The organism is Anaerolineales bacterium (genome assembly GCA_003105035.1).
Taxonomy (GTDB): Bacteria; Chloroflexota; Anaerolineae; order Anaerolineales; family UBA4823; genus FEB-25.
This window is the reverse complement of record PQAL01000011.1, coordinates 1-57,671: the sequence shown is the minus strand read 5'-3', so window position 1 is coordinate 57,671 and position 57,671 is coordinate 1. Positions and strand designations below refer to the sequence as shown.

Genomic DNA, 57,671 nt, shown 5'->3' with positions numbered 1-57,671 from the left:
ACTGCAGCGCATTCAAGGTTTCGGAGCGTTTCCCGATCAGGATGCTTAAGTCTTTTCCAGTGATATCCACCAGGATCGGGCGGGAATCATGGTCTTCATCTACTTCACCATAAGATGCCTTGACTTCAGCCTGAATGTGCATCTTGATTAACAGCTCACTGACCGTTTCCTGTGCCACGTGCAGGGGAATCTCTTCCTTGGCATTGGCAGGTGGGATGCGTACGGGGGCAGGTAATGGTTCTTGCTCAGCAGATACAGGATAGGAAGATTCCACCTGAACATTCTTGAGCAGCTCATCGCTCTGCTGATCTGACCCTTGCTTAACAGCCAGGCGTACACGCGCCTGATGAGCGCCAAGTCCGAATATGCCTCGGCTGCCTTCATCCAGGATTTCGATCTCCACGTCCTCCCGGGTTAATTCCAGGTCGGCTAATCCTTTTTCGATCGCTTCATTAATCGTCGGAGCGATAATTTCGATTGTCGTTCGTTGTGAATTCATAGTATTTTTCTTTGGTTGTATCCCCTATGATACTCTTTACTTCGCCTTGGCGGGTTTAGCTCTTGGAAGCAGGTTGGCCCAATTAACCTTGCCAAGAAAAGCATATTGGGCAATCCCCAGCAGGTTGCTCACAATAAAATAAAGAGCCAGCCCGGAGGAAAGTGTCCACGAGATCCAGCCCATCATCAGCGGCATGAACAGGTTCATCTGCCTCGCCATGGCTGAACTCTGGTCATTCGGATTGGTAGATGCAGGCGTCATTATTTTTGATTGCAGCCAGGTCGTTACAACCACGATGATTGTCAAAATCGGGATGCCAATATTAATGCCTGGGATGAGAAAACCGAAAATCGGGGTTTGCGATTCAGGTAATGCCAGGTCAAGCCATAAAAACTGGGAATTTAGTGGGATCAGTGCAGCTGCTGGGAGGAATGCTGCAATGCTCTGTTTGAGATTGAGCAGCTGGATGGGAGCCTGAGCCAGAGCCAGGGAGATGGACTGGTAAAGTCCGATCATGATTGGAAATTGGATCAGAAGAGGTAAACAACCACCCAGTGGGTTGATACCCATTTCTTTGTACAGCGCCATGGTTGCTTCCTGTTGTTTCTGCTTGTCATCCTTGTACTTTTTCTGGATATCTTTCATCTTGTTGGAAGCGTTTAATTCCTGCATTTTCGCCTGGCTCTTCATCTGCTGGGCAGTCAAAGGATAGGTGATCAGGCGGATTAAAACAGTAAACAGGATAACTGCCAGGCCAAAATTGTGAAAAAGGATGTTGTAAATCCAGATCAACACGTTGACCATGGGGGTAAGAATTATGGTGTTCCATATTTCGTTCATTCTATGGATAATCTCCGTGATTGGTTTCTATCACTATTTGGCCGGAACAAAAAGCCATTTTTGGGCAGCATTGGGAGTTTCAAGGCTCAGAGCTACCAGCAGGTTCTTATCATAATTGAGGGGTGTGACCAGGATTTTATCACCAGCAATCACAGGCGAGGAGTATATAAAGTCACCACCGACAACAGTTGAGTTCACGATCTGACCTGCAGTGCTGATGGTATACATCGTATCTGATTTCGTGGTCAGGTAGAGATTTTCGCCCGATATGAGTGGAGTATCAACGATGGTATTGTTCGGTTGGATACGCCATACCTGGGTGCCATCAGCAGCATTCACGGCATACAGGTAACCTTTCAGGTCGCCGAAATAAAGGATGTCATTGTCCAAAGCTGGTCCAGCCCATACCCAATCTTCTGTGCCGAAGCGCCATTTGACCGACCCGTTGGTGCCATCCAGTGCAACCAGCTCGCTGCCAAAAGTACCAACATATAATGTACCATCAGCTCCAACTGCTGGCTTCCCAACTACTGAACCCGCAAGATCCTGGGTTTTCCAAAGCTGGCTACCCGTACTTATATCAAAGGAGTAAACGCTATGATCCATGGAAGAGATATAAATACAACCGCAATCCGTGGATGTGGCGGGCTGTGCCCATAGGGGCTGGCCGGAAGTTTGATAAGACTTCACTTCATTTCCTTGAAAATCGAGACCATAGACTGTGCCATCGGTGGATGGCTGGTAGATCATATTGTCGATTATCAACGGGCTGGCGATCAGCTTGTAGGCTGAGCCCGAAAATTTCGTTATCTCCGCGCCAGTCGCGGGATTCACATAATACAGGTAGCCATCATATCCGGGGACCAGTAACAACTGACCATCCGCAGTCAGTACTGGTGTGCCGTAAAATCCCTTTACGTTCGGCTTATCAGCAGGGAATTTCCATTTCTGGGCACCTGTGTTGAGGTCAACGCCATAGACCTGGGTTCCAGCGGCTAGATAAGCCAGGTTAGCATCCGTGGATACGCCATGCCAGCTGGTGGAGGCAGTTACACCTGCACTACAAGCTGAAAGAAGAATGGTGAGAAGAAAAAAAGTACTGATGAGTAGGATTTTTTTTGATTTCATCGTTTATCTTTTCTAAGGTACTGGATCAAAGCCACCCGGATTAAATGGGTTACACCTGATCACCCGCCAGGTGGCCATTAAGCTGCCTTTGATGGCCCCATACTTATAGATCGCCTGGTAGCCATAATGTGAACAGGTGGGATAAAAGCGGCAGGTGCCTTCCGGTAATGTGCGTGAAAGAGTCATCTGATACAAGCGAATGAGTGCCAATAATGGTATACGTGGCAGGTTCCAAATGGTTACAGGCAGATCACGCAAGCGAGGTTCCGGTGTGCTTGTATGCTCATGCAGTGGCTGGTCGTTCGTTGTTGCCATTCAAGATTTGCCCTCGGGTGAGGAGTGTTTGTAAGCTACTTTGGATCTCCGTAAATTGTGCTTGAAGGATAGGTTTTCGGGCGAGCAACAGGATGTTCCAACCGGGCTGCAGGGCGGGCAAGAATGGGCGGATTGCTTCACGAATCAACCTTTTAGCTCTGTTTCTATCCACTGCACTTCCCACGGAACGGCCCGCGCTCACACCGATTAATGTTCGTTCTCCTTCCGCTGGCAGAGCAACCAACACAATAAACGGGTGGGCATAAGACTTTCCAAAACGCCTCACCCGCTTGAAATCGGTTGATCGTGTCAGTCGGAAATTGCGTTTCACCCACGCCAGTTGATCTTCTTGACGTGATTATTCATGCTGACAGTAAGACGGTAGCGGCCTTTCAGCCGGCGAGCTTTTAATACTTTCCTACCATCAGCGGTCGACATTCGCTTTCGAAATCCATGCACACGCACACGGCGCCGAATTTTGGGTTGATAAGTTCGCTTTGGCATTCTGAATTACCTAAATCCTTTGTATAAATGTTCTGGTCTCTAAGACGAATTCCGATTATACACGATGGAGAAGGTTTGGTCAAACATCTGATTGGACATGATTCGTGGAATTTGGTTCAATTCCCACCTTTTCCAGCACTCGTAGAGATATTGCACCAACAACCATGGGTATCCAGAAGGTAATCCCGCGATAGCTGAGGGTGATGACTGCAGCATCCTCGAGTGAGATATACATAGAAGTAAGAGCTAAAGTTAGTGCACCTTCGACCACACCGATTCCGGCAGGAGTAGGTGAAATGATCACGAATAACGTGCCAATGCTGAAACAGGCGATAACCGTCCCAATTGAGATTGGGATTTTAAATGCCAGGAAAACCAATATCAGGATAAGTATCTGGGCAATCTTGTTCGTTACGGCAAACAGCAAAGGTGCAAGGATGTTGCGCGGTTTGTTGCGGATCAAGATTAATCCCTCGGCAGCATCATGGGCGAACTCATGGGCTTTCGCTTCAGAGAGATAATCGCGGTGGATAAAAGGACGCAGGATGCGGTTAACCAACCTGGATAACTTGGCCAGGGCATTACCGAAGGAAACTGCGGACTGCATGCCAAGGTTGATTAAATATGTAAACAACATTGCCAGTGCAACAAGGGCAGCGGAAGCCAGGATCACCACTAAAGATAAGTCATTTCGCCTGATCAAGATTACCAGCCCAACCGCCAGAATGGCGATCAATCCCAGGTAATCGAATAATAAGTAAAGCACACCTGCTGCAGCCGCTCGGGCAGCAGAGTAATTTCGGCGGCGGGCTTCACTGACGAAAATTGCCATGCCACTCACCCCTCCTGAGGGGGCGATAACATTCACAAAATTTGCGGCGGAAACGATAAGGGATAACGTCCCAACGCGCTCTTCAATTCCCATTCCGCGGTAGATGGAACGGAATGACAAGCCACAATTAAGCGTCCAAAGGAATTCAATGACGAGGGCTAAAAATATAAACCAAATATTTCCCCTTTGTAAGGTTTCTACGATTGATTGTATTTCTGTGAGTCGACCAATAATGAAGATAAACCCAAGAAATATGATGATTGCGAAGATAAATTTCCGCATAGGATGGATTATACCAACCTTCGCGGCGGTTATTTGCTGTCCACCACCGCGAAGGAAAATGGTAGATCTGTCCTAGCGTCTTCGTCCACCTGCCCCACCAACCATAGTTACGAAATACAACAGCTGTAAAACTGCGGTTACGAGACCAGCGACATAGGTCAGGGCTGCAGCATTTAGAACACTGTTAACCCCACGCTGCTCATTCTCTCCAATGATCATCCCCGTATTGGTTAGCAGTGCTTTTGCCCGTGAGGAGGCATTAAGCTCTACCGGTAAAGTTGCCAGGGCGAAGATTGCTCCACCCGAAAAGACAATCACACCCAGCCAGGCAAGCTGCGTCTGCCGCAAGAGCATGCCAATGAGGATGAGGATCCATCCTAAATAGGAGCCAATGTTTACCGCAGGGACCAGGGCCGCCCGTAATCGTAGCGGGAAGTAGCCATCCCGGTCCTGCATGGCATGCCCAAGCTCATGGGCAGCGATTGCCAGCGAAGCGACTGATGAGCTGTTGTAAACGCCTTCAGAGAGATGCAGCGTCTTCACACGTGGGTCATAATTATCAGTTAACTTCCCACGCACACCGTCAACCGAGACATCCAGACCGCCATATGTAATCAGTCGTTCGGCAGCCTGGGCACCTGTAAATCGGCTTTGAGCCGGCACCTTGCTCCATTTTTTGTATGCACCGCTCACATAACTTTGTGCAATGATCATTAATATAAATGCTGGGAGCATAAACAGCAAATATGTTGGATCCAATAAAAACATAATGTACCTCCTGTAAACTCAATCCTTACTATTAAATGTAAAACATACCATTAAGTTGCATGTACTAAGGTTGAGATAAGATCTCTATGGCTTTATTCAGTTGTGTATCCACACCTGCCTGTGCATCGGTATCCGGAATACTCACTTCCACATCCGGTGTCAACCCGGTACCGCTCACATTGCGCATGTTAGGCGTTAGCCAGCGCGCCATGGTTACCCGGACGGCACCCTCGTTGTCCGATAAAGCAATCCAATTCTGTGCAGTTCCTTTCCCAAAGGTGGTGACGCCCACTAACTGAGCCCGTCCCCGGTCTTGTAATGCTCCTGCAACTACTTCAGAAGCTGAAGCAGACCACTCATTCACTAAGACGAGCATCGGGATTTTCGTAGCGATCCCATCGCCACTGGCAGTAAATGTATTGCGCGTGCCATCACCGAATTCTTCATAGGCCACAACCCCATCCGCCAGGAATTCTGAGCCGACCTGGATTGCCTCATCGAGGTAGCCACCTCCGTTATAACGCAAGTCGAGGATCAGGCTTTGCGGGTTATGAGCCATCAGGTCCTGTAAGGCTGAACGCAGCTCATCTCCTGTGGTGCTACTGAAGGCATTCAAGCGAACATAGGCAATGTTATTTTCCAGCATCTTGTATTCAGTACTGGGAATCGTAATCTGGGCGCGGGTGATAGGGATATCGAATGGCTCTTCCACACCTTCGCGGCGGATGGTGAGAAGCACCTGTGTACCTGCTGGCCCAAGTACTTTCTGCCTAGCCAACTCAGCCAACGTCCCGGTCATATCTACACCATCAATGGCGATGATCTGGTCACCGCTCTTCAGACCAGCAGCTTCAGCGGGAGAGTCTTTGATGGGCTCAGTAATCGTCAGGTATTCTCCTTCGGTGTTCACCCAGGCGCCTATGCCTGAGTAACCTTCCAGGGGAGCCTGGGCATCACTATATTCCACGGGATCCATATAACCGGAATGAGGATCACCCAAGGAGTCCATCATGCCTCGAATGGCACCCTGCATCATCTTTTCATCATCTACAGGCTGGTCGATAAATTGGTTGTGAACGATTGACCAGGCTTCCCAGAAGGGTATAAATAATTCATCTGTATTGGGAGTGGTGGTCGAGTTCTGCGGTTGAGTTACATTTGCTAATAATGGTAAATTATTCAGCAGGTCATGACCAGCATATCCACCAACCAGACCAATCGCCAGGAAGATGACTAGAAGGAAAGCTACACCACAGCCAATAAGAATCTTACTCAGATTACGATTGGATTCCATGATTTTCTCCACGCTCAGAAAGTAAGTTTATACAATTAATATATAAAGATTATCATATTTGGGTTAAGAGCTCTTAATCCCCGCCTGGTATAAGTAACGGTCAAATGAATCCTGGTCGCTGACGTTCTCGGCATAATCCAGGATTGCGCTCGCATCCAGGCCATACAATGGGTGGCAGGAAGTGGGGGCAGCACCTCTGGGAGCATACACGACTGCATCAACACACGGGGCAACAATATCTGCCTTGTCAAGCTCGGCTACCAGTTCTTCTGCGGTGATGATCACTATTTTTGACGCCAGGCTGAGCTCAATATCGACGCCTTTGTTATCGCCAATCAGGGCATTTCCATCTTGATCCGCCGTTAATGCATGGATCACGGCCACATCCGGGCTAATCGCCGGGAAAGCCATCATCTCTTCCCCGCTGTATGGGTCGATCACGGTGCGCACGTCCGGGCGTAGGCGGGGTAGGTCGGTGCCAAGCCAACCAAGCCCTGGCATGAACCCAACCGAGGCCATCTGTGCCCGCAACCCCATAGATAGGCTTGTCTCGGTCTCTTCGATGACCTCGATCAAGCCTTGACTTGCGCGGTTGGTGAACATGGGGGCAAAACCGAAGATCTCCAGGCCAAAATAACAACTACGGACATGGCTAACCATGCCAGCGCCTACCAGAAGGTCACTTTCGTAGCCGGCTGTAAAAGCCATCAGCGTAAGATCTACCGGTGAAGCGCTTTCCTGAAAGCGTGTGATCAAAGTGCGAGCAAATCCTACCGGCCGGCGGTATAGGGTCATGCCGCCCAACGCCAGCATATTCCCACTCTGGACGATTGAAGCTGCCTCTTCCATGGTGATCAGCTTGCTTTTCATGCTAACTCCGGTTATCTCGCCTTTTCCCATAATTCAGGCAGATGGTGGGTGAGCTCGTGTAAACTAGGTATCACCCGGTCGACTTGTGGATCTGAGCCATTTTTACCCACCAGGATGGTAAAGAACCCCAGCTCTCGAGCGGGAGCAAGATTGCGAAGCGAGTCGTCGAAAATCACACACCGCTGAGGATCGTCATCTCTGCCTATTTGTAACGCTTTTTGGTAAGCAGCCTTATCAGGTTTGCAGGCAAATTCTACCGCCAGGATATCGATGATTCCGTCGAAACAATCATCCAGACCCAGGATTTTTAACACCCGGCTCGCATGGTTACGGTCAGAATTAGTGAATATCCATCTCTTTTGTGGAAGGCTAAGGATTAACTGGCGGAGTTGGGGGTCAGGCTTAATAAATTCTTCCAGAGGAAGATCATGGACGAAAGCCAGGTACTCTTCTGTATCTACCTCATAGTACGCTTGCAGGCCTCGTAAGGTCGTGCCATACTGTTCAAGGTATTGCTGGCGTATTTTCGCGATCTCATCCACGGGACGATCGATGAATTTTTGCATGTAAATATTCATTCGCCCGCGGATAGCATCCCATAGGCCGCTGCTAGCCGGGTAAAGGGTATCATCCAGATCAAAATATAAGCTCTCGAAATGCACGGGGGTTATTATACGGGATATTGGAATAAATGGATAAGCCTTTGATATATAATATCCGGGTGCCCATTCACCTCTTGCCCCCAGAAATTGCCTCCCAGATCGCGGCTGGAGAGGTAGTCGAAAGACCTGCCTCCGTGGTAAAAGAGCTAATCGAAAATTCCCTGGATGCGGGTGCCAACCAGATCACTATCCATGTCAGGGAAGCTGGTACGCGCCTGGTGCAAGTTGCTGATAATGGCTGTGGTATCTCAGCTGATGAGCTGCTATTATCGGTGGAGAGGCATGCCACCAGCAAGCTCAGCTCTGCAGATGACCTGTTCAGGATTGAGACCCTGGGTTTCAGAGGTGAAGCCCTGGCATCGATTGGTTCCGTCTCGCACCTGACCATAAGTTCCCGTTCCAGTGGCGCGGAAATGGGATGCCGTTTGCTTGTCGAAGCTGGCGTAGCTGGTGAACTAAAACAGGTGGGGATACCAGCTGGGACGCTGGTCACGGTGGAAAACCTATTTTTCAACGTCCCAGCGCGTTTGAAGTTCCTGAAGCACCCAAGCACAGAACGGCGTCATATTGATGAGCTGGTTACACGTTATGCTATGGCGTACCCTAAGGTGAAGTTCCAGCTGTACCAGGACGAACGTCCGGTGTTAATGACCAGCGGGAATGGCAACCGGCGTGAGATCCTGGCAGGGCTATACGGTGTGGAAGTTGCCCGACAGATGCTGGAAGTTTTAGCGGAGGAAGATGAAGCCTCGATCGACGGTTTTATCAGTCCAATCAGCCTGACGCGCTCCAACAGGCGAGAAATCGTATTCTTCGTCAATGGACGTCCTGTCCATGACCCGGCTCTGGGGTCAGCTCTCGTTCAGGCGTACCACACATTGCTGATGGTTGGACGTTATCCATTGGCGATGTTGTTTCTGCATTTACCAGCCGATACGGTGGATGTCAATGTTCATCCAACCAAGGCTGAAGTGCGATTTAAAGATGCCGATCGGATATTTCGTGCAATCCAGAGGGCAGTCAGGCGAGCGCTCCTGGCGCACACCCCAATTCCCTCACTCGGCGGTTCGATCCACTGGATGCCACCTTCCACAAACGGAGCCTCAGCCAGACAGATTGATCCAGCTTGGGGCTTTTCGGCAGATACGAAAGAAGATGCTTTATCGTCTGTTTCGCCTGGACTTGGACAAACGATACCACCTCCCGCGAAGCAGCCTGGGCTGGTCGGAGCAAGCATGCCCCTCCTTCGTCTGGTAGGTCAGATTGCATCCACTTACCTGGTGGCTGAGGGACCGGATGGCTTGTACTTGATCGACCAGCATGCCGCTCATGAACGCGTGCTATTTGAGAGCTTCATGACCATGTGGCATGAGGCCAGACAGGATTCGTTGGAGAAACGGACTCCACGAATACCCTCCCAAACTTTACTGCAACCGGTAACTGTCGATCTACCGCCTGCCAGTGCCCGTTTGATAGAAACGGAGCTACCCACATTGAACCAGCTTGGCTTTCAGGTCGAACTTTTCGGCAGGGGCAGCTATCTTGTCCGTGCCATCCCGGCCATATTGACCGGTATGGATCCTGGGGCTGCCTTGGCAGTCATCGTGGAAGATTTCGAAGAAGATGAAACCCCACTGCAGGCGGAATCGGAAGCCAGGATCATTGCCAGGGTGTGTAAGCGGGCAGCCGTCAAAGCCGGTCAGTCCCTCACCCTTGACGAACAAACCAGGCTGCTGGGTGATCTTGAAGCTTGCCAGTCGCCGCGTACCTGCCCGCATGGTCGCCCAACCATGATCCATCTTTCGGTTGACCTGCTTGAACGCCAATTTGGGCGAAGAGGGGCTAGATGAAGATCCTGCCATTAGTTAAATGCTTGGTGGCTTCGATCAACATTTTTTCAAGGCATTCAGGTAAGAAATAACACAATGGCTGGCCTGGCGGGAGAATGCTAGCGGGGAGCAGGCTTCGCCCGTCAGCTATCAAAGTCAGGGGTGATATTCTCATCTTCCAACCAAAACTTGTTTGTTAGAAAATCGTTATATCCGCCCCTGGGGAATAAATCCTGTGTTTAATACTTCTTCCTGGATTTTTGGCAAGATCTCCGCTACATCGGCACGGATGACCAGGTCAGCACGTACATCCATGAAGGTGGGGGCATTATTGATGATGATCAATTTTGAGCCGTGTTCCAGAGCTTGAACCGGTAATTTGGCTGATGGCATGACTTCCAGTGATGTGCCGGCCACAAGCAATAACTCGCAGTGCTTACAAGCTTCTTCTGCCTTGATCCATGTTTTAACCGGCAGCTGCTCTTCATAGAGGATGACATCTGGTTTCAAGATACTCCCGCAATCAGGGCAGGTAGGGATGGTACACTTCATCAGGTAATCTTCCAGGATGGTAGCTGAAGGTACCTGGAGGTAGCAATTCGTACACGACATGCTCCTCAGCGATCCATGGACTTCGAGCACATTCTCTGCACCTGCCCGACTATGCAGACCATCAATGTTCTGGGTGATAATCTCCGACATGTACCCAGCTGCTTGAAGCTTGGCAAGGGCGATATGGGCAGGATTGGGCTTGGCAGCGTACATCATCACCGCCAGTGGGTGAAACCATTCGAAGAACATCTCTGGGTTGTGCCGAAAAGCAGATAGGGAGGCGACCTCCATCGGCTCAACGCGCTGCCATAGACCTGTGCCTGGGCTGCGGAAATCAGGAATCCCAGACCTGGTCGAGATACCCGCACCAGTCAGAGTGACGGTTTTATGCGATTGTGTGATGAGTTGTGCGGCAAGAGTGATCGTTTCGAGGTTTACCAGAGCTGGTTCACTCATTCTTTATCTCGCACACGTTTGAGAATACTATCGGCAAGTTTGAAGAACTGCTGGGATGTCAGATTGTCGGGATGCTGCATCACCAGTGGGAGGTTCGCCCTGGCGGATTGGTAAGTTAGCTCTGGTGCAGCCGTGAAAACCACACTGATGGGATGCTGGTATTCCACCTGCACCTGGGTCAGCGAGTACTGCATTTCGGTGCGTTGACGATTGTACAGCACTGTATTGATCCTGTCTTCATTGAAACCCTTCTTAGCCAGCTCATCTACCAATCCAGAGGTGCGGATGATCGTATTGGGGTTGGGTTCCAGTACTACGATGATCTCGTCACAATAAGTCAGGATGCGGTCATTGATGGGGGTGATGCCTGCTCCCAGGTCAATAATGATATAGGAGGCCATGAACGCCAAGAACCTGGTGATGGCCTCGAAATGGGGTACAGCAGTCAGGAATTTTGCGTCACTAGGCACATAGGAGGCTAACAGCAACCTCACCCCTGATTTATGGTAATACATCTCGTTATCGATGGCGGTCTCGCTGATCTCTTCAGGGGAAACCTGTAAAAGCCTGGTCATTCCTTGAGGATTGAGAAAACCCAGATCCAGGCCCATCGAGCCCAGTCCAGGTCGGTATTCGGCGATGATGACATTCTTTTTACTGCGATCTTGCAGGCAAATGCCCAGGTTCAGAGCGAGGGTGGAAATGCCTAAACCGCCTTTTACCCCCACTACGCCGATCACATGACCACGCGTCCTGGATGCTGATGGAGGTGGTACTGGCAGGGAGGTTTTCTTACCACGGGCAATCACCGCTTTTACGTGGGCAAATAGCTCACGGGGTTGGGTTGGTTTGGTCAGGTAATCATCCGCACCAGCTTCAAACCCTGCCACCTTGTCATCCACCTGGGTCTTGGCAGTAAACATGATGATGGGGATGGCATTGGTGGCCGGATCGAGGCGCAGCTTACGAGCCACTTCATACCCATCCATTTCAGGCATCATGATATCGAGCAGGATTAGTTCAGGTTTTTCTGATTGCGCCAGGGAGATTGCCTGAAGGCCATTGCTGGCAGCTACAATCTCGTAGCCCTGGTGCTGCAGCATTAAACCGACCAATCTCAGAGTATCCAGATCATCATCGACGACGAGGATTTTTTCAGCCATGTATCCTACTCCGTGGTTTTATCCAATTTTTTGAAGTTACTTGATCATACAGGATAAATCTATAAAATTCCTCGATAATTCATTATACGCTATAATTTTATTTGCTATGATCGAACAGGTTGTTAATATTTTACAACAGGATTGTAAAATCCACGAGCAGGGACTCCTCATTGTGGGTGTTTCGGGAGGACCCGATAGCCTTTTCCTGCTGAATGTTTTATATGAGTGCGGTTATAACCTGGTAGTGGTTCATATAAACCACAAGCTTCGGCCAGAAGCTGATGAAGAAGCACAGTACGTAAGGCAAGCTGCGGCACAAATTGGGGTTGACTGCGTGGTGTGGGAGGTGGATGTACTCGGTTTTGCGGAAAAGCACAAGATTGCCATTGAGGAAGCTGCCCGCAGGCTGAGATACCAGCACCTCTTCGATCAAGCACAGCAGCGCAGCGCCAGCGCAGTACTCGTTGGCCATACTGCAGATGACCAGGTTGAGACAATTCTCATGCACCTGTTACGCGGTTCTGGCCTGGTGGGGTTGCGCGGCATGCAAACCTGCACACTGCCCAATTCATGGAGCGAGCATATTCCGCTGGTGCGTCCCTTGCTATTCACCTGGCGGTCAGACATCCTGCAATACCTGGCTGAAAAACAGATCCAGCCTGCTTTCGATCAAACCAACCTGGACACTGCTTACTATCGGAACCGGGTTCGATATGACCTGCTTCCCCAGCTGGAAGAGTATGCCCCTCGCCTACGCCAGAACCTGCTACGTCTTGGCCAGATCCTGAGCGATGATTATCAGCTCATCCAGAGGCAGGTGGATATTGCCTGGACTATCTGCCTGCTCAACCATGAGCAGGGATACCTGGCTTTTCACCGCCCCAATTTCGAGCGCCAACTGCCATCTGTTCAGCGTTATCTGTTGCGCCGGGCGATCGAAGGATTTGTCCCCGGCTTGACGGACGTGGGTTTTGAGTGCATCGAGAGAGGGCGTAAGTTTATCGCGGAGAATAAACCTTCCGGTCAGGTAGACCTCCTGGATGGGATGAGGCTTATCCGTGACGTCGATGTATTTTGGCTGACATCTGGCGATGACCTACCAATCTCAGCTTACCCTCAGCTCAAACCTGATGAGACAATCGCTATACCCATCCCAGGGAGATCACTTTTGAAAAATAGCTGGGTCCTTGAGACTGAGATGGTAGCCGATAATAAGCAGGCTATCGAGCAAGAAAAGCGGAATAACGATCGCTATCAAGCCTGGTTCGATATGGATAAGATTTCATTACCCCTGGTTTTACGGTCCAGAGAGAGTGGTGACCGCATCCATCCAGCCGGTATGGATGGTCACTCGATCAAGATTTCTGACCTGATGATCAATCAAAAATTGCCCCTGAGAGCGCGCAAGAACTGGCCACTGATTTGTTGTGGGGATAAAATCGTATGGGTACCAGGATACCGCCAGAGCGGACTGGCAACGATAGATAAGCAGAGCACCTCAATCGCCCACCTGATATTAGTCAGGAAGCTCAGCACCTAGCTTTTGCAATTTAGATCTCACCTCTCTCCATTGGATTTTCGAGAGGCCCATCTTCTGACGTACTTTGTTTGCCTCGGTGCCTGCCTTGAGGTCGTTAAGCGCACACGTCCAGCGGCACATCTCGAACGACAAGTGCTTGGAGATGCCTGCTTCCTCACCGATATCTTCCAGTAAATATTCCAGGCGGCGTTGTGACCAGGGAAAAATGCGATCGGTATGCTGGTACTGCCCCTTGTATTCGTCATATGCTTCGACCCAATCGGTTGATAGGGCGATCTTGCGTTCTTTATAACGGTGCTGAGGGCTGGCATAACGGACGAATAAGAAAGGTCCACCCGGCGCTTCCCGGTCGATATGGTTGGGGCTGAGCGCCAGGCATTCGCTTTTCTTGATGCCGGTTTCGAGCAGCAGTTCTAATAGGGTGAAGTAACGTGCATCTGGGTGGGCTGCCAGGCGGTATTTATTAGCCACAGACAGCACAACATCTCGCTCCTCATCGGTCAATACGCTTGGTAGGGGGCTGATCACCGACTGCTGCAGCACCTTTTCACCTGGGTCAACGACAATCACGCCATAATGGGTCAGCCAGCGAAAGAAGGCCTTGATAGAAGTAATCCGGCGTGAAAGGGTCTTGGGGCTGCAGGGGACCCCGCGTTGTTTCTGCATCCAGTCCAGGAAGTTATTTAGCTCATTGGTGGTAATGGCACCCAGGGGGCGGTCCGGAGGCAGGTAAGCTGCCAGCAGGTTCATATCGGCGATAAAAGCTTTGACGGTATGGGGGCTCTTGCCCTGGTCGTTCAGGTAGATGCGCCAGGCATTGATGGCTGGGACGAGCGAGGTGTGGGCAGTGATGTGGGCAGGGAGCTTGGTTTCAGTTGGCATAATCTCCTCACTTGGGTTGCGTATAGGATTTTCGCATAGTCAATTTCGTATAGTATACATGATCCTATTGCCATTGTCAATAGGATGAGAAGCACTTAATCAAGCCGGGAATGCACACTGATATTCGTGCTCTACCCGACCTGACTATTCTATTTCAAGTGATTGCTTAGGCGGTTAGATTGCCTTCCAGACCCAACTTAGGAGCGATTGTACGCATGGCGAGAATCACATTACCCACGTGCTCCCACAGCTCAACGCCAAATTCTTCGGCAGATCTGGCAATTTCATCCCGGTTAGCACCGGCTGCAAAGGCGCGGTCCTTCCACTTCTTCTTTACCGAGGCAGCTTCAAGATCGTAAAGTGACCGAGAAGGCCGTACCAGGGCGACTGCCGTGATCAAGCCCGTGATCTCATCACAGGCATACAGCGCTTTTTCCATCGGAGTAGTACGTGGGATGCCAGAATGGTCCGCATGACTGAGAACAGCACGTACAACCACATCGGGTACGCCGCGCGCCCGTAAGATCGGTGCCCCTGCAAGCGGGTGTTCTTCGAGTGTGGGGTGAATTTCCCAGTCGAAATCGTGCAGGATACCCGTAATACCCCACAAGTCCTGGTCTTCACCCATCCTGGCAGCATAAAAGCGCATGGCAGCTTCCACGGCCAGCATGTGGCGGATCAGGTTTTCATTTTTCACATATTCATGCACGATATTTAGGGCTTGTGTTCGTTCCATGCTGGCTCCAATTGATAATCTATTACTGACCTGTCGCCGGGAAGATCGGTTCCGGCTGTCCCAGGATCGGTTCAGGTTTGAATACGTGCACATCGAGAATAGCAGTCAAGGTTGCGGGGAGCTCCCTCAGGTTCCAGTACAGGCGTGAGAAAAGCCGATAATCATGCTGGTCGGATGGCACGCCGGAGGCTTTTAATCCAAGGGCATTGCACGTGTACAAGGCACGCGGCAGGTGAAATCCCTGGGTAACCAGGATGGCGTCGTCAATCCCGAAGATCTGGCGTGCCCGGTAGCAGGTATCATAAGTGCGCCTCCCAGCATAATCCAGCACGATGGCATCTTCCGGCACACCAAGTTTGAGCGCATATTCCCGCATGGCCCCCGGTTCATTGTAATCGATATAGCTGTTATCACCGCTCATCAAGATCTTTTGGACTTTTCCTGACGAATATAACTGGGCAGCTGTATTGATGCGATCCCTGAGAACTGTCGTAGGCGTGCCATCCCGCCACAAACCAGCCCCGAACACGATGGCTACTGAAGCAGGTGGAACATTTTGAGGGGTGAACCGGCGTGGCAACGTATAAAGGGCTGTGATCAGCCTGGGGAGAAGGAATGCAGCTGCTCCAACCATCACGACGACTTTTATGAACCTGAGGACGATCTTTAGCGCTCTGCTTAGCACCCGGCTATTCTACCATGAACAGATTTAGGGGCGATCTTCATACCGTGCTGGTAAAATTCACGTTGGTATCCTCTTCCCGTTAGGCACCCAAGGGGTTACAATCCCTGGACTATGACAAACGACGAAGAAGCCTACAAGGATGCACTGGAATACTTATATAGTTTTGTCGATTTCAGCATGCAGAAGGCTGTTACTTACTCGCCTGAACGATTCAAACTGGAACGCATGCAGGAATTGGTCGCCTCGCTGGGAAATCCACAGAATACCTATCCGACCATCCATGTGGCTGGTACGAAGGGCAAAGGTTCGGTGTGCATCTTGTGTGCTGCGGCTTTGAATGAAGCAGGCTATAAAGTAGGGTTGTATACTTCACCCCACCTGGATGACTACGCCGAGCGGATCCAGATCAACGGTGAATTCATTCCGCATGCACACCTGGTGGAAATGGTCGAACAGATCAAACCGCATGTGGCAGCCATCCCAGAGCTGACTACTTTCGAGATCACCACGGCCCTGGCATTTCTATACTTCGCAAAACAGAAGGTGGATGCCGCCGTGATTGAAGTGGGCCTGGGTGGGCGCCTGGATGCAACCAATGTAGTCAGCCCGCAGGTTAGCGTAATCACCTCAATATCCTATGATCATACGTTGCTATTGGGCAATACGCTCACAGAGATTGCGGGAGAGAAGGCTGGCATCATCAAAACAGATGTGCCGGTGATCTCGTCTCCACAGGTCGAAGAAGTGCGGATGGTGATCGAACAAATCGCGCAGCAACGCGGTACCACACTGATCCAGGTGGGCCGAGATATTTTGTATACGGAGATTTCTCATTCACGGGCCGGTCAGACCATCTCGGTTTGGTCGGAGAGTGAGCTTGCAAACCCAGTGGAAATTACCATCCCATTATTAGGATCTCACCAGGCGGCCAATGCAGCTACCGCTTATGCCTGCTTGAAGGTGTTTGATCAGGTTGGGCTAAAAGTAGACCTGCGAGCGCTTCAGCGTGGGTTTTCCAAGGCGTTCTGGCCTGGTCGTTTTGAGATCATCCAAGACGATCCACCAGTGATCCTTGATTGTGCCCACAACCGTGATTCTGCTTTGAAGCTAAGCAACACGCTGTCTGAATACTACCCAGAGAAGAGTGTGGTCCTGGTCTTTGGTGCATCAGAAGACAAGGATATCGATGGGATGCTGGCTGAGCTAATGCCATTGGTGAAGGAGCTAATTGCGGTAAAATCCTTCCATCCCCGGGCCATCGAACCAGAGAAGCTGGTTGGTATGGCGATGACCTATGGGCATGTAGTTGAACTGGTGGAGAATATCCCACAGGCAGTTGAAAAAGCCCTTGAGTTGGTGGATGACGATAGCCTTGTGCTGGTCACCGGAAGTATCTTTGTGGTGGCTGAAGCGCGCAAATATTGGGAGAAGAAGGCAAATATCAGGAGATATTGATGAAGGATAGTGATTGGTATTACCATGATGATGATGAAGAATTCGGCGAGGCCGTGCATCGCCGGACGGAAGAGCTTTACAAGGTGCCCGATGCGATTCCTGATGATGATGGATTGATCGAATGCCCTGTCTTACCCCTACGTGACCTGGTGATTTTCCCCCATATGGTTGCACCGGTCTTCGTAGGGCGGGAAGGTTCCTTATTGGCGATCGAGGAAGCCCAGATGGATAATCATACGGTGATCGCCTTGACTCAACGCGATTCTTCTGTTGACAATCCGAAAATTAGTGACTTCCTCACTTTAGGGGTAGAGTTAGCCGTGGGTCGGCTGGTGAGCATGCCGGATGGCTCAAGCTCTGCCTTGGCTCAAGGACGTAGGCGGGTGGAAATCGTCGAGTTCACCCAGCACGACCCGTTTATGATCGCCAAGGCCCGTCCCCTAACGGAAACCACGCATGTAAACCGTGAGATTGATGCGACCATGCGTACCGCCCTCGAGCTATTCCAAAAGTGCGTCCAGCTCAACCGCAGCCTGCCCGATGAAGCCTATCTATATGCCTTAAACATTGAGGAACCTGGTTGGCTGGCAGACATGATCGTCACAACCATTTCTCCACCTCTGGATGAGCGCTTAAAGCTGCTGCAATCATTAAATCCTGCTGAACGTTTGAAACAGGTGGTGGCATTGCTGGCTCAAGAAGCTGACGTACTCGAGCTCGAAGATCAGATCCATACCCGGGCGCAGAGTGAGGTCGACCGCACCCAACGTGAGTTCTACCTGCGCGAGCAGATGCGTGTTATCCAGACCGAGCTGGGCGAAGCTGATGCATGGACCCGAGAAATCTCCGATTTGCGAAAACGGATCGAAGGCATTGGCTTGCCCGAGGAGGTTATGCTGCGCACCATCAAGGAGCTCGACCGCCTGAACCAGATGATGCCAATGTCTCCCGAGGTGGGCATCATCCGTACGTACATTGATTGGATCCTGGATCTTCCCTGGACGACGATGACCGACGATAACCTGGATGTACACCACGCGGCAAAGGTCCTGGAGCAGTACCACTATGGGTTACCCCGGGCAAAGGACCGCATCCTGGAATATATTGCCGTGCGAAGCCTCAAGCCCAAACGTTCCAAGCAACCCATCCTGTGTTTTGTTGGCCCTCCAGGTACTGGCAAGACCTCCCTGGGACGTTCCATCGCTGAGGCATTGGGACGCAAGTTCGTCCGGCTTTCGCTCGGGGGTGTGCGAGACGAAGCCGAGATCCGCGGGCACCGCCGTACGTACATCGGTGCCCTGCCTGGGCGCATCCTACAAACCATGCGACGGGCTGGGACCATCAATCCGCTGTTCATGCTGGATGAGGTCGACAAGCTTGGGCAGGACTTTCGCGGTGATCCCTCCTCAGCCTTGCTGGAAGTGCTCGACCCCGAGCAGAACCATGCCTTTTCCGACCACTACCTCGAGCTGGCATATGACCTGTCGAAGGTCATGTTTATCACGACTGCCAATTACACCGGCCCCATCCCATCTGCTTTAATAGACCGCATGGAAGTGATCGAATTCCCGGGCTATATCGAGGAAGAAAAAATCGAGATTGCTCACCGATTCCTGCTACCCCGCCAATTGGAAGAAGCCGGGTTGGACGACGATAAAATTCGCTTCCAGGAGCAGGCGCTAAAACGAATCGTCCGTGAATATACATATGAGGCCGGTGTACGCAACTTTGAGCGTGAGATTGGGATGATCTGCAGGAAAGTTGCCAGGGTCAAGGCGGAAGGGAAGACCTACCCCAGGCTGGTCACAGCTGGAAGTATAGAAAAATACCTGGGTCCACCGCAATTCTTCGACCAGGAAGCTGAGCGGCAGGATGAAGTTGGTGTGGCAACCGCCATTGCCTGGACGGAAAATGGCGGTGAGATCATGCCAGTCGAGGTGCTGCTGATGGATGGTAAGGGTAACCTGCAGATCACCGGCCAGATCGGGAATGTGATGCAGGAATCTGCTCAGGCAGCGCTCTCTTACCTCAAGTCACGCTCTCGCCAGTTCAACCTCGACCCCGGGATTTACGAAAACCTGGATATCCATATTCACATCCCCGAAGGTGCCATCCCTAAAGATGGACCCAGCGCAGGGATAACGATCTGCACCGCTCTTGTTTCTGCCTATACCGGGCGTGAAGTAAGAAAGGATGTGGGCATGACCGGTGAGATCACCTTACGCGGACACGTGCTGCCGGTAGGTGGCGTCCGTGAGAAGGTCCTTTCGGCACATCGGTCTGGTCTTAAAACCGTCATCCTGCCCAAGCGTAACGCCAAGGACCTCCTGGATGTACCCAGGCGAGCTCGTAACGAGCTCCACCTCGTGCTGGTTGATCATATCGACCAGGTGCTGGAGGTGGCTTTAAAACCTGCCAAGACCCAGGCTACCCCAAGGAAGCGTATCGCAAAAAAAACTAAGCTGAAGGGTGAGGCAGATGCTGAACATGTTGCAGATACCCTAATCGAGCAAATCAATACGTAAAGAAGCACTGAATATATCAGATTCGCTATAAAATAATCTGGTAAGGGTTGATATGCAAAGCAGCCTTTACCAGATTTTATTTGGATAGCGTCAGGAGGATTAGGTATTGTAATGCTTGATAACTCGGATCAGATCCATGCATTGCTGGCTGAAGGGATGGGTCAAACCCTGCACTGGTTCCCCGAGGAGGTATCCATCTCTATTTTAGCAACCACGCTGGTTGGGATGGCCAACGCAATAGGGGGCTTGGTACTTTTAGGCGTCTCTCCAAGGGTAGGTGAGCTGGTGGGAGTTAAGAATTATCAAGCTGCCTGTGATCGGGTATTTCAATCTGCTTTACTGGTTGAGCCAACCCTGGTCCTGCCCATACCTCGCCTGGTGAAGGTGAAGAACACGATCACAGGAAACTCGGTCGACCTCGTTTTGGTTACGGTACCCGATGGGCTGCCTTATGTATACTGCCTGGAAGGCCGTTATTTAGGCCGGGAGGGTAGCCAGAACAATCCATTGTCCGCTCGTCAGCTATACCAGCTGCTTGCGCAGCGGAGTTCGGTACAGTTCGAATCGCGGCTGGTGCCTGATGCCTCTCTCGAAGACCTGGATCAGGAACAGGTCATGGAATATGCCGGTATAAGCGGTAATATCGCCACGGATGATTTGGAAAATGGCCATGAATTTCTGCTCCGCCGAGGATGCCTAAAGCAGGTGGATGACATGCTGAAGCTCACCAACGCTGCCGTGCTGCTATTCGGCCGTTTCCCGCAACAGTGGCTGCCCAATGCCACCATTCTGGCTGGGCGCTTCCCAGGCAGGGCACTCACCGGTGAATATATCAAAAAAGAAATCACGGGTAGCTTGCCTCAGCAATTGCAGCAGGCAGAGGCATTCATCCGCACGAACTTGAGGACAACAGTCAGGCTGGTGGGTCTACAGCATCAGGAAACTCTAGAATATCCTTTTGAAGCTGTACGTGAGCTGCTGGTCAATGCGATCGCCCACCGTGATTACAACCTGCAAGGTGATAATATCCACCTTAATATTTTCTCTGACCGGCTGGAGATCACTTCACCTGGCAGCCTGCCAGGACCTGTGACGATAAAGAACCTGTTGGAAGCGCGCTTCGCTCGTAATGCGGTGATCTCTCAGGTTTTGTCCGACTTAGGGTATGTTGAACGGCTTGGGTACGGATTGGATCGGGTTGTCGAAGTAACGCGCGCTGCGGGATTGCTGCCTCCCCAATTTGAGGAAACTTCGGGGACCTTCCGGGTGACGTTATATGCCAGCCAGGTTGGCGGCTGTGAAGGTGGCAGTTTCCCTGATTTATCTGCTTATGCTTCGCTTGACCTGAACCCCCGTCAGCAGCTGGCGTTGGCCCAAGTGAGCCTTCATGCACGCATCAGCAGCCATGATTACCAGGCTCTATGCCCGGATGTGCATTCCGAGACATTGCGTCGTGACCTGGCAGACCTGGTAACACGGGGTATCCTTATCAAAGTGGGGGACAAGAAGTCAACCTATTATATTCTTAAGCGAATTTAGGTCATATACCCAGCTTATCCAGATGCTCGATTAGCTGGGGGACCTGCTTATTAATGACCGCGGTATCAGTACGCCATGCCAATTCTGGTCCCACTCCCCCATATTCAAAAGCCAGCAGCCAGGGTTTGCTCCATTCACCGGAACGGATCTTTTCCAGCCCCCAATCTAACCAAACCCAGTCAGACTCGGTAACCGGCAGGTGATCCGTGAACACGCCGTCGATCTTTTGAACACCAGCGAAGTGCAGTTCCTTGATGTGACGGACTGGCAGCCGGGAGAAGTAAATCTCCGGAGCCATGCCCATGTAATATGCAGAGAGCAGGACGTGGGATATGTCTAAAAGCAACCCACAACCGGTCTCTTCCACGACCTGTGTAATAATCTCGGGTTCCACACAAGCTCTAAGCGTGGAACCCGCCTCCACACGGTAGGGGGAATTTTCGACGATCACACGCTCACAGCCGAAGCGTTCCACAACGCTTGTAACATCGGAGATCAGGGTTTCAGTAATGCGTTTACGGTCGAGTGACCTGGTTGAATCCAAAGGGATATCAGGATAGTAGTCCCGGCGTGAATCGAGGTGGAGATTTACGAAAGGTGTACGGGTCTTCTCCAAAAGGTCGGCGACTGCCTCCCAATCAGTGCCGTCTATGTCACCATTGCCAGAATCCAACGTGAAATGAACGGCTACTGGACGTAGCTTGAGGGCTTCATCCACCAACCAATTCCAATCGGGGGTTTTAAACAGGTCAATACGTATATTGCCAGCGCTCAGCAGCCTGGCTGCTGGAGGTGAATAATTGATAGCCAGGTTCATGAGTTAGGGGCAAGCATTTGACACATGCTCTTCATAGGTCTCTGCGAACAGGTGCCGCCCCGATCCATCGCAGGCAGCCCTGAAGTAATAATAGGGGCTCTGCGCTGGGAATGCGACGGCCCGCAGCGCTGCAGGACCTGGACTGGCGATCGGTCCTGGCGGGAGACCAACATAAACGTACGTGTTATAGGGTGAATCGACTTGTAAATCCTGGACGGAAAGTGGGTTGGTCCACCAGGTAGCCTGCGCCGGGTTGTAACCGAGGGCGTATTGGACGGTCGGGTCGGAGGCGAGAACAGCACCATTCCGCAGGCGGTTGTAAAACACGGAGGCAATGAACGGCATTTCATCTTCTTGCATGGCTTCGCGCTCAACGATCGAGGCCAGGGTCACCGCCTGGCACAAGTCCAGGCCATGAGCGGTGAACCCATTTCTAAGCTCGGGGGTCACTTGCGTCTCAAAAGCCATCAGGATTTGTGACAGGAGCTCATTTATACCGGTTTCACGTGGCAGGATATAGCTGCCCGGGTAGAGATAGCCTTCAAGGGAACCGCCTGTGATGCAGCTCGTAAAACTATAACCATCTGGGATCGTGGAGGTGGATGAGATGAATTCTGCGGGGGTGATACTATACCCGGAGGTGGGCAAGCTATTGGCGATTTCTTCGATGCGCCAGCCCGGTAGAATACTCAGAGTAACGTCTGCCGTGACGGACGACTGGATTGCCAGGGCGATCTCGACCGGAGACATCGCCGGGCTGAGGGTGAATGTTGCAGCTTTCAGGCTGGTATCCATCCCCGTGTAAAGCAAGTAGTTGCGAAAAGCTGCCTGGTTCGGAATCAGGCCAGCCTGCCATAGTTTTTTTGCAATGGATGGAACCGACTCGCCGGGCTCGATGGTCAAATCTACATCACCACCATTGAGGTCAACAGGCTCTGTCAGGTCCCTGGATTGTGCCAAAACCAGTGTAGAAAAATATAGTTTTTGTTTCGAGCTTAGCTCTGCAGAACCGGGTCCGAACCTGTTTTCGGCCCTGGAAATGATCAACTGCGGTACTAGCAGGGCAGCAATGATTAGCAGGCCGACCAGGACGATCATTCCCAGCAGGCAGCCATTCGCTTTTGAGTTTACCCGCTTATCTGGCATGCATTCAACCATTCTCCAATGAATCCAGGTATGATTGCAGAATGACCACTGCAGCCCACTGATCCAGGTGCCCACTGCGTTTTTTGCGGGGAGTCTTCATTTCAAGTTGCGCCTGGCGAGCTTCCTGTGTGCTAAAGCTCTCGTCCCAGGATGTGGTTGGGATAACACATTGCTGGTGAATGGCTTGCTCAAGGCGGTCAGCCCGTCGGCTGGCTGGGGTTGGCAATCCTTCTCCGTCGGTTGACTTGCCGATGACAATCAGCTTGACTTCGTGTTGCCGGGCTAGTTCGGCAATGGTGGCTGCATCGATTACCCTGGCGACATGCTCCAACACGGTGAGTGAGGATGCGATCGTGCCAGTCGGGTCACTGATTGCCACCCCGATGCGTTTTTCACCAGGGTCTATGGCCATGATTCTCATTGATAACCAGCCGGGACGACATTTATGCGCATAGCCAGGAAGGGTAACCTCGGCCACCAGCGTGGTGATAGAATGATCTGGGCAGATTCATCCAGATCCAAACGGTTTGATAACCGTTCTTGGGCAAGGTCTACCTTGAGTCCTTTAACCGACTCAGCGACCAACCCAACGGGAACCTCTGCTTCTAGCATTTGTGTGGCATTGACCTGCCAATGGATTTTCCCGTCTGCATCGAGTGATGGGCTATCCACTTGTTCGATCATCAAGGTGTTCGGCTGGGCAGTGAAACCGGGAGGGGCGCTGGCCTCCAGGATAGGTATCACCAGGCTGTGTAACGTCTCGCTTGCTACTACCTGTGCTTCGAGGCGAACCCGCAAGAAGAGTTTGAGGTGCTTTGCAGGCTGGCCAATTTCAGGGCTGAAGACCTCTTCTAATGTTTCGACGATTTTCAACGATGGTTCCAGGAGGGTGTCTCCTGTGGGTAATTGAGATTTAATTTGAGCCAGCCCAGCTTGGTTTAATTGGTTGCTCAATTGCTCACGCAAATCGTCCAGATCGCCCAGGCTGGGTGAGGGGATCATGATATTGCTTCCCCCGTGGGTGGCATCTGGATTGGTGACGGATAGTCCCTGGATCTTCTCACCTTCTATGACCACCAGGCTTCCGGCAGGCAGATTACCTGCTGATCCCGGTTTAATCGCCCGGGCATCAATGAGAGCCGATCTATTCGACCTTACCTGCACTGCTTCAGGTGAGAGCGTGGTGAATCGTACCGGGTTGCTGCCAAAAGTATTGACAATTGTTCCAGGGGGGATGGTGATCGTCTTCTTGGATTTATTCGTGAATTGCAGGCTGCCAACAGCCGCTTCTCCAGGGATGGGGATGCTCCCCGTGGCTGTGATCACCGCGTTGCCTTCGATGGTAGTGGCGAAGGTGTAACTTGGCAGGCTGCCGGTGGAAATATTTACCGTGCTCGCGCCTGGATCTGCTGATAGATTTATCTTGACGGATTGGACAACTTCCTTTGGGTTGATAACCACCTTTGCCCCAGGTAAGAATAAGAGCACGAGGCTGAGCACAGCTAACACGCAAAAACTAAGGCACACATAGCGGGTGACTGGGTGCTCCAGCCAGGCAGCTCTTTTGGTTTTTAATGCAACTCGCATTTGAGCCAGGTCAGGGTGTTTAGCGGTGGTTCCAGCCAGAAGTTGACCAGGTTTCTCAACTACCCATGCCTGTTCCTGGGCCTGCCGGATGGTATCAAAGGCTGAGATCCCTATTTGATTTGCATAAAAACGCACCTCGGCATCCTGGGTCACCAGGGCCAGCTGTGAGCCTAGCGAAGCTGTGTACCTCTTCAACAGGATCAGATCCAGCTTATGATTGAGTACCTTTCCAGAATCCGGCCAGACCAGCAGGACGCGCTCAGTTTGCGCCCAGCTGATCTTATCCCTGACCGAGATTGTATCTTCCTTTTGGTTAAGCTGGATGATTTGGGTTTTCACGAAGGTTTGCTGGCTGCCCGTTAAGGGTTGCTAATTGCTTTTTAAATGATCCTTTACCCAGGCTTCAACGGTGTTCAGTGCAGCTTCCAGCTGGTTGGTGTCTTTTCCACCCGATTGCGCCAGGGTAGGTTTACCGCCACCACCACCTCCGATGGGAGCTGCGACGTATCGAATTAACTCAACCGCATTAATGCCTCGCGCGACGAGGTCTTCGGTGACACCCGCTACCACGATTGGTCGTCCATCATTGACGCTACCCAGCACAACTACTCCCCTAACTGGGAATTGCTGACGGAAGCGGTCCACCATCTGGCGGAGCACTTCCGCACCGGCATCGTTCAGCTTCACGGCTAAGATCCTCACACCATGCTGCTCCTGAACGGTGTGCAATTTCTGGCTGAACTCGGCTGCGACCTGGCCTTGCCTGAGGGTGGCAATTTGTCTACGGGCAACACTCAGCTCATCCAGCAGGGTGGTCGTCTTCTCCGGAATCTGTTCAGGCGTGCTCTCAAGCAAGCTGGCCGTGCGATTTAATAGCTCAAAGTGGTTTTGGATTAGCTCATAGGCTTTACGCCCGGTGACGGCTTCTATGCGACGGATGCCCGCCGCCACACTGCCCTCGCTGGTGATGAGGCACACGCCAATATCGCCAGTCTCGCGCACGTGTGTCCCACCACACAGCTCGTACGAGAATGGTTTTTCACCCCCGATGGTGATGGTTCGCACGGTCTCGCTGTATTTTTCTCCGAATAAGGCCATCGCCCCTTCATCAATCGCTTGTTGTAGGGGTTTGTTTGTGATCCGCAGGGGGTAATCTCCCAGGATGTGCCGGTTTACGCCAGCTTCGATCTCACGCAGCTGTGCATAGGTCACCGCTTCAGGGTGGTTGAAGTCGAATCGCAGTCGGTCAGGGGCAACCAATGAGCCTGCCTGGCGGGCATGCTCGCCCAACACCCTGCGCAACTCCGCATGCAGCAGATGTGTAGCGGTATGGTTACGCATGATGTCCCGGCGCCGTAAAGCATCCACAGAGGCAATCGCTTCATCGCCTATCTTTGGTTGTCCACGGGTTACCTTGCCCACATGCACGAGTAAACCGGCAACAGGTTTCCGCATGTCAGAAACTTCAATCGACCAGGCATCATCCGCCGCATGGATCCACCCGGTATCGGATACCTGCCCGCCGGATGCGATATAGAAACAGGTTTCAGGCAGGGTGACATCGACTTTATCCCCCGGCATGGCAACCTTGACCGGCTTGCCAGATTGGACCAAAGCCAATACCTGGCCGGATACCTCCAGGCGATTATAGGGGTCGTAGAGAACACCCTTCTCGGGCAAATCTCCCTGGCTGATCAGCTTATTAGCCAGCTGGCGATACACCTCGACATCCTCACCGCCCTGGTCACCGAACGCTTTGCCAGCACCCGATGCCTGGCGGTGTTCTTCCCTGGCCAGCGTGTAACTGGCTTCATCAACATCCAGACCACGCTCCCGGGTAATATCGCGAGTAATTTCAAAAGGTAAGCCATAGGTGGTATACAGGTCTGCTGCCAAGACACCATCCAGGGTTTTCTGGTTAGTTTTTTCCACATCATCAAGTAGTGCTTCGAGATGGGTGGTTGCCCTGTCCAGGGTACGCTGGAAGCGCTCTTCCTCGAGGCGGATATCGATCAGGATCGCTTTTTGATTGCGTTTCAGCTCAGGGTAGAAATCTCCATAGGATTGGATGACCTTTTCTGCCACTTTGGATAGGAAGGGTTCATTTAAACCTATCTTGCCACCAAATCGGTACGCTCGGCGGATGATCATGCGCGTGACGTAGTTCCGGCCCATATTGCCGGGGACCACGCCATCGGCAATCAGGAATGCCGCTGCGCGGGCATGGTCGGCAATTACGCGATAGGGAGTAAACTGTTCTTCGCGCTGCTCATCGGTGTGCCCGCTAAGCTTTTGGGTGGTGAGGATCAAAGGCCACAACAGGTCGGTGCGGTAGTTCGAATCCACTCCCTGGAGCACCGAGACAATACGCTCAAAACCCATGCCTGTGTCCACGTGCTTAGCAGGCAACGGTTCGAGCTGGGTGGGGCTCAGGTGGTTGTACTGGATGAATACCAGGTTCCACAGCTCGAGGAAACGCAGGCAGTCGCCATTCACCCGGCAAACGTGCCCAGCAATGTCTTGCTTGTCACAATAGCGTATACCGCGGTCCAGGTGTATCTCGCTGCATGGCCCGCATGGACCGGTCTCTGCCATCTCCCAAAAATTATCCTTGCGACCGAAATACAGCACATGCGCCGGATCTATCCCAGGTATCTGCTTCCAATATTCGGCGGCTTCATCGTCAGGCGGGATGAGCCCATTCTCATCCTGGAAGACGGTAGCCCACAGGTTTTCCCTGGGCAAACCCCATACATCGGTCAATAGCTGCCAGGCCCAGGTAATGGCTTCCTTTTTGTAGTAATCACCAAATGACCAATTCCCCAGCATCTCGAAGAAGGTATGGTGGATATTATCCCTGCCAACATCCTCCAGATCATTGTGCTTGCCCGCCACGCGCATGCACTTCTGCGAATCGGTGGCGCGTGTATAAGGCCGTTTATCCAGGCCGAGGAAGACATCTTTAAATTGGACCATGCCGGCATTGGTAAACAGTAGGGTCTGGTCACCTCCTGGAACGAGAGGGGCAGATGGGACAAATGTGTGACCGTGCTCAACAAAAAAATCGATGAATGTTTGGCGGACCTCCGCACCTGTTGGCTTATTGGGGTTCATTCGTTATCCAGGGTGCTATAGCTCCGATGTACAATTCGGGCAGCGTGTGGCTGGGATGGGTATCTGGGTGAAGCAATGCGGGCATTCCTTCGTGGTGGGTGCTGCTGGAGCAGGTGCCTTCCTCATGCGATTCATACCACGCACTAGCAAGAAAAGGACAAAGGCGACGATGATGAAGGTTATTATGGTATTGATGAACACGCCGTAGTTGATGGTTGGTGCTCCAGCTGCCTTAGCATCTGCCAGGGATGCATAAGCTACGCCGTTGAGGGAGAAAAATAGATCGTTGAAATTAACACCTCCCAGCGCGTAGCCAATGACCGGCATGACCATGTCATTCACCAGGGAGGACACGATGGCTCCGAATGCGGCTCCCAGGATCACCGCAAAAGCCAGGTCGACAACATTTCCTTTTAGAGCGAAATCCCTGAATTCCTTTAGCATAGAATTTTCCTCCTTATATTAAACGCATAGATGTGCCAATTATACGCAAGAATGGGGATTAATGATTAACAAAGCGCTAATGCGCCGTGCCACCACTATTCACCGTGAGAGGCTTTCAGAAAAATTTTTAGGAAACCCGTGGTTTGTGTGAAGGTGAAGCGTAGGATATAATCCCCGTGTTAGTGCTGTTATGGTTAGAACAGACTCCATCTATGAAAACATTTTCTAGCGCAAGCGTCTCAAAAAGCTACCTGTATTTCGCCGTGTTTTGTGCGGGGATGACCAGCCTGGCGATCGAGTTTAGCGCATCACGTTTACTGGGTAACATCTTTGGGACAAGCAACCTGGTGTGGGCTAGCATTATTGGCTTGATCCTGATTTACCTGACGGCCGGGTATTTCATCGGTGGGATCTGGGCCGACCGCTCGCCCAAACCGCAGACGATGTATGCGATCCTGGCTTGGGGAGGTTTTACGGCAGGTCTGGTTCCTTTTGTGGCGCGCCCGGTGCTGCTGGCTGCTGCTGATGCGTTCGACCAGCTGCAGGTGGGAATCCTGCTTGGTTCCTTCACTGCGGTTTTGGTCTTGTTCATCGTCCCGGTGACCATTCTGGGCACGATATCTCCGTTCGCGATCCGCCTGGCTATTGTTGATTCCCGCCAGGCCGGGCGTATCTCGGGACAGATCTATGCCATATCTACACTGGGATCATTCATTGGCACTTTCCTGCCTGTGCTGGTGCTCATACCCCTCGTTGGTACCACATATACCTTCCTCATATTTAGTGTTTTCCTGGTGTCGGTGGCGATCATTGGGATGTGGAAATCAGCCGGTTGGAAGAAAGCCCTGATGTGGATCTGGATGCCGATTGTCCTGGTCGGCCTGGGAATTGCCTGGGGTCGAGGACCGATTAAGCAGACCGCGGGTGAGATTTTCGAGAAGGAATCAGCCTACAACTATATCCAGGTTATCGAGCAGGATGGCTACCGCTACCTGCGTTTGAATGAGGGCCAGGGAATCCACTCAATGTGGCACCCCACCGAGCTTAATTATGGAGGGCCATGGCAAGAGTTCCTGGTTGGTTCATTTTTTAACCAGCCACCCTATCCGACCAGCCAGGTAAAAAATATCGCCATCATCGGTTTAGCTGCCGGGACAGTCGCCCGTCAGGCCAGCGCGGTCTTTGGCGATATCCCCATCGACGGTTTTGAGATCGACCCGGCGATCATCGATGTGGGAAAAATATATTTCGGGATGGACCTGCCCAACCTGAATGCCATCCCTCAAGATGGTCGGGTGGGACTGGAGCACAGCGACAAGACCTATTCCATGATCGCGGTGGATGCATACCGCCCACCGTATATACCACCACATCTGACCACCCAGGAATTCTTCCAAACTACCAAGGAGCATCTTACAGAGGCTGGCGTGCTGGTGGTCAATGTCGGCAGGTCACCAGTCGACCGTACCCTGATAAATCAGATGGCCAGTACTATTCAGACCGTTTTTCCCTCCGTGTACATCGTGGATGTGCCTGGGTCTTATAACACCATGATCTATGCCACAAAGCAACCGACACAGTTTTCCAACTTGCAGGCGAATTATGATCAATTGATAACAGCGGGGGGTGCATCGAACCTGTTGTTAGATTCGATCCGGACTGCGTTGGACCACGTTCAACCCACGCCACCTGTGGATGTGGTGTACACCGATGACTGGTCACCTATCGAATGGGTGACCAACCGCATGGTGCTGGGATATGTAATGTTTGGTGATCTTGGAGAAATTGGACATTAAGGGGATGAGTCAGTCAATGAGGGTATGGGTATGAAAGTTCTTTATAAGGTACTTTCCTGGCTGGTAGCGATCATCCTGCCGGTGGTGATTGTCTTGTCGGTGGTTAGGTTCGTGATTAATCCATGGTATTTGCAGTTTGAATATCACACACCTGGTTTCCCCGCTGATCCTTACGGCTTCACGCTGCAGGATCGCCTCAAATATGGGCGTCTGGCAGTTGAATACCTGGTAAATTCTGCCGGAATTTCCTTCCTGGGTGATCTGCGCTTCCCCGAGGGACAACAAGCCCCTCCGCCCACCTGCCTGGAGATGACCGACTGCACCCGCCTGTATAATGATCGTGAGCTCCAGCATATGCTGGATGTCAAGAATGTTGTCCAGGAGGCGTTGAAAGTGTTGTTGATCGGTCTCATTGCACTGGTATTATTGGCAATTTGGGCCTGGCTTGGCAAGTGGATGCCTCTATATCTCAAAGGGTTGCAGCGTGGTGGGTTGCTCACCCTGGCTTTGATGGGCTTGATCATCCTATTTGTCCTGGTTGCGTTTAATTACCTGTTTGTGATTTTCCATGAGATCTTTTTTAAAGCCGGCACCTGGACCTTCCTATTTAGCGATACATTGATTCGTCTGTTCCCTGAGCGTTTTTGGCAGGACACCTTCCTGATGGTAGGAGGTCTAACTGCAGCCCTGGCGTTATTGTTTTATTTCGGATCCAGGTGGATTTTACGCAGGAAGATTGATCCGAGCCTTGCGGAATCGCCAGAAAATTGATCCAAGCTGTAATATAACAAAATCTGAGCCAAGCGAATATACCCAAGGCAGAAATAAGTCATATTGCAAATCTGTCCAGATAGAGTAAGGATGTAGCGTCGCTACGCCCTTACTTTGATAAATAACACTCAGTTGTAATACGAATCAACTTCGTCTGAGCTTTGGTGTGCTGTAACTATGAGACAATCAGCTATTTCGCTTTCCCCTGGTTCGCCACCGCTTCTGCAGCTTTTTTTACAGCTTCAGGATCTCCCAGGTAATAATGATTGAGAGGGCGCAAATCCTGATCAAGCTCGTATACCAAAGGAATCCCGGTGGGGATATTCAGCTCAACGATCTCGTTATCGGGGATATTATCCAGGTATTTAACCAGGGCGCGCAAGCTATTCCCGTGCGCACAGACGACTACCTGTTTCCCTGATTTTACCGTCGGGGCAATGGTAGCGTGCCAATAGGGTAGCATACGGGCAACGGTATCCTTCAGGCATTCTGCGCGTGGTAATTGATCTGCAGGTAGACCTGCGTAACGACGATCAAACCTTGGATGGCGGGGGTCATCCAATTCCAAGGCCGGTGGCTGGATGTCATAACTTCTGCGCCAGATTTTTACCTGAGCTTCGCCAAATTTGGCAGCCATTTCTGCCTTGTTCAAACCTTGCAAGGCCCCGTAATGGCGTTCGTTCAGCTGCCAGGCATTGATCACCGGGAGCCATTCCAGGTCCATCTCTTCCATAACGATCCACAGGGTCTTAATAGCCCGTTTGAGCACCGAGGTGTATGCTAGGTCGAAAGAATATCCACCTTCGCGCAAAAGCTTGCCGGCTTCATGGGCTTCAGTTTCGCCCTGGGCAGTCAGGCCTACATCTGTCCAACCAGTGAACCGGTTTTCCAGGTTCCATGTGCTTTGGCCATGCCGTATCAATACTAATTTATGTGTAGGGTTCATTTATTGTTTTCCTTTTCTTGACATAATAAACGTCTCCGAGCTTTATTTCCGATCCGATACAGCGGATAGGAATTTGCAGGGAGACGTTGAAGTAATATATTGAGCTTTTCGATAGATTACCGAATCGCCTGCTCAGTTTCAGGGTCGAACAGGTGCATATTGCCCATATTGAACACCACCTGAAGCTCCTGGCCCATTGTGGCTTTGGTGCGCGGGTCAACGCGGGCCACAAAGCTGTGCTCACCGCTGGTGATGTATAGCTGGATCTCGTTACCCATCAGCTCAGTTACATCCACCTTGCCTTCCACGGGCTGAGGGATGATACCCGGTGGCAGGAAGTTGGGATCCTGAATGTCTTCAGGGCGTACTCCCATGATGACCTCTTTATTAACATACTTTGAGTAAGCTTCTTTGCGTGAATCAGGGACTTCAACCTTAAAAGATGTGCCGTCGACGAATAATTTTCCATCACCCTGAACCAGCCTTGCTTTAAAGAAGTTCATTGCAGGAGAGCCTATAAAGCCCGCAACAAAGAGGTTATCAGGGTGATCATAGAGCATTTGAGGGGTATCCACTTGCTGGAGGAGGCCCTTGTTGATCACCGCGATCCTGGAGGCCATGGTCATAGCTTCGATCTGGTCATGGGTGACGTATATGAACGTCGTCTGGAGTTGCTGGTGGAGCTTACTGAGATTTGCGCGAGTTTCTACGCGTAGCTTCGCATCCAGGTTGGAGAGTGGCTCATCGAAGAGGAAAACCTTTGGCTCACGCACGATAGCTCGACCTACCGCCACACGCTGGCGTTGTCCACCAGATAGCTGGCGGGGCTTGCGGTCCAGCAAGTTCTGAATACCCAGGGTTTCTGCTGCCTGGGTGACTCTCTTCTTTATTTCTTCTTTAGGGGTCTTGCGTAATTTCAATCCGAACGCCATGTTGTCATACACAGTCATATGGGGGTAGAGTGCGTAGGATTGGAACACCATGGCGATGTCGCGGTCTTTCGGGGCGACATCATTTACGATACGGTCACCGATCAGGATCTGCCCTTCGCTGATCTCTTCCAGACCTGCCAGCAGGCGCAGGGCAGTGGTTTTTCCGCAACCGGATGGACCCACCAATACCAGGAATTCCTTATCTGCGACCTGAAGGTTAAGATTGTTCACTGCGGTGACTTCACCGAACCGCTTAAATACTTTATCGTACGTGACACTAGCCATCAGATTTTCTCCTTTCGGTAGATTATAGTGAAGTAATTATATCTTCGCCGCTCAATTATTACAATCACCTGCGAGATTAAAATCTTCCATTTCCTTGCCTATTTCGGTGGCTCATACTAGAATGAGAGCCAGAGGCAGAATGGTCAAGACTGAAGATATCACCCCCATCCGCAAGCAATACCTGGAAATAAAGCGGCAGTATCCCGATGCCATTCTGTTCTTCAGGTTGGGCGATTTTTACGAGACATTCGACCAGGATGCCGAAGTGGCGGCCAGGGAATTGGATATTGTGCTGACCTCCCGCCCCGTTGGTAAGGGTGTGCGGGTTCCACTAGCTGGCATACCTCACCACGCGGCTGAGAACTACCTGGCACGCCTGATCGAGCGCGGTTTTCATGTGGCCATCTGCGAACAGGTGGGAGACCAACCTGTCAAGGGGATATTTCCTCGCCAGGTCGTCAGGGTGGTCACACCTGGCACGGTTACCGAGTCAGGCTTGTTGCCTGGCGATGCAAACAACTACCTGGCTTGTGTTCAGATCCAAGGTGACCTGGCCGGTGTAGCCTACGCAGATATCTCCACTGGCGAATTTGCGGTGACCGAGCTGAGTAGTGACGATATCCAGATCGCTCTTCGGGCAGAGCTGACCAGATTACACCCTGCAGAGATCATCTATCCTGAAAACCTGATCCTTCCAGACAACCTGATTGGTCATCTGACCGCCTGGCAGCCGTGGCGGTTTGAGCTCGATCGCTGCCAGGATGCGTTACTGCAACACTTCCGAGTGGCCTCACTGGATGGATTTGGTCTGCGCGGCATGTCCCTGGCGATCATGGCAGCGGGTACGATCGTACAGTATCTCAAGGAAACCCAGGCGTCAGCGCTTAATTTGCTCTCGAACCTAAACACATATGCGACGTCCGAGTTCATGACCCTGGATGCATCCACCCGGCGCAACCTGGAGCTGACTGAAACGATCCGTGATGGAAGTGTACAAGGCAGTCTGTTGGGTGAATTGGACCGCTGCGTTACACCCATGGGCAAACGTCAGATCCGCCAGTGGGTGAGCAAGCCGCTCCTGGAGGTGGATGCCATTCGTGTCAGGCAGCAAGGCGTCAATTACCTCTTCAACCAAGGCATGTTGCGGGCGGAGCTGCGCGCAGCCCTGAAACCGCTCAACGATCTCGAACGGCTGACCACCCGCCTGGTGAGTGGATCAGCCCAGCCACGCGACCTGGTGGGCATGCGCTCAACGCTGCAACGCCTGCCGGGCATCCTTGATATTTTTGGTGTTGGAGAGAAAGGTGCAGATCCAACAACATCTGGGGTCCTGGAAAACTCTCTTTCCTGTGTCTTGAAGACTCTCGACCCTTGTATGGAAGAGCTGAAGTTGATCCAGACCTCAATCGCAGATGACCCTCCCGCAACCTTACAAAATGTGGGTGTCATTCGCGATGGTTTCTCGGCTGAATTAGATGGAGTGATTGAGCGCTCCAGGCATGCACGTGAATGGATCGCTAATCTTGAAACGGTGGAGCGCGAGCGCACGGGCATTAAAACCATCAAGGTGGGGTATAACAAGATTTTTGGCTATTATCTTGAAATCTCGCGGGCCAATGCGGTTAATGCGCCACCCGAATATATCCGCAAGCAAACCCTGGTGAACGCTGAACGTTACATCACACCAGAGATGAAAGAATATGAAGCCCTGGTGCTCAATGCGGAAGAAACCATCCACGATATCGAAGCCCGCCTGTTCCACCAGGTGTGTGAGCAGCTGGCTGCTTCTTCCGGACGATTATTAAGCACTGCCCGCGCCCTGGCAGAGCTGGATGTGCTGGCTTCCCTGGCAGAGGTCGCCGCGTTTGGGTCTTACGTGCTTCCCGAGGTAGTCAGCGACGACCTGCTCGAGATCCATGAAGGACGGCATCCCGTCGTTGAGCACTTCTTGAAGGCTGAGCGGTTCGTAAGCAACGACGCTATCTTCGAAGAAGGTGAGCGTATCCGCATCCTGACTGGCCCCAATATGTCGGGGAAAAGCACTTTTTTGCGCCAGGTAGCCCTGATCGTGCTCATGGCCCAGATGGGCAGTTTTGTGCCTGCGGCTTCTGCCCGCATCGGCCTGGTGGACCGCATCTTCACCCGCATCGGTGCCCAGGACGAGATCTATTCCGGCCAGTCCACCTTCATGGTCGAGATGGTCGAGACCGCCAATATCCTGCACCATGCCAGTAATCGATCACTCCTGATACTGGATGAAATCGGCCGGGGAACCAGCACTTATGATGGGGTATCAATTGCCTGGGCTGTTGTTGAGTACATCCACAACCATCCGGCACTGCGCGCCAAGACGCTGTTTGCCACTCACTACCACGAGCTGACGCAGCTTTCAGACTTGTTGCCTGGGGTGCGAAATTACAACGTGGCGGTCAATGAGAGTGGGGGGCAGGTGGTTTTTCTGCATAAGATCATCCCCGGAGGTGCCGATCGATCTTACGGTATTCATGTCGGCCAGTTAGCCGGACTGCCATCTCCGGTGGTGCAGCGGGCAGAGCAAATACTGCTCCAGCTCGAAAAATCATCCGGCAAGGCGGTCAAAATCGACCCCGAGCTGCCGCACCAGATGGCGCTGTTCCCGGAGACCAACCCCTTGCTGGACGAGCTGAAAAAGCTGGACATTAATGGACTTTCTCCGATTGAAGCCCTGAATAAGCTGTATGAATGGAGAAAAAGATTCCTGGAAGATGAATAGCTGATTCGCTCAGTTCTCAACATTTACCAGGAGAATACCGTCCTACCATGGTAGTGCATTGTAGGGCGAAATTTTTTAAAACCTGGCAATGGTTACCTTTTCTGGTTCGATCTCAATATACCAATAAGCTGAGTCTCCCAATTTGTATTCTAAATAGAGATAATTCGTTTCACGCTCAACCTTCACTAACTCAATCGGATTTCTAAAACCATTGGCGGTTATCTCAGGGTTCCACTCTCCCTGTATTTCAGGGTCATAATTCTCAGGGGGCTCGAAGATACGCGTGATTTCCGCCTCCTGAAGCAAGAGGCGAAGGATTGCTTCGGGAATATCCACTGACCATAACAATCCAGCCACGGTCTGGGCTTCCAGCTCATTAATACGTTCTTCTTCCGTTAATTCCCATTGCACCGGTGACCATATTCCCGGTATAGCCATCACATTTATAGTTTCAGGATCAATTATGCCAGGCATACGCAACCTCCTAATCCTGGAAGAGCTTTTATTGGAATAGCCAGCGATTCAAATATAAAGATAAGCTAATAATATATTCTATTTTAAAAAACGCAATGTTCCTATCAGGATTCAAAGTGATTGTGGTAAACTATGCGGTTGTGTTTGTTCCAATCATGTGAAATTTACTACAGTATTCTGTAGAGCTTATTTGCTAATGGAGGCAATCAATGACGGAAAAGAAGTGGGTTTATTCATTCGATGAAGTAAACCTGGCAGAGCAGTATTTGAGTGGCAGCTGGGAAGGTGTGCGTGGTTTATTGGGCGGTAAGGGTTCTGGGCTAGCCGACATGACCCGTGCAGGTGTGCCGGTACCACCAGGGTTCACGGTGACTACAGAGGCCTGTAATTCCTACCAGGCCGAGGGTAAGTTCCCAGCTGGCATGTGGGAGCAGGAACTGGAAGCCATGCGCAAGGTGGAGCGTCAGACGGGTAAGAAATTTGGGGACCCGAAGAACCCCCTGCTGGTTTCCTGCCGCTCAGGCGCTAAGTTTTCAATGCCCGGGATGATGGACACCGTGCTCAACATTGGATTAACCGATGTGACTGCCGAAGGTTTGGTCAAGCTGACCAATAACCCGCGCTTCGTGTACGACTCTTACCGCCGATTGGTAGAGATGTTCGGCACTGTGGTTTTGGGGATTGCTGATGAAGCCTTTGAAGAGCCACTGGCTGAATATAAGCACAAGAAGGGATATAAGCTAGATACCGATATGACCGCTGAGGATTGGAAGGCCATCACGAAGATATTTAGCGACGTGGTTAAGAAGGAAAAAGGCTTTGATTTCCCTCAGGATCCACAGGAACAGCTCAAGCTGGCGACGGAAGCAGTCTTCAAGAGCTGGAATGGCAAGCGTGCGGTGGATTACCGCAAAGCAACCGGAATTCCAGATGATCTTGGTACCGCAGTTAACATCGTCACGATGGTGTTTGGCAACATGGGAGATGACTCGGGTACGGGTGTGGCATTCACACGCGATCCATCTACCGGTGAACGGAAAATGTTCGGTGAATATCTGCTCAATGCCCAGGGCGAGGATGTGGTGGCTGGCATCCGCAATGCCGAAAAAATTGAGCGACTCAATGAAAATATGCCGGAGGCATATCAGCAATTCATGGAAATCACCGGGCGCCTTGAAAAACATTACCATGATATGCAGGATGTGGAATTTACCATCGAACGCGGCAAGCTGTGGATGCTCCAAACCCGCAATGGCAAGCGAACTGCCAAGGCAGCGGTGAAGATTGCCGTGGACATGGCCAACGAAGGTCTTATTAGCAAGGAAGAAGCCATCTTGCGCGTGACACCTGAGCAGGTGGACACCCTTTTACACCCGCAATATGACACCAAAGCCAAGGACGAAGCCAAGAAAGCGGGGCGCTTGTATGCGAAGGGTGTAAATGCTTCACCCGGCGCGGCTGTAGGCCAGGTGTATTTCGATGCCAATACTGCTGAGCGATTCGCCAAGCAAGAGAAGCAGGATGTCATTATGGTCCGCCCGTTCACAAAGCCGGATGATGTGCATGGCATGATTGCCGCTAAGGGTGTGCTGACCAGTGAAGGTGGTGCTACCTCCCATGCAGCTGTGGTTGCCCGACAATTTGGTATCCCCTGCGTGGTGGGTGCCTCCCAGATCAAGATCGACCTGGACGCTCGCCAGATGACCGTAGATGGAAAGATGGTAAAAGAAGGCGAGTGGATCTCGGTTGATGGGACGACCGGCGAGGTTTTCTTAGGACAGATCCCCACCACAGCTCCCAGCCTGGAAGAACAGACCGACTTGCTGACTTTGCTCAAATGGGCAGATGACATCTGCGCCATTCCTGGCATGCGGAAATTTGCTCCGGGTTGGCCCTCCAAAGGCTTGCAGGTGTGGGCCAACGCCGATTATCCCAAAGATGCCCAGAGAGCACGAAATTATGGCGCGGTGGGGATTGGCCTGTGCCGCACCGAGCATATGTTCTTTGAAAAAGAACGGCTGCCCATTGTACAGCGCATGATCCTGGCGGAAACCCCCGAAGCGCGTAAAGCTGCCCTGGATGAGTTGCTGCCATACCAACGCTCCGATTTCGACGGACTGTTCCGGGCCATGAACGGCTACCCGGTGATCATACGTTTAATTGATCCGCCACTGCATGAGTTTATGCCCCCTGAAGAGGAACTGTTCGAAGAGGTGATCACTAAAAGGGTGAAGGGTGACACGAAAGGCCTGGCGGAACAAGAGAAGCTATTGGCTGATATTCGCGGGATGCATGAAAGCAACCCGATGATGGGATTACGCGGTGTACGCCTATCCATTTACATGCCGCAGATCGTCGAGATGCAGGTGCGAGCGATCTTTGAAGCTGCTGCAGACTGTGCATTGGAGGAAGTGGTCGTCAAGCCCGAGGTGATGATCCCGCTGACCGGTACCGTTAATGAGCTAAAATGGATCCAGCCGCGCCTGGTCAAGATTGCCGATGATGTGATGAAAGAAAAGAAGGTTAACTTCACTTATAAGTTCGGCACGATGATCGAGATTCCCCGAGCGGCCGTCACTGCTGGAGAGATCGCTGAATACGCCGAGTTCTTCTCCTTTGGCACCAATGACCTGACCCAGATGACCTTCGGCTACAGCCGAGATGATGCCGAGCGGAACTTCCTGGTGACCTATATCGCCGAAGGCATTCTACCCAGGAATCCCTTCCAGACAATTGACCGAAGTGGTGTCGGACGATTAATGCAGATGGCGATCGATGATGGTCGTAAGACTCGCCCTGAGCTTGAGGTGGGCATCTGCGGAGAGCACGGTGGCGACCCTGATTCGATCGAGTTTTGTCACATTGCCGGGAATAACTATGTGAGCTGCTCACCGTTCCGCGTACCCATAGCTCGCCTGGCAGCAGCACATGCAGCGTTGAAGCACAGTGGAAAGGCACTGGCCGAAGATAAGTAGAAAAATTCTTTCCTAGTTATTGAGAACAGGCTGTCGATGATCGCTCATCGGCAGCCTGTTATGTTTATTAAATGATTTGGAGGCGTTGAAAGAATACATTACAACAAATGACGGTATGGAATTATGAAAAGCCGTCCTCGAATCGTGCACAAATATCGCTCAGAAGCAAACGTGATACTAGTGCACGAATTAGATATCTCATGAAAATGCGAGTATAAATATCAGATCGTCGAAAATTCCTCCAAATAATCGTCTACTCCTTGTGAGGAATTAAATAGACACCAGTGGTCAGCACCATCAATAGTACCATTACCAATGCCAAGAACCAGAAGCCTAACAAAGTGGAGATGAAACCTATCGCTATTACCAGGCACATAAAACTCATCCACCACAAGCGCGAGGTCAGACCGGGGTCGCCCAGCTCTGCATTATGCTTCCATAGGAAGAAACCCACACCAATTGCAACCACAGTGATAGCCAGGGTGGCGAAATATATAACCGGCCCACCAGAGAATGGCAACTTCAAGACGAATGTCCCGCAGGTGGCTTCCTGCATGCCAGAGGCAGTGGTGGCAGAAGTGAACACACGTGCAAAGATAAAATTGCCGAGATCAATATTTTGTTTACCCACCTGCCATGACAGCTTGCGGGTTTCCCCAGGCTGTAACTCCAGGGTTTGGTCGTAGGTATCCATCAGTCCTGGAGCACTGAACTGAGCTTCGACGAACCATTTTAAGTTCCGATCAAGTGAATTATGCAGGCGAATTGTTACTGGCAGCTGATCCAGAGGAGTCATCAATACCGGGCAGGATAATGAATACAAACGCGGGTAGTTAAACTTGATGAACCCATACAACGTTGATTCGAGGTCAGGGACAGCCTTAACTAGAATCAGAAGTGCCGCCATAACAATGGCAACTGAAAATATGATGAACCCCACTTTTCGCAGGGATGGGTTTCGTTGGGCCACGTGAGCTCCTTCCTGCGTTTATTTAGACCCGGTCTGGTTTTAAACAGATGTCGGGGCGATTGTTTCGACTGGCTCCTGGCTACTAGATACTGCCTTCTCGATCGTAAACTCGCCGCGTGCGAAGGCTGCACCACGTTCCAGTGCTGAAAGATTACTGGGCAATAATTTCTTATGCCGCTCAGGTAGATGATGACTCAGGGCTTCCTTCAAATCATCCACGGTCAGGATGGGCAATTTTTCGATCAAAGCTCCCAGCATGACCATGTTTAGCAAGCGTCTGGGTCCGATCGTCTCGGCGATCTCCTGGGCGGGGATCATCACCCAGGTGATGTCTGTGCGGACAGGGTCGCGGTTGACCAGGGATGAATTAACAATGAGCACGCCGCCTGGGACGATATGGGGTTCGAACTTGTCCAGTGAAGGAAGGTTCATCACCACGGCAGCTTTTGGGTTTTTTATGGTGGGTGAACCAATTTCTTCATCAGCAATAACCACTGTGCAATTAGCGGTGCCACCGCGCATCTCTGGCCCATAAGAGGGCATCCAGGTTACAGCATGACCGGCATCCATGGCCGCAAAGGCCAGCACCTGCCCAGCAAACAGGGCACCCTGACCGCCAAACCCAGAGAAGATGACTTCAGTCTGCATAATCTGCTCCTCCTCTAAGCCTTGAATCCTTCGAGGCCAAGAGAGACCTTGAAGTCTTGTATTGGGTACACCGGGATCATATGGTCGACTAGCCAGGTCAGCGATTCCTGCACGCTCACGCCCCAGTTAGTGTTGCATGTGGAGAGCAGCTCAACCATCGAGAAGCCCAGGCCGCGCTTTTGGGTTTCGAAGGCTGTGCGAATGGCCTTCTTGGCCATACGGATGTTCTTCGGGTCATGCAAACTACGCCTGACTACATACCCGGCACCATCCATCCTGGAGAGGACTTCTGCCATGTGCAATGGGTATCCCATGGTCTCCACATCGCGGCCATGAGGCGAGGAGGTGGTTTTTTGACCTGGAAGGGTAGTGGGTGCCATCTGGCCACCGGTCATACCATAAATCGCGTTGTTGATGAATATGACGGTGATATTTTCACCACGGCCGGCTACGTGCATGATCTCGCTCATGCCGATCGATGCCAGGTCACCATCACCTTGGTAAGTGAAGATGAAGCGATCAGGTAGGACGCGTTTCATGCCGGTGGCCATGGCGGGCGCGCGGCCGTGGGCAGCTTCGACCCAATCGAAGGTGAAGTAATTGTACGCAAACACACTGCAACCCACGGGTGCAACCCCAATGGTCTTCTCGCGGATGTCCATCTCATCCAGGATTTCTGCGATCAGGCGGTGTGCGATGCCATGCGTGCAGCCTGGGCAGTAGTGTGATGGGGTGCGCGACAAGGAGACTGGGCGGGAGTAAACGGTCAGAGCTTCGGTTTGAACAGGGGTATCCATCATTTTTTCCTTAACATTAAGAGAGGGTGATCACGCCATCTTTGAGACGCTGCATCCAGCGTTGGCGTGGGTCGCCGCCGATATTCTTCGGCTCATGCACCAGGCGATGGATCTCGCCCAGGATCTCATCGGGGTAGGGGACGATGCCACCTACCCGGGCATAAAACTCGATTGGCACGCGCCCCTTGACAGCCATCTTGACGTCTTCCAGCATCTGGCCGGTGTTCATCTCAGTGACCAGGATGCCCTGGGCAGTTTTGGCTAGCTCCTCTAATTGCGGGAATGGGAAGGGGCTGAGGGAAATGGGCCGAAATAAGCCGATCTTGATGCCTTGTGCACGGGCATTGCGAACCGCAGTGAGGGCGATCCTCCCAGCAGTGCCGAAACCGATGACCACGTATTCGGCATCATCCAAATAATACTCCTTGTAGCGGATCTCATTAGCTTGGATGCGGTACCAGGTATCAAGGATCTTATGATTGTAGATTTCTTCCAGGGTGGGGTCGATCAGGATGGAAGTGAGGATGCGTTGCTCGCGGCCCTGGCATCCATCGGTAGCCCAATCAGGGGTGATGGTACGCAGGGGGCGCATCTCCGGTAGCTCAGCCGGTTCCATCATCTGGCCGATTGAGCCATCCGCCATGATCATACAAATATTGCGGTATTTCTCAGCCAGGTCGAAGGCCAAAACGGTCAGGTCAATGGCTTCCTGTACGGAGGCGGGTGCCAGGACGATGGGGTGATAATCACCATGACCACCGCCATGGACCAGCTGGTTATAGTCACCCTGGGAAGGGGCAATGTTGCCCAGTCCTGGTCCGCCCCGTACAACATCAATGAGCACCATGGGCACCTCAGTGCCAGCGATGTAGGATAAGCCTTCCTGCATCAGGCTGACACCCGGACTGGAGGAGGAGCTCATCACACGTGCTCCCGTGCAGGCGGCGCCATACACCATATTAATGGCAGCAACTTCACTTTCAGCTTGCAGGAAAGCCCGCCCAAGCTCTGGCATGCGATGTGACATCCACTCTAAAATTTCCGTTTGAGGGGTGATGGGATAACCAAAATAGGCTTCCACGCCTGCGCGCACGGCTGCTTCGGCCATGGCGAAATTACCTTCGAGAAATTCTTTTGCCATGGGGATTCTCCTAAGATGTCGCTTCTGCGGTGGTTTTTACCGTCTTTACCGGTGCTTCGCGGAAGACGTCTAAGGCTGCTTCGGGGCACATGATGGCACATATCCCACAACCCGTGCAGCCGTCTTTCGCCAGCCTGACTGGATGGTAACCTTTAGGAGTTATTCTCCCCATGTCTAATTCCATCACATGCTGAGGGCATTCATTGATACATAGCTCGCAACCCTTGCAGAAGATCTCATCGACTTCAATCCATCCCTTCACGGGCATCGCCATACCTCCTAATCATGATAAACAACATGTAAATTGGTTAATTTATGTAACCATTATGGATTATTATAATCTGAACTAATAGTGTAGACTGTCATATAAGGAAAGATACAAAAAGCACCTAGAAAAACCCGTTGACAGGAAAAAACATCCCTATTATAATTCAGCCCGCATTGCCCCAGGAGCCTTGCTGGGGCATAAATTTATCATGTACCAGCCCAGCTGGTAATCATATCCCCAACTTCCCCAAAGTGCCGGCGTTTGGTAAGGATTTCAAATCATACCATGCTACGCGGGCAATCTGGTGAAGTGAAGCTTGGAGGAAGCTTATGAAGTATGCAATTGTTGAAGATGGCGGAAAACAGTATCGCGCCGTCATCGGCGAGTCCATCGATGTGGACCGCTATCCATTGGAAATTGGCGAAGAGATCGATATGGATCGTGTGCTGCTGATTTCCGATGGTGAGAATGTCAAAGTTGGAACCCCCTTTGTAAAGGGTGCAAAAATCCAAGCGACGGTACTTAACCACGTCAAAGGTCCCAAGGTGGTCGTGTTTCGCTATAAAGCCAAGGAACGTATCCGCACCAAGACGGGCCACCGGCAGCAATATACACGTGTTCGCATTGATGCGATCACTGAAGAGTAGGAGATAGATATGGCACACAAAAAGGGTGGCGGCTCGAGCCGCAATGGGCGCGACAGCCAGGGGCAACGTTTGGGTGTAAAAAAGTACGGTGGTGAATTCGTGCGGGCTGGGAATATCCTTGTTCGTCAGCATGGCACCCATATTAAACCTGGCAACAACGTGATGGTAGGCAAGGATGACACCTTATTTGCTACCATAGACGGTTATGTGCTTTACGAAACCATCCGCGATGATCGCAAGATGGTCAGCGTTTTACCGGCTGAAACAGCCTAAGTGTTGATTGTTGTGAAAGGATTGAGAAAATGAAAGCAGGTATTCACCCGGAATTCTATCCAGACGCACAGGTCATCTGTGCTTGTGGCAACACCTGGACTACCGGTTCCACCAAGAAGGTAATTCATACGGATGTGTGTTCTAAATGCCATCCATTCTTTACCGGTGAGCAACGTATTGTCGATACCGAAGGGCAAGTTGATCGGTTCTACAAGAAATTACAGGTTCGCCAGCAATACATCGATGACAAAACCGCTCGAGAGCAAGCCCGCACATCTCCAGACCGACTTATCGCTGAGCTCGGCATCGGTACGCGGGCCACAGAGTCACTGGCGAAGGCAAATATCACCAAGGTTGGGCAGGCGATGGAGCTTCTCGCAAAAGGCGAATCGACGATCCTGGCCATTGATGGCTTCGGCCGAAAATCGCTGGCTGATTTGAAGAAGCGATTACGCCAGTTTGGATACGAGCTGCCTGAAGCAGCAGAGGAAATCGTCGTATAAGCTTGCAGTGCAAGCGTTTTCAGTTAAACTTAACAGGCAGACGACATCATCGTCTGCCTGTTTGCTATAATAACTGTGTAGTTATTGTCACTGACTTCTGATAGGCCTGGAGGAGTGTATGGAGCATCATACTGGATCCATTGAAGTCATAACCGGCTCAATGTTTTGTGGAAAAACAGATGAGCTGATCCGGCGTCTTCGCCGTGCAACTATCGCTCGCCAGAAAGTGCAGGTTTTTAAACCTGCCGTTGATTTCCGCTATGCAATCCGTAAAGTTACATCTCATGCAGGAAACGACTTCGAAGCCATCCCGATCGAAAATGCTCGCGCAGTTCTCACCCACCTGGATGACGATACGACTGTGGTGGCGATTGATGAAGCCCAATTCTTTGATGACCAGATCATCGATATTGCCCAAAAACTTGCCGACAGGGGACTGCGGGTAATCGTAGCCGGGTTGGATACGGATTTCAGGGGAGAACCGTTTGGCCCGATGCCAGTTTTGATGGCTGAGGCAGAACACGTGGATAAGCTCCAGGCGATTTGCATGGTGTGCGGTGAGCCGGCTTCACGCACTCAGAGGATAATTAATGGAAAACCAGCCCGCTATGATGAGCCGATCGTGATCATCGGTGCAGCTGAGATGTACGAAGCGCGCTGCCGGAAGCACCACGAAGTTCCCAAGGAGTAAGCCATGCAGGATTATCATGAATTTCTTGAAGAAATATTGATCTCTGAAGCAGAGCTGCAAAAACGGATCGCCGAGCTTGGTGAGCAGATCAGCCAGGATTACCAAGGGAAGGAGCTGCTCCTGGTGTGCATCTTGCGAGGCGGGGTGATGTTCCTGACGGATCTTATGCGCCATATCTCCATCCCACATATGATCGATTTTATGTCTGTATCCTCCTACGGGGTGGGTGCCCGGCGGTCCAGAGGACAATCTCGCATTACATTAGACATTAATACGGATATCCATAACATGCATGTCCTTCTAATCGAGGATATTGTCGACAGCGGCTTCACCGTAAAAGCTGTGCTGGAGCTATTAAGTGGCCGTGAACCGAAAAGCTTGAAAGTCTGTGCATTGCTGGATAAGGTTGAACGGCGGGAAGTGGAAGTGCCTATCGATTACCATGGATTTATCATTCCCGATAAGTTTGTTTTTGGCTATGGGCTCGACGCTGACGAATACTATCGTAACTTGCCATTTATCGGGATCCTGGCAGCTGAGAAATACGATCCTGATGCGTGAACTTTGCCAATTGGGGATGCACAGAAATAATCGGGAAATTTAATGGAAGAGCTGCAAGCACGCCTTGACCAGCCGTTGCTGAGACGGATCATTTCACTACTGCCTGCTGATATTCCCATCTATTTAGTTGGGGGTGTGGTTAGAGATGCCCTGCTGAATCATCAAAATTATGACCTGGACCTTGTTACGGGTGGGGATGCACTAAAAATTGCTCGCCACCTGGCCAATGATCTGGGAGCGGCGTATTACCCCCTGGATAGTGACAGAAACGTAGCGCGAATAGTGGTCTTCCCGGTTACAGGCGCAGCAGAGGCTGGGGCGCACGCTATCCGAGTAGACATCTCGGCTTTTCAAGGTACAGATTTACGAGAGGACCTGGGTAAGCGGGATTTCACAATCAACGCCATGGCAGTGGATATCCATCGCTTACAAGCGCTTATTGACCCATTGGGTGGTGCTGCAGACCTTGTATCCAGATCACTGCGCGCCTGTTCCCCCTCTGCTTTTCTCTCGGATCCGGTTAGGATTTTACGGGCAGTACGTTTCTCGATCAACCTTGAGCTAAAGATCGTGCCCGATACCCTGAGTTGGATGCGCGCGGCAGTGGATCATCTGCCTGAGGTATCGCCAGAGCGAATTCGAGATGAACTTTTCCGAATTCTTGTTAGCCGCCATCCAGGTTCATCGATCAGGATATTCGACAAACTGGGTATATTAGTGCATACTTTCCCAGAAGTTTGCCAGCTCAAGGGAGTGCAGCAATCCAGCCCACATGTGCTGGATGCGTGGAATCATACTCTATCTGTACTTGACCGCCTGGAAGATTTGCTTGAAGTTCTCAGCATAACCTATGAGCCAGACAGAGCTGAAAACCTGCTGCTGGGGTTGGTGGTGATGAAGTTAGGCAGGTACCGCCAACAGATCAAAGAGCACTTCACGAATTCATTAAATCCCGATCGACCTCAACGTGGGTTGTTGTTCCTCAGCGCTCTTTATCATGATATCGGGAAACCTTCCTCTCAAAGCACGGATGAGTGTGGCAAGATCAGGTTCCTTGGTCATGAACAACTTGGCGGGCGGATGGTCAGGCAGCGGGGTGAGGCACTTAGACTGAGCAGCCTGGAGATCGAGCGACTTGTGACCATCGTCAATAACCATATGCGCCCTTCGCTGTTATCTCATGAAGCCGAGCCACCCGGCAGGCGGGCTGTATACCGATTTTTCCGGGACACCGGTGCAGCCGGAGTGGATATTTGCTTGCTGTCACTGGCAGATGTTCTCGCTACCTATGGGCCTATCTTACCACCTGAGCGTTGGTCGAGGCATCTTGAGGTGGTGCGGATGTTGCTGGAAGCATGGTGGGAGGCAAAGGAAGAGCGAATTTTTCCAACGCCACTGATTAATGGCAACGAGCTGATGGCCGAGCTTGATATATCTCCTGGCCCCCTCATCGGTGACCTACTCGAAGCTATCCAGGAAGCACAATTCAGCCATGAAGTAACAACCAGGCAAGAAGCTATCAGCCTGGCAGAGAAATTAGTCAGTGAAGAAATAAAAAAAGCGGGCTGATCCACCAGGGACAGCCCGCCTTGATAGCTCCATCCGGTTTAAGGGAATAATTCGTCAAGATACGGCAGATAATATGCTCGGCAACCAAGCGGATGGGAACATTCCCCGTAGGGAAGCATGGGGACTTCATCTTTTGGATAAGTACCGGTCAGGTTTTGGCAGGCTGGGCAAGCATCCTCTGGGACCACGATAACAACATATTTGATCCTGGGATTGGCGCGCATGCGCTCTAGAGATTGGGCAGCTTCAGAGGTTTCCCATACCTCGTCGGTGCGTTCAGTCAATCGCGAGGGTGGGTATTTCGACGATTGATCGGCTGTTTTTTCTGGCATGTCTTATCTCCTTGGAATCAAATTTCCTTGATTTTAACCCAAGAAAATAAAGAATCAAGGGTATTCACAAGCGTAATTATTGAGCAGGTTGTGCGATTGGATTGTTTTGGGTAAGCCTTAGCTGGCGGGTGAGCTTTTGAAGGTGAGCGACCAGGACTTCAGAGGAAAATGGGCGGGGAAGATAATCATCAGCACCCGCATCCAGCCAACGTGCCACCATGTTAGGTTCGGATACAGCAGCGACCACCAGGATAGGTGCCTGGCTGTATTCTCGGATCCTGCGGCAGAGTTTCCAGCCATTATCTGAGGGCTGCATGGTGTTGATGATAATCACATCGGGGTTCCAGGATTGGGTAGCCTGAATACCTTCAGCACTGGAATTTAGCTTGACGATTTCAAACTGGTTCGGATTTAAAATCTGCTTGAGAAAATTAACTTCCAGGGAATCCTGATCCAGGATAAGTAATCTCATCGGCATGGCAACTGTCATACGTTATATTATGCCTTAAATCCTGAATTATTTCCTTATAATACCATTACATTATTGATAGGCTTGCGTGATAAGGTAAGTCAGGATATGATATTACAAACCAGACAGGCCTAATATGGATATACACTTACCATGCCCCAATTGTGGACAACCAGTGAGCCAAGATGTATTGGAATGCCCCCATTGTGGGGTAAACCTGGCTTTAGCCGCGGTGATAGGGGAACAACAGGTAATCGCACGCATCTCCGAAAATCCTGCCATTCCCATAACACCTGAAATCCTGGTCCCTCGTGTGGGAGAGCTGCTTATCGATCGGGGGGTATTAACCCAAGAAGGGTTGCAGGCAGCCCTTGATTATGCTAAAAAGCCTGGTCCGGATGGTCATCAACGTCTGGTTGGACAGGCACTATTGGAACTGAAGCTGATCGACCGGGAGATGCTTGACCAGGTCATCACTGAACAAATCCTGCAGCTGCAATCTGCTCTGCACCAATCCAATCTCCAATTGGAGCAAAGAGTTAAAGAACGCACACAGGAACTGCAATCCGCGCTGAATAAACTGGCTGAGCTCAACCAGCTAAAGTCGAATTTCATTTCCAACGTCTCACATGAATTACGTACTCCCCTGACCCATATCCGTGGATATTTAGACTTGATGAATGATGGCTGCTTGGGTAATATGTCGGATGAGCAGAAGACTGCCTTGGACGTTATGCTGAGATCTGAGGCGCGCCTGGAAGAGCTGATCGAAAAAATGCTCCAATTTTCTTTGGAAGCAACCGGGCAGTTCACCCTGCAGATGAAACCGACGAGTTTTAGTGAAGTAATCTCCCAGGCTCTAAAACAAGCAAAAATCAAGGCTGCAACCCGGCCGGTGGTTCTGAAAGTTGAGATCGACACCGATCCGGGCATGGTTCGTATGGATAGTGAAAAGATCCAGTGGGTAGTGATGGAGCTGGCAGAGAATGCCATTAAATTCACCCCGCCTGGCGGGTGCGTGACGGTGGGACTGGCGCAAGTTGATAAGCTGGTTAGATTTCATGTCGCTGACAATGGGATAGGGATATCGCCCGAAAAATTAGATGAAATCTTCGAGCCCTATCACCAGCTAGATGGCTCGAGCACCCGGCGGTATGGAGGCATTGGTCTGGGTCTGGCACTGGTTAAAAAGATCGTCGAAGCTCATGGTTCCAAGGTTGAAGTCTCTTCAGAAGCGGGGAAAGGCACAGTAATTGCATTCCAATTACCAGCACTGGTTGCTGATCAGGTATGAGTCTGCCACTAGAAAACACTGAAGCCGTAATCCTGAGGCCTGAGGATATCAAGGCCGTATACGCCATTGGCCTGGCGATTGCCCAGACTGAAAACATTGACTCAGCCATGGACCTGATTGTGCTGCATACACGCCATGTATTAATCTTCGATAACCTGGTGTTATACACCCCAAGAAATGGCAACGGCCTCGATCCGTCCTACGCCAGGGTGGTAGGTCGCGGTAAAAATGCCGAAGGTGAAATTGAATGGGGAGGAAAAATCGCTAACCAGGCGTATACGACCAAGCAGACAGCCCTCATCCAGGAGAAATTAGATGGCTGGGAAAATAACCGCTTGTTTTGGCGGGATTTTCTGGGCCTGCCATTAAAGGCTGGCGAAGATGTGTTGGGGGTCTTGGTGTTTGGCCGCTTCGGTGGTCCACCCTATACACCCGATCAAATTCGGCTGGCTGAATTCATCGCTGCCCAGACTGCTCAGCTTGTCGAAAACCATCATCTGGTTGAGCGAGTGTCCAAGCTGGAAGCAGAGCGCTGGCTGAGGCGTATGCAGGATGATTTCATCACCACGATTTCACACGAGCTGCGTACCCCGATTGGATTTATCAAGGGGTATGCAACTACGCTGCTCAGGGACGACACCGCCTGGGATGATAATTCAAGGCGCGAATTTCTGACTATTATTGATGAAGAAGCAGACCGTTTGCACAACCTGATTGAAGATTTGCTTGATTCTGCACGGCTGAAAGCTGGCACAATGTTCATGCAGCTCCAACCAGTACGCATAGATATGATGCTGCGTGAGATCGTCGTACGAAGCACCACCCACTATTCCACACTTTCCGTCCAACTGCGGGGCGATCACGACGTGGTCGTTATGGCAGACCCAACGCGCATTACACAGGTGTTCGATAACTTATTGAGCAATGCAGTAAAATATGCACCAGGTTCAGAAGTACAGATCACGTTAAAAAATAATACCGACAATTGTGTGATCACCGTGGAAGATCATGGGCCAGGTATCGCTGAAGAACATCTTGGACATCTATTTGAACGATTCTATCGGGTGCCTGAGACTCGCGTGGCGAACCATGGTACCGGATTGGGGCTATATATCGTTCAGGAAATTATCCATGGTCACGGTGGCGAAATAACCGTGAGCTCTGTGGTATCACAAGGCACTAATTTTACAATAACCCTACCGACCAAGTTTGATAATCTTGATATTGCTACACTGGGAGAGGAGGCAACCCATGACTAAGAAGATTTTGATCGTCGACGATGAGCCGCGTTATGTACGCCTGATGGAAGCAAACCTGATATCGGACAATTACGATGTGCTCAAGGCATACAACGGCCAGCAAGCGCTGGATATAGTAGCTAACGAAAAGCCTGACCTGGTTTTGTTGGACGTTATGATGCCGGTTCTGGACGGGTTTACAACCTGTGAGCGTATCAGAAAGTTTTCCACTGTGCCGATCATCATGGTCACCGTTAAGGGGGAGGAGAAGGATCGCGTGCGAGGCCTTGATTTGGGAGCCGATGATTATATCGTCAAGCCGTTTTCAGCGACGGAATTGTTGGCCAGGGTGAGGGCTGTCCTGCGTCGGGCAGCCAAACCTGCGCCCATGGCTGCACCGTCGATCTTTCATCATGGCGATATGGATATTGACCTGGCAAAAGCCGAAGTTTTCCTCAACGGGAAGATGGTCTATTTATCTGCCACAGAATACCGCATCCTGCTCCAGCTTGCCCAAAATATTGGCACGGTAATTCCCTCGGAACAGTTATTGCGGGATGTATGGGGCGTCGAGTATCAAAAAGATAAGGAAATCCTGTGGGTGAGCATTTCCCGCTTGCGACAAAAGCTGGAACGGGATCAGAATGAACCTACCCATATTGTGACCCGCTCCGGTGTGGGTTATATCATGCCTGTATTGCCGGAAAAATAAGTCCTTTACCCTCACAGAGAAGATCAGGGTTGTGTATTGATAGAGGTAATCAGATGACGATAAATCCGATTTTAAAGATCATCCGAGCTAAGAAGCTGGGTATTTTGATGCGCGATGCCAGGGAAAAATCAGGGAAAAGCGTTGAAGTATGCGCTGCTGCTTTGGGCATTTCGAATGATGAGCTGGCTGCAGTGGAAAGTGGCGAAAGGCCGCCAACCCTGCCAGAATTGGAGATATTAGCGTTTTACCTGGATATTCCCCTCGAGCATTTCTGGGAGAATGAGCTTTTAAAGTCGGTCGACCGTAATAAGGTGGATGATCCCGAGCAACTCAAACAAATCAGGCAGAAGGCGATTGGTTACCTTATTCAGCAAAACCGGAATGCAGCTACACAGTCGGTTGAAGATCTTGCTACTCAGGCGGGGATCCCTGCTGCCAGCCTGGAAGCTTATGAGCGAGGCGAAGCATCCATCCCACTGCCTGAGCTGGAAGCCCTTATCATGGTCCTAAACAGCTCAATCGATGAGTTCGAGGATCATCAAGGGCCGGTCGGCAAATGGTTTACTGAAAAACAAACCGTCAGCGGTTTCCTGGGTCTACCTGCTGAGCTTCAAGACTTCATCAGCAAGCCAATTAACCAGCCCTATCTCGAGCTGGCAGTGAGGCTTAGTGAGCTTAATGTTGATAAACTGCGCGCCCTGGGTGAAGGATTGCTGGAAATCACCCTTTAATTATTGGAAATCATAAATCGTCAACACCTGGCCCATGGAGGCCAGGCTGCATATGACAATGGAGATTACTGGCAGCTGCATGAGTTTATAAGGCAGCTGCCGATAGCTTTAATACAGCTCCGGTTTAAATTTATCCGTTATTTAGGCAATTTCGCATTATTGTGTGCCTTTGTATATCCCGCCGTCAACCGTGAGCATCACGCCGGTGATATAGGCAGCCGCGGGTGATAGCAGGAATACAGCTGCATTGGCTACTTCCTCTGGGCGAGCCATGCGGCCCAAGGCAGCCTCTTTTGCCTGTTTGTTGATCTCATCATCAACAGTGGTTCCATTCGCTTGCGCCCGGAAGGACATGATCTCAATCACCCGCTCGGTGGCAGTCCAACCAGGCAAGATTGAATTAAAACGGATGCCTTCAGGACCAAGCTCAAGTGCCAGGCTTTTAGTCAGGCCGACTGTGGCTGCCCTGGCGCTGTTAGATAACACCAGGTTGGGGATTGGCTGTTTTACCGAATAGGAGGTGAGCGTAAGCACGCTGGCGCAAGCTGACCGGCGCAGGTACGGCAAGGCTGCTCTGATCAGACGGACATGCAAGAGAAACGAGAGATCCACAGCTTTTTGCCAGGATTGCTCATCGAAAGTTTCAAATTTGCCAGCAGGAGGTCCACCGGCATTGGTTACCAGCAAGTCCAATCCGCCAAATTTTTCCACGACCTGAGCAATGAGGGTATCAGGAAATTCAAGCTGGCTGATATCACCCGCCAGGGCGAGAACTTCGCCCTGCGTTTCATCAGCCATGCGCTGGGCAGAAGCCTGCAAGGTTTGGTCGTTGCGGCTATTGATGGCTACCCGGCAGCCCTCTGATGCCAGTAAATGAGCAATTGCATATCCCAACCCCCGGCTAGAGCCAGTTACCAAGGCACGTTTATTACGCAGCTGTAGATCCATATTCCCATCCTAGTTAATGATTTCGATTTGATCATCCACCAGCGTCACATCCGGCCAGTTCTTATCTAACCAGTGGATCACGGTCTGTAAAGAGCTTTCAAGAAACTTATGTTCGTTGCTGATCATCGCACATCCAATGGTTGCTTCATCCCACCGGTCTTGCTGATCAATCTCTGCCACTGAAAGGTTATATTCGCGATGCAAGCGGGTAATAAGCGGTTTTAATCGCGACCGCTTTTCCTTGAGAGACTTGCATCCAGGCAGCTGTAATTGAAGGGTGAGGATTCCAATTGCCATTTGTCGTCCAGTATAATCTAGATCCGTTCCAGCCAGGCAGGTTGAGCAAATTTTTCCCTGACAAGCTGGTCAACTTTCTGGAGCTCAGCACAGCTGAGTTCACTCGCCACAAATCCAAGGTTCAATTCAGTCTGGAAAGCCTCCACAAAGGATTGCGCAACTGCGTCCCAGCTTAGGGGATACCCAAGCACGGTTTCTGCAGTAGTGGCATGTGCCAACAAACGTGCAGCAGCGTCCTCCCGATTTATCTCATCAGGATAATGAAGCGCCTGTGTGATACGGGTGAGGTCGCCACCCAGGGGTAGAGAGCCATGCTGGAGCACACTAATTTTACGACGTGCCTGGGCACTGCCAACCAGCTTTTTCCCCTGGATGATGATTTCATAATTAGACGGGACTTCAAAACACACAGCCCCAGCTTCCTGCCCGGTGATAGATGGGGGTAAGGGATGGGCCTGAGCCGGGATATTCATTGAATGCAAGGCCGATAGGAGTGCCTTGGATAAACGTTGATAACTCTCGAGCACACTTCCAGCCATCCGCGCATCGGAGCTGGGTGCTACCACGGAATAAGTGAGCTCATCGGTGTGCAAGATGGCACGCCCGCCGGTAGGTCGGCGAACCCATTCCCAGTTGTGAAGGTGGAGGCGCTCAAGGTCGATCTCGGAATATGGTTGCGCATAGCCAATAGATAGGCAGGCGGGCTCCCAGGCGTACAGTCTCAGGCATGCCTGAGTATGTCCGTCCTCCATCAACTCCAACAGCATTTCATCGACAGCCATATTCCATGCACCATGTGCTGGTTGGGTAATTAACAATCGCCAGAGGTCATGGGGATAGGGCATGTTTGGTATTCTGTCGTCAACTTTAAACGGTTAAGGAGTACTTGTTTTTGTGGCAGTTTGGGTAGGCGTGGGTGTGATTGTCCGGGTAGATGTCGCGGTGCGCGTGGGAGCCATGGTGCTGGTTGGTACCGGAGTAAATGTATAAGTCGGGAGAGGGAAGTAATCCAATTTCAGGCGCGCCAGTGTTGTGTATGGGCTTTGTGCATAATTCCGCCACACCCACAAGTATTGGTCAATGGCATTTCCTTGTTGACCGAGTACGTCATACGTAAGGGCCATGGTGTAATGGAATTGATCACAGATATTGAAGGCGATGCAATCGCCCTTGAAGCGTGGAGAATCGTAAAGTTCAGTCAAGGAATTAAGCACGATTTCCGGGTTTACGCCATTCATCAAGTCATTGACAGCACGAGTATATCCATCCAGGATCACTGTCGGACGAGCGTACTCCACATCCACCCATTCGATATATGCCTCGCCAGTCTCAGGCAGGCGCTCCATTATGAAGCCAATTCTAGGTTGAAATTGCATCACCGGAACTGTCCCGGCAGGTTCATGGGGATAGGGCAGGCCATCACCCGGTTCAATGCCCTTCACGAAAATTGCCTGCACACCAGCTGGCAGGCTGGTAAGGATCCAATACTCGAGCTTAGCGCCTGTTTTTGGCAGGATGACTATCCAGCGTTCATCCTGACCATCCCCATCAAAGTCAAATATGCCGCTGGAGCGAGTCACCAGACCATGTTGCTGGAGATACTGCAAAGCCTTGGTTGGGTCTTCCGCCTGACTGTATATTGTCATAGTTGTTAGTGCATCGTGCAGGTTGCAATACTGGGCTGACTGACAAGCGAGCAGTAAGTCTTCTGGTTGCTGGTAAATGCGCAGGAATTCATTTGCCGGAGTCACCCAGCTCGAACCAGCAACGATGGGCGTGTCAATTATTTCTGACATCATCGATACAGCATCATCCGATTGGTCTGCCAATGCATATAAGATCCCTAAGCGATAGCGCAGCTGGTCATATGCATCTGGTGGATAAGGATGCCCCTGGGTGTCCAAGTCAGGCGGCCAGATCACCAGCATCGCATTGGCAACGATAATGGCTGCCTCCGGTCCCCATGCTGCCGAAGCTGCATCCAAGACAGCTTCACAATATGCCCTTAGATCGTAGACTGGCTCAAGCCGGTAATCGAAAGGCGTGACAGAAAAGCTTTCGCCCTGCCAGGTGTACTGCTGGGTGGCAAAGGCTGGGCAGGAGGGCATCAACATCGACGTCACCTGCAAAGCGTTGGTTTGGAGCGTTGTGGAAATCGTTTCAACCTGCATGGCTGGTTCCAGGCCAAAGTCCATCGGAGGCTGGATCTGGATGGGTAGCTCAATGGGAGGCAGATTGGAAACGCTGAAGATGTGAGGGGGAATGAATAATGTATCGCCAGGGGTTCGTTCTCGAAAGATCACCAATTCCGGAGAGGAATCACCGGTCAAGTCGCTGTAAAGGAAACTGTTTTGATGTGGCTGGTCGTAGTCGATGTCGTTGATTAATGAGTAAACGGTCGTACCTGTGGGTGTTTCTACCAGCCAAAGATAAGCACTACCTGCACCAGTTAGCTCCAGCAGGGCACGGCTGAGCTCGCCGGGCAATGGGGTTTGGGAAGTAACATTAAGCTCAAGGCGAGTTTCATGGCTGGCGAACCAATCAGGCAGATCTCCGGTACGCACCTGACCAGATATGATCGCTGATTCGATCAGCCGGCTGTAAGCAGAGATGCCGTTCGGGCTATTTATTCGAATCCAATTGTAGGCACGATCCCACTCCCAGGTAGATGCTTCCAGTGCTTCTGGATAGCGCAAGATCCCCTCCGATTCTGCGTAGGCCAGTGCCTGGAAATTAGCATCTATGGGTTTGAGAGTTGCATTAGCTCGCATTAGCTCAATGGTGTAGGATTGGTCAGCAAGAGTCCAGGGTTTTAGCTCGTAAAAGGTGTTATATTGGGCGGCTTTGGCAGGGGTCAGGGTCTTTATCAGTGTAGGGGTAGCTGTATCGGTTGGAAGAGGTGTTTGGCTGGCTGTTGAAGAGGGGCGTAACGTCCATGTGGGACGAGGAGTGAAGGTAATCGTGCTCGTGTTGGAGGGGGTTGAGCTGGGAACGGAAGTGATGGTCACAAATACAGGCGTCTCGGTGATGCTCTCTGATGTCGGCGTGTTGGTGATATACAGGATCAACGCTGCCAAAAAAACTAACATTGCCAGGGCAAAAATGAGCAGGATGGGAACCAGGTAGGGGGAAGGCTTGGTTGGATCTGAACTCATCGAAGCAGCCTATTCAAGCGAGGCGAGGAATTCAGAGATAACAATTTCTATGCGAGCCGGATCAAACTCTAATAAAGGCGGTTTTACATTCCAGCACTCAAATCCGTGAAGGCGGGAAAGCATCATTTTTAACAAGGGAGGGAACGGGGTATAGCGGTCCAGTACCTCACGTGCGGCACTGAGTTTATCCTGGATGACTTCATCCGGGTTACCGGATTGGGCTTTATCCCACACTGTCCGTAACATGGGAGAGAGCAAGTTAGCCATGGCAGTGATGCACCCCGAAGCCCCCGACCGTAAAGCATGGGTGAACAGCCGGTCATTGCCGGTGAACACTACCAGATCCTTACCAAATTCGATCCCCAGCTTGCGCGCCCACGCCACATCACCGGATGAGTCTTTGATGCCCGCAAACTGATCGCGGTAGACTTCTTTTAATTTTGCCAGGAGCTCGAGCGAGAATCCCATGGAAGTCATAGGTGGGATATGGTAACCTAGCAATTTGCCATCCTGAGGCACTGCTCTATCGAGAACCTGTGCGAACCATTGATACAGACCCTGGTCAGTAGCTTTTCTGTAATAATAAGGAGGCAAGACTACCACACCATCGCAACCCAGGTCGAAGGCTTTCTTGGTGAGCTGAATAGTCTCATCGAGGCTTGGAGTGCCGGTGCCAGCGAGCAGCTTGAAACCGGGCAATGTTTGCCGCACTTCAGCTGCTGCCTGGAATAATGAAATGCGTTCCCCGCTCGAAAAGGAAGGACCTTCACCTGTTGTCCCCATCAACAAGGCGCCGTGACACCCACGACCAGCGAGGAATCGGAGTATACGATTGATTCCATCCATATCTATGGTCAGGTCAGGCTTGAGTGGCGTCACTACTGCCGCGTAAACCCCCCCGAGCGATGTTGCATTTCCCATAAGCTGATTATACTGGATTTGGTCTCTCATAGACAATAAATTATCTTTGCGGTGTAATTTTTCAGTAAATGGACGGAATGGACCATCCGTTGGTGTAACATTCTTTCTGTA

The 57,671-nt window shown here is 51.3% G+C and carries 56 protein-coding genes (1 of these 56 running past the window's edge); 19 read left to right on the top strand and 37 right to left on the bottom strand.

All coding sequences use genetic code 11. The annotated features are described in order from the left end of the window. The 11 genes from C3F13_05660 to C3F13_05610 all read right to left on the bottom strand — a co-directional run. Positions 1-499, bottom strand: partial view of a hypothetical protein gene (locus C3F13_05660; GenBank protein PWB54938.1) — the 5' portion only. It extends 278 nt beyond the left edge of the window; 499 of the gene's 777 nt are visible here — the first part of the coding sequence; its start codon is at positions 497-499; its stop codon lies beyond the left edge, outside the window. Positions 500-535: 36 nt separating this feature from the next. After that, complete coding sequence (locus C3F13_05655; protein PWB54937.1) at positions 536-1,339, bottom strand: hypothetical protein; 804 nt, start codon at positions 1,337-1,339, stop codon at positions 536-538. A 33-nt stretch (positions 1,340-1,372) separates the two neighbouring features. Then, complete coding sequence (locus tag C3F13_05650; GenBank protein ID PWB54936.1) at positions 1,373-2,467, bottom strand: hypothetical protein; 1,095 nt, start codon at positions 2,465-2,467, stop codon at positions 1,373-1,375. A gap of 12 nt (positions 2,468-2,479) precedes the next feature. Continuing rightward, positions 2,480-2,782, bottom strand: a complete 303-nt coding sequence (locus C3F13_05645) for a membrane protein insertion efficiency factor YidD (protein ID PWB54935.1) — start codon at positions 2,780-2,782, stop codon at positions 2,480-2,482. Beyond that, entirely contained in the window at positions 2,751-3,122 is a 372-nt protein-coding gene (gene rnpA / locus C3F13_05640) for a ribonuclease P protein component (protein PWB54934.1), read from the bottom strand. The genes C3F13_05645 and rnpA overlap by 32 nt, the downstream gene beginning before the upstream one ends. Beyond that, positions 3,110-3,286 carry a 50S ribosomal protein L34 gene (locus C3F13_05635; GenBank protein PWB54933.1) on the bottom strand — a complete coding sequence of 59 codons (177 nt, stop codon included), beginning with the start codon at positions 3,284-3,286 and terminating at the stop codon, positions 3,110-3,112. Before C3F13_05635 ends, rnpA begins: the two co-directional genes overlap by 13 nt. A gap of 79 nt (positions 3,287-3,365) precedes the next feature. Further along, a complete protein-coding gene (locus tag C3F13_05630; GenBank protein PWB54932.1) occupies positions 3,366-4,400 on the bottom strand; it encodes a hypothetical protein in 1,035 nt (344 codons plus the stop codon). Positions 4,401-4,472: 72 nt separating this feature from the next. Beyond that, positions 4,473-5,168, bottom strand: a complete 696-nt coding sequence (locus C3F13_05625) for a zinc metallopeptidase (GenBank protein PWB54931.1) — start codon at positions 5,166-5,168, stop codon at positions 4,473-4,475. A 64-nt stretch (positions 5,169-5,232) separates the two neighbouring features. Further along, positions 5,233-6,462 (bottom strand): S41 family peptidase, encoded by a 1,230-nt coding sequence (locus C3F13_05620; GenBank protein PWB54930.1) that lies wholly within the window; start codon positions 6,460-6,462, stop codon positions 5,233-5,235. Between the two features lie 63 nt (positions 6,463-6,525). Beyond that, on the bottom strand, positions 6,526-7,362 hold the full coding sequence (locus C3F13_05615) for a CoA transferase subunit A (protein PWB54929.1): 837 nt from the start codon (positions 7,360-7,362) through the stop codon (positions 6,526-6,528). Then, entirely contained in the window at positions 7,344-8,078 is a 735-nt protein-coding gene (locus tag C3F13_05610) for a pyrimidine 5'-nucleotidase (GenBank protein PWB54928.1), read from the bottom strand. The genes C3F13_05615 and C3F13_05610 overlap by 19 nt, the downstream gene beginning before the upstream one ends. Here C3F13_05610 and C3F13_05605 point away from each other — a divergent pair. Continuing rightward, positions 8,024-9,844 carry a DNA mismatch repair protein MutL gene (locus C3F13_05605; protein PWB54927.1) on the top strand — a complete coding sequence of 607 codons (1,821 nt, stop codon included), beginning with the start codon at positions 8,024-8,026 and terminating at the stop codon, positions 9,842-9,844. The two genes, C3F13_05610 and C3F13_05605, sit on opposite strands and share 55 nt — an antisense overlap. 186 nt (positions 9,845-10,030) lie before the next feature. Here C3F13_05605 and C3F13_05600 read toward each other — a convergent pair whose 3' ends face one another. Both C3F13_05600 and C3F13_05595 read right to left on the bottom strand, forming a co-directional pair. Next, positions 10,031-10,831: an RNA polymerase subunit sigma gene (locus tag C3F13_05600; protein PWB54926.1), complete on the bottom strand. Its 801-nt coding sequence runs from the start codon at positions 10,829-10,831 to the stop codon at positions 10,031-10,033. Continuing rightward, the gene (locus tag C3F13_05595) at positions 10,828-11,994 is read right to left on the bottom strand and encodes a hypothetical protein (GenBank protein ID PWB54925.1); all 1,167 of its coding nucleotides are present in this window, start codon (positions 11,992-11,994) and stop codon (positions 10,828-10,830) included. The genes C3F13_05600 and C3F13_05595 overlap by 4 nt, the downstream gene beginning before the upstream one ends. Positions 11,995-12,034: 40 nt before the next feature. On the opposite strand from C3F13_05595, the gene tilS reads away from it, so the two are divergent. Then, entirely contained in the window at positions 12,035-13,534 is a 1,500-nt protein-coding gene (gene tilS, locus C3F13_05590) for a tRNA lysidine(34) synthetase TilS (GenBank protein ID PWB54924.1), read from the top strand. Here the strand turns inward: tilS and C3F13_05585 are convergent. The 3 genes from C3F13_05585 to C3F13_05575 all read right to left on the bottom strand — a co-directional run bounded on the left by C3F13_05585 (position 13,511) and on the right by C3F13_05575 (position 15,786). After that, a complete protein-coding gene (locus C3F13_05585) occupies positions 13,511-14,416 on the bottom strand; it encodes a hypothetical protein (protein PWB54923.1) in 906 nt (301 codons plus the stop codon). The genes tilS and C3F13_05585 overlap by 24 nt on opposite strands. A gap of 166 nt (positions 14,417-14,582) precedes the next feature. Further along, on the bottom strand, positions 14,583-15,152 hold the full coding sequence (locus C3F13_05580; GenBank protein ID PWB54922.1) for an HAD family hydrolase: 570 nt from the start codon (positions 15,150-15,152) through the stop codon (positions 14,583-14,585). Positions 15,153-15,174: 22 nt separating this feature from the next. Further along, complete coding sequence (locus C3F13_05575; protein ID PWB54921.1) at positions 15,175-15,786, bottom strand: hypothetical protein; 612 nt, start codon at positions 15,784-15,786, stop codon at positions 15,175-15,177. Between the two features lie 162 nt (positions 15,787-15,948). Between C3F13_05575 and C3F13_05570 the strand changes: the two genes are divergently transcribed. The 3 genes from C3F13_05570 to C3F13_05560 all read left to right on the top strand — a co-directional run bounded on the left by C3F13_05570 (position 15,949) and on the right by C3F13_05560 (position 21,356). Continuing rightward, positions 15,949-17,292: a bifunctional folylpolyglutamate synthase/dihydrofolate synthase gene (locus tag C3F13_05570; protein ID PWB54920.1), complete on the top strand. Its 1,344-nt coding sequence runs from the start codon at positions 15,949-15,951 to the stop codon at positions 17,290-17,292. Then, the gene (gene lon / locus C3F13_05565; protein PWB54919.1) at positions 17,292-19,817 is read left to right on the top strand and encodes an endopeptidase La; all 2,526 of its coding nucleotides are present in this window, start codon (positions 17,292-17,294) and stop codon (positions 19,815-19,817) included. Before C3F13_05570 ends, lon begins: the two co-directional genes overlap by 1 nt. 111 nt (positions 19,818-19,928) lie before the next feature. Then, entirely contained in the window at positions 19,929-21,356 is a 1,428-nt protein-coding gene (locus C3F13_05560) for a transcriptional regulator (protein PWB54918.1), read from the top strand. Position 21,357: 1 nt separating this feature from the next. Here C3F13_05560 and C3F13_05555 read toward each other — a convergent pair whose 3' ends face one another. Genes C3F13_05555 through mscL form a run of 6 tightly spaced genes read right to left on the bottom strand, consistent with a single transcriptional unit; the run spans position 21,358 to position 28,464 of the window. Beyond that, a complete protein-coding gene (locus tag C3F13_05555; GenBank protein PWB54917.1) occupies positions 21,358-22,173 on the bottom strand; it encodes a hypothetical protein in 816 nt (271 codons plus the stop codon). Between the two features lie 3 nt (positions 22,174-22,176). Continuing rightward, positions 22,177-23,331 carry an endolytic transglycosylase MltG gene (locus tag C3F13_05550; protein ID PWB54916.1) on the bottom strand — a complete coding sequence of 385 codons (1,155 nt, stop codon included), beginning with the start codon at positions 23,329-23,331 and terminating at the stop codon, positions 22,177-22,179. After that, on the bottom strand, positions 23,324-23,740 hold the full coding sequence (locus C3F13_05545; GenBank protein PWB54915.1) for a Holliday junction resolvase RuvX: 417 nt from the start codon (positions 23,738-23,740) through the stop codon (positions 23,324-23,326). Before C3F13_05545 ends, C3F13_05550 begins: the two co-directional genes overlap by 8 nt. Then, a complete protein-coding gene (locus C3F13_05540; GenBank protein ID PWB54914.1) occupies positions 23,737-25,245 on the bottom strand; it encodes a hypothetical protein in 1,509 nt (502 codons plus the stop codon). The genes C3F13_05545 and C3F13_05540 overlap by 4 nt, the downstream gene beginning before the upstream one ends. A 30-nt stretch (positions 25,246-25,275) precedes the next feature. Next, positions 25,276-28,020 carry an alanine--tRNA ligase gene (locus C3F13_05535; GenBank protein PWB54913.1) on the bottom strand — a complete coding sequence of 915 codons (2,745 nt, stop codon included), beginning with the start codon at positions 28,018-28,020 and terminating at the stop codon, positions 25,276-25,278. A gap of 15 nt (positions 28,021-28,035) precedes the next feature. Next, on the bottom strand, positions 28,036-28,464 hold the full coding sequence (gene mscL, locus C3F13_05530; protein PWB54912.1) for a large conductance mechanosensitive channel protein MscL: 429 nt from the start codon (positions 28,462-28,464) through the stop codon (positions 28,036-28,038). A 278-nt stretch (positions 28,465-28,742) separates the two neighbouring features. On the opposite strand from mscL, the gene C3F13_05525 reads away from it, so the two are divergent. Together C3F13_05525 and C3F13_05520 are read left to right on the top strand one after the other, a co-directional pair. Further along, a complete protein-coding gene (locus C3F13_05525; protein PWB54911.1) occupies positions 28,743-30,260 on the top strand; it encodes a spermine synthase in 1,518 nt (505 codons plus the stop codon). A gap of 24 nt (positions 30,261-30,284) precedes the next feature. Continuing rightward, positions 30,285-31,031 (top strand): TIGR01906 family membrane protein, encoded by a 747-nt coding sequence (locus C3F13_05520; protein ID PWB54910.1) that lies wholly within the window; start codon positions 30,285-30,287, stop codon positions 31,029-31,031. A gap of 190 nt (positions 31,032-31,221) precedes the next feature. Here C3F13_05520 and C3F13_05515 read toward each other — a convergent pair whose 3' ends face one another. Continuing rightward, a complete protein-coding gene (locus C3F13_05515) occupies positions 31,222-31,977 on the bottom strand; it encodes a 2,3-diphosphoglycerate-dependent phosphoglycerate mutase (GenBank protein PWB54909.1) in 756 nt (251 codons plus the stop codon). A 116-nt stretch (positions 31,978-32,093) separates the two neighbouring features. Continuing rightward, positions 32,094-33,194, bottom strand: a complete 1,101-nt coding sequence (locus C3F13_05510) for a glycerol-3-phosphate ABC transporter ATP-binding protein (GenBank protein PWB54908.1) — start codon at positions 33,192-33,194, stop codon at positions 32,094-32,096. Positions 33,195-33,333: 139 nt separating this feature from the next. On the opposite strand from C3F13_05510, the gene C3F13_05505 reads away from it, so the two are divergent. Beyond that, positions 33,334-35,946 carry a DNA mismatch repair protein MutS gene (locus C3F13_05505; protein ID PWB54907.1) on the top strand — a complete coding sequence of 871 codons (2,613 nt, stop codon included), beginning with the start codon at positions 33,334-33,336 and terminating at the stop codon, positions 35,944-35,946. 75 nt (positions 35,947-36,021) lie between these two features. On the opposite strand, the gene C3F13_05500 is transcribed toward C3F13_05505, so the two are convergent. After that, on the bottom strand, positions 36,022-36,420 hold the full coding sequence (locus tag C3F13_05500) for a hypothetical protein (protein PWB54906.1): 399 nt from the start codon (positions 36,418-36,420) through the stop codon (positions 36,022-36,024). Between the two features lie 209 nt (positions 36,421-36,629). Between C3F13_05500 and C3F13_05495 the strand changes: the two genes are divergently transcribed. Continuing rightward, entirely contained in the window at positions 36,630-39,395 is a 2,766-nt protein-coding gene (locus C3F13_05495; protein ID PWB54905.1) for a pyruvate, phosphate dikinase, read from the top strand. Between the two features lie 253 nt (positions 39,396-39,648). Here C3F13_05495 and C3F13_05490 read toward each other — a convergent pair whose 3' ends face one another. Genes C3F13_05490 through C3F13_05470 form a run of 5 tightly spaced genes read right to left on the bottom strand, consistent with a single transcriptional unit; the run spans position 39,649 to position 43,219 of the window. Beyond that, positions 39,649-40,365: a hypothetical protein gene (locus C3F13_05490; protein PWB54904.1), complete on the bottom strand. Its 717-nt coding sequence runs from the start codon at positions 40,363-40,365 to the stop codon at positions 39,649-39,651. A gap of 39 nt (positions 40,366-40,404) precedes the next feature. Continuing rightward, positions 40,405-41,013, bottom strand: a complete 609-nt coding sequence (locus C3F13_05485; protein ID PWB54903.1) for a 2-oxoacid:ferredoxin oxidoreductase subunit gamma — start codon at positions 41,011-41,013, stop codon at positions 40,405-40,407. A gap of 14 nt (positions 41,014-41,027) precedes the next feature. After that, on the bottom strand, positions 41,028-41,810 hold the full coding sequence (locus C3F13_05480; protein PWB54902.1) for a 2-oxoglutarate oxidoreductase: 783 nt from the start codon (positions 41,808-41,810) through the stop codon (positions 41,028-41,030). A gap of 16 nt (positions 41,811-41,826) precedes the next feature. Next, positions 41,827-42,951, bottom strand: a complete 1,125-nt coding sequence (locus tag C3F13_05475; protein ID PWB54901.1) for a 3-methyl-2-oxobutanoate dehydrogenase subunit VorB — start codon at positions 42,949-42,951, stop codon at positions 41,827-41,829. Positions 42,952-42,961: 10 nt separating this feature from the next. Then, positions 42,962-43,219 (bottom strand): 4Fe-4S ferredoxin, encoded by a 258-nt coding sequence (locus tag C3F13_05470; GenBank protein ID PWB54900.1) that lies wholly within the window; start codon positions 43,217-43,219, stop codon positions 42,962-42,964. Positions 43,220-43,548: 329 nt separating this feature from the next. Here C3F13_05470 and rplU point away from each other — a divergent pair, with 329 nt between their 5' ends. The 6 genes from rplU to C3F13_05440 all read left to right on the top strand — a co-directional run bounded on the left by rplU (position 43,549) and on the right by C3F13_05440 (position 47,463). Beyond that, on the top strand, positions 43,549-43,866 hold the full coding sequence (gene rplU / locus C3F13_05465) for a 50S ribosomal protein L21 (GenBank protein PWB54899.1): 318 nt from the start codon (positions 43,549-43,551) through the stop codon (positions 43,864-43,866). A 9-nt stretch (positions 43,867-43,875) separates the two neighbouring features. Continuing rightward, on the top strand, positions 43,876-44,139 hold the full coding sequence (locus C3F13_05460) for a 50S ribosomal protein L27 (GenBank protein PWB54898.1): 264 nt from the start codon (positions 43,876-43,878) through the stop codon (positions 44,137-44,139). 29 nt (positions 44,140-44,168) lie between these two features. Further along, complete coding sequence (locus tag C3F13_05455) at positions 44,169-44,642, top strand: 50S ribosomal protein L31 (GenBank protein PWB54897.1); 474 nt, start codon at positions 44,169-44,171, stop codon at positions 44,640-44,642. Positions 44,643-44,760: 118 nt separating this feature from the next. Then, on the top strand, positions 44,761-45,333 hold the full coding sequence (locus C3F13_05450; GenBank protein PWB54896.1) for a thymidine kinase: 573 nt from the start codon (positions 44,761-44,763) through the stop codon (positions 45,331-45,333). Positions 45,334-45,336: 3 nt separating this feature from the next. Further along, positions 45,337-45,894: a hypoxanthine phosphoribosyltransferase gene (gene hpt, locus C3F13_05445; protein ID PWB54895.1), complete on the top strand. Its 558-nt coding sequence runs from the start codon at positions 45,337-45,339 to the stop codon at positions 45,892-45,894. A 42-nt stretch (positions 45,895-45,936) separates the two neighbouring features. Beyond that, the gene (locus C3F13_05440; GenBank protein ID PWB54894.1) at positions 45,937-47,463 is read left to right on the top strand and encodes a hypothetical protein; all 1,527 of its coding nucleotides are present in this window, start codon (positions 45,937-45,939) and stop codon (positions 47,461-47,463) included. A gap of 38 nt (positions 47,464-47,501) precedes the next feature. Here the strand turns inward: C3F13_05440 and C3F13_05435 are convergent, their stop codons facing one another. Beyond that, positions 47,502-47,795: a hypothetical protein gene (locus C3F13_05435; GenBank protein PWB54893.1), complete on the bottom strand. Its 294-nt coding sequence runs from the start codon at positions 47,793-47,795 to the stop codon at positions 47,502-47,504. A 76-nt stretch (positions 47,796-47,871) separates the two neighbouring features. Next, entirely contained in the window at positions 47,872-48,285 is a 414-nt protein-coding gene (locus tag C3F13_05430) for a hypothetical protein (GenBank protein PWB54892.1), read from the bottom strand. A 115-nt stretch (positions 48,286-48,400) separates the two neighbouring features. Here C3F13_05430 and C3F13_05425 point away from each other — a divergent pair, with 115 nt between their 5' ends. From C3F13_05425 to C3F13_05410, 4 genes are read left to right on the top strand one after another with little or no spacing between them, the layout of a single operon-like run. Further along, complete coding sequence (locus C3F13_05425) at positions 48,401-49,558, top strand: hypothetical protein (GenBank protein PWB54891.1); 1,158 nt, start codon at positions 48,401-48,403, stop codon at positions 49,556-49,558. Beyond that, positions 49,555-50,817 (top strand): hypothetical protein, encoded by a 1,263-nt coding sequence (locus C3F13_05420; GenBank protein ID PWB54890.1) that lies wholly within the window; start codon positions 49,555-49,557, stop codon positions 50,815-50,817. The genes C3F13_05425 and C3F13_05420 overlap by 4 nt, the downstream gene beginning before the upstream one ends. Further along, on the top strand, positions 50,810-51,508 hold the full coding sequence (locus C3F13_05415; protein ID PWB54889.1) for a DNA-binding response regulator: 699 nt from the start codon (positions 50,810-50,812) through the stop codon (positions 51,506-51,508). The genes C3F13_05420 and C3F13_05415 overlap by 8 nt, the downstream gene beginning before the upstream one ends. A 53-nt stretch (positions 51,509-51,561) precedes the next feature. Beyond that, positions 51,562-52,239, top strand: a complete 678-nt coding sequence (locus tag C3F13_05410; GenBank protein ID PWB54888.1) for a hypothetical protein — start codon at positions 51,562-51,564, stop codon at positions 52,237-52,239. 156 nt (positions 52,240-52,395) lie between these two features. Here the strand turns inward: C3F13_05410 and C3F13_05405 are convergent, their stop codons facing one another. The 5 genes from C3F13_05405 to C3F13_05385 all read right to left on the bottom strand — a co-directional run. Beyond that, positions 52,396-53,187, bottom strand: a complete 792-nt coding sequence (locus C3F13_05405; protein PWB54887.1) for a 3-oxoacyl-ACP reductase — start codon at positions 53,185-53,187, stop codon at positions 52,396-52,398. A 9-nt stretch (positions 53,188-53,196) separates the two neighbouring features. Further along, positions 53,197-53,484, bottom strand: a complete 288-nt coding sequence (locus C3F13_05400; protein ID PWB54886.1) for a DUF503 domain-containing protein — start codon at positions 53,482-53,484, stop codon at positions 53,197-53,199. 17 nt (positions 53,485-53,501) lie between these two features. Further along, entirely contained in the window at positions 53,502-54,329 is an 828-nt protein-coding gene (locus tag C3F13_05395; GenBank protein PWB54885.1) for a hypothetical protein, read from the bottom strand. A gap of 30 nt (positions 54,330-54,359) precedes the next feature. Continuing rightward, positions 54,360-56,639 carry a hypothetical protein gene (locus tag C3F13_05390; GenBank protein ID PWB54884.1) on the bottom strand — a complete coding sequence of 760 codons (2,280 nt, stop codon included), beginning with the start codon at positions 56,637-56,639 and terminating at the stop codon, positions 54,360-54,362. Between the two features lie 9 nt (positions 56,640-56,648). Continuing rightward, positions 56,649-57,671 (bottom strand): hypothetical protein (locus C3F13_05385; protein ID PWB54883.1); only part of this gene is annotated, 1,023 nt, incomplete at its 5' end.

Coding starts and splice junctions, on each gene's coding strand:
- C3F13_05405 (PWB54887.1), bottom strand. CDS start 53,187: ATGGATCTACAGCTGCGTAATAAACGTGCCTTGGTAACTGGCTCTAGC.
- C3F13_05645 (PWB54935.1), bottom strand. CDS start 2,782: ATGGCAACAACGAACGACCAGCCACTGCATGAGCATACAAGCACACCG.
- C3F13_05400 (PWB54886.1), bottom strand. CDS start 53,484: ATGGCAATTGGAATCCTCACCCTTCAATTACAGCTGCCTGGATGCAAG.
- C3F13_05560 (PWB54918.1), top strand. CDS start 19,929: ATGCTTGATAACTCGGATCAGATCCATGCATTGCTGGCTGAAGGGATG.
- C3F13_05425 (PWB54891.1), top strand. CDS start 48,401: ATGGATATACACTTACCATGCCCCAATTGTGGACAACCAGTGAGCCAA.
- C3F13_05420 (PWB54890.1), top strand. CDS start 49,555: ATGAGTCTGCCACTAGAAAACACTGAAGCCGTAATCCTGAGGCCTGAG.
- C3F13_05390 (PWB54884.1), bottom strand. CDS start 56,639: ATGAGTTCAGATCCAACCAAGCCTTCCCCCTACCTGGTTCCCATCCTG.
- C3F13_05415 (PWB54889.1), top strand. CDS start 50,810: ATGACTAAGAAGATTTTGATCGTCGACGATGAGCCGCGTTATGTACGC.
- C3F13_05550 (PWB54916.1), bottom strand. CDS start 23,331: ATGGTTGAATGCATGCCAGATAAGCGGGTAAACTCAAAAGCGAATGGC.
- C3F13_05410 (PWB54888.1), top strand. CDS start 51,562: ATGACGATAAATCCGATTTTAAAGATCATCCGAGCTAAGAAGCTGGGT.
- C3F13_05525 (PWB54911.1), top strand. CDS start 28,743: ATGACCAGCCTGGCGATCGAGTTTAGCGCATCACGTTTACTGGGTAAC.
- C3F13_05515 (PWB54909.1), bottom strand. CDS start 31,977: ATGAACCCTACACATAAATTAGTATTGATACGGCATGGCCAAAGCACA.
- C3F13_05630 (PWB54932.1), bottom strand. CDS start 4,400: ATGCGGAAATTTATCTTCGCAATCATCATATTTCTTGGGTTTATCTTC.
- C3F13_05485 (PWB54903.1), bottom strand. CDS start 41,013: ATGCAGACTGAAGTCATCTTCTCTGGGTTTGGCGGTCAGGGTGCCCTG.
- C3F13_05625 (PWB54931.1), bottom strand. CDS start 5,168: ATGTTTTTATTGGATCCAACATATTTGCTGTTTATGCTCCCAGCATTT.
- C3F13_05470 (PWB54900.1), bottom strand. CDS start 43,219: ATGCCCGTGAAGGGATGGATTGAAGTCGATGAGATCTTCTGCAAGGGT.
- C3F13_05505 (PWB54907.1), top strand. CDS start 33,334: ATGGTCAAGACTGAAGATATCACCCCCATCCGCAAGCAATACCTGGAA.
- C3F13_05615 (PWB54929.1), bottom strand. CDS start 7,362: ATGGGAAAAGGCGAGATAACCGGAGTTAGCATGAAAAGCAAGCTGATC.
- lon (PWB54919.1), top strand. CDS start 17,292: ATGAAGGATAGTGATTGGTATTACCATGATGATGATGAAGAATTCGGC.
- C3F13_05555 (PWB54917.1), bottom strand. CDS start 22,173: ATGAACCTGGCTATCAATTATTCACCTCCAGCAGCCAGGCTGCTGAGC.
- C3F13_05575 (PWB54921.1), bottom strand. CDS start 15,786: ATGGTTGGAGCAGCTGCATTCCTTCTCCCCAGGCTGATCACAGCCCTT.
- C3F13_05570 (PWB54920.1), top strand. CDS start 15,949: ATGACAAACGACGAAGAAGCCTACAAGGATGCACTGGAATACTTATAT.
- C3F13_05605 (PWB54927.1), top strand. CDS start 8,024: ATGGATAAGCCTTTGATATATAATATCCGGGTGCCCATTCACCTCTTG.
- C3F13_05455 (PWB54897.1), top strand. CDS start 44,169: ATGAAAGCAGGTATTCACCCGGAATTCTATCCAGACGCACAGGTCATC.
- C3F13_05440 (PWB54894.1), top strand. CDS start 45,937: ATGGAAGAGCTGCAAGCACGCCTTGACCAGCCGTTGCTGAGACGGATC.
- C3F13_05585 (PWB54923.1), bottom strand. CDS start 14,416: ATGCCAACTGAAACCAAGCTCCCTGCCCACATCACTGCCCACACCTCG.
- C3F13_05545 (PWB54915.1), bottom strand. CDS start 23,740: ATGAGAATCATGGCCATAGACCCTGGTGAAAAACGCATCGGGGTGGCA.
- C3F13_05535 (PWB54913.1), bottom strand. CDS start 28,020: ATGAACCCCAATAAGCCAACAGGTGCGGAGGTCCGCCAAACATTCATC.
- rplU (PWB54899.1), top strand. CDS start 43,549: ATGAAGTATGCAATTGTTGAAGATGGCGGAAAACAGTATCGCGCCGTC.
- C3F13_05460 (PWB54898.1), top strand. CDS start 43,876: ATGGCACACAAAAAGGGTGGCGGCTCGAGCCGCAATGGGCGCGACAGC.
- C3F13_05480 (PWB54902.1), bottom strand. CDS start 41,810: ATGGATACCCCTGTTCAAACCGAAGCTCTGACCGTTTACTCCCGCCCA.
- C3F13_05510 (PWB54908.1), bottom strand. CDS start 33,194: ATGGCTAGTGTCACGTACGATAAAGTATTTAAGCGGTTCGGTGAAGTC.
- C3F13_05395 (PWB54885.1), bottom strand. CDS start 54,329: ATGCCCTATCCCCATGACCTCTGGCGATTGTTAATTACCCAACCAGCA.
- C3F13_05495 (PWB54905.1), top strand. CDS start 36,630: ATGACGGAAAAGAAGTGGGTTTATTCATTCGATGAAGTAAACCTGGCA.
- C3F13_05650 (PWB54936.1), bottom strand. CDS start 2,467: ATGAAATCAAAAAAAATCCTACTCATCAGTACTTTTTTTCTTCTCACC.
- C3F13_05655 (PWB54937.1), bottom strand. CDS start 1,339: ATGAACGAAATATGGAACACCATAATTCTTACCCCCATGGTCAACGTG.
- C3F13_05520 (PWB54910.1), top strand. CDS start 30,285: ATGGGTATGAAAGTTCTTTATAAGGTACTTTCCTGGCTGGTAGCGATC.
- C3F13_05475 (PWB54901.1), bottom strand. CDS start 42,951: ATGGCAAAAGAATTTCTCGAAGGTAATTTCGCCATGGCCGAAGCAGCC.
- C3F13_05430 (PWB54892.1), bottom strand. CDS start 48,285: ATGACAGTTGCCATGCCGATGAGATTACTTATCCTGGATCAGGATTCC.
- C3F13_05500 (PWB54906.1), bottom strand. CDS start 36,420: ATGCCTGGCATAATTGATCCTGAAACTATAAATGTGATGGCTATACCG.
- mscL (PWB54912.1), bottom strand. CDS start 28,464: ATGCTAAAGGAATTCAGGGATTTCGCTCTAAAAGGAAATGTTGTCGAC.
- C3F13_05435 (PWB54893.1), bottom strand. CDS start 47,795: ATGCCAGAAAAAACAGCCGATCAATCGTCGAAATACCCACCCTCGCGA.
- C3F13_05580 (PWB54922.1), bottom strand. CDS start 15,152: ATGGAACGAACACAAGCCCTAAATATCGTGCATGAATATGTGAAAAAT.
- C3F13_05450 (PWB54896.1), top strand. CDS start 44,761: ATGGAGCATCATACTGGATCCATTGAAGTCATAACCGGCTCAATGTTT.
- C3F13_05620 (PWB54930.1), bottom strand. CDS start 6,462: ATGGAATCCAATCGTAATCTGAGTAAGATTCTTATTGGCTGTGGTGTA.
- C3F13_05600 (PWB54926.1), bottom strand. CDS start 10,831: ATGAGTGAACCAGCTCTGGTAAACCTCGAAACGATCACTCTTGCCGCA.
- C3F13_05595 (PWB54925.1), bottom strand. CDS start 11,994: ATGGCTGAAAAAATCCTCGTCGTCGATGATGATCTGGATACTCTGAGA.
- hpt (PWB54895.1), top strand. CDS start 45,337: ATGCAGGATTATCATGAATTTCTTGAAGAAATATTGATCTCTGAAGCA.
- C3F13_05635 (PWB54933.1), bottom strand. CDS start 3,286: ATGCCAAAGCGAACTTATCAACCCAAAATTCGGCGCCGTGTGCGTGTG.